Annotated in this window: 44 protein-coding genes and 2 CRISPR repeat arrays (1 of these 46 running past the window's edge); of the genes, 19 read left to right on the top strand and 25 right to left on the bottom strand. The window is 71.6% G+C overall.

All coding sequences use genetic code 11. From position 1 onward, the window contains the following. Nucleotides 1-754: the 5' portion of a CaiB/BaiF CoA-transferase family protein gene (locus tag ACFXMF_RS10965; protein ID WP_360309833.1), read on the bottom strand. It extends 395 nt beyond the left edge of the window; only the first 754 of its 1149 coding nucleotides appear in the window; it begins with the start codon at nucleotides 752-754; its stop codon lies beyond the left edge, outside the window. A gap of 94 nt (nucleotides 755-848) precedes the next feature. Between ACFXMF_RS10965 and ACFXMF_RS10960 the strand changes: the two genes are divergently transcribed. Continuing rightward, nucleotides 849-1580, top strand: a complete 732-nt coding sequence (locus ACFXMF_RS10960; RefSeq protein WP_379988178.1) for an ArsR/SmtB family transcription factor — start codon at nucleotides 849-851, stop codon at nucleotides 1578-1580. Between the two features lie 34 nt (nucleotides 1581-1614). On the opposite strand, the gene ACFXMF_RS10955 is transcribed toward ACFXMF_RS10960, so the two are convergent. The 3 genes from ACFXMF_RS10955 to ACFXMF_RS10945 are packed head-to-tail and all read right to left on the bottom strand — an operon-like array spanning nucleotide 1615 to nucleotide 5333. Then, entirely contained in the window at nucleotides 1615-2793 is a 1179-nt protein-coding gene (locus ACFXMF_RS10955; protein ID WP_379988177.1) for a hypothetical protein, read from the bottom strand. After that, nucleotides 2790-4295 carry a hypothetical protein gene (locus ACFXMF_RS10950; RefSeq protein WP_379988176.1) on the bottom strand — a complete coding sequence of 502 codons (1506 nt, stop codon included), beginning with the start codon at nucleotides 4293-4295 and terminating at the stop codon, nucleotides 2790-2792. The genes ACFXMF_RS10955 and ACFXMF_RS10950 overlap by 4 nt, the downstream gene beginning before the upstream one ends. A gap of 42 nt (nucleotides 4296-4337) precedes the next feature. After that, on the bottom strand, nucleotides 4338-5333 hold the full coding sequence (locus ACFXMF_RS10945) for a GlxA family transcriptional regulator (RefSeq protein ID WP_379988175.1): 996 nt from the start codon (nucleotides 5331-5333) through the stop codon (nucleotides 4338-4340). A 119-nt stretch (nucleotides 5334-5452) separates the two neighbouring features. On the opposite strand from ACFXMF_RS10945, the gene ACFXMF_RS10940 reads away from it, so the two are divergent. The 3 genes from ACFXMF_RS10940 to ACFXMF_RS10930 all read left to right on the top strand — a co-directional run bounded on the left by ACFXMF_RS10940 (nucleotide 5453) and on the right by ACFXMF_RS10930 (nucleotide 8738). After that, nucleotides 5453-6391 carry an NAD-dependent epimerase/dehydratase family protein gene (locus ACFXMF_RS10940; RefSeq protein ID WP_379988174.1) on the top strand — a complete coding sequence of 313 codons (939 nt, stop codon included), beginning with the start codon at nucleotides 5453-5455 and terminating at the stop codon, nucleotides 6389-6391. A 110-nt stretch (nucleotides 6392-6501) separates the two neighbouring features. Then, complete coding sequence (locus ACFXMF_RS10935; protein WP_379988173.1) at nucleotides 6502-7917, top strand: tetratricopeptide repeat protein; 1416 nt, start codon at nucleotides 6502-6504, stop codon at nucleotides 7915-7917. 134 nt (nucleotides 7918-8051) lie between these two features. Next, entirely contained in the window at nucleotides 8052-8738 is a 687-nt protein-coding gene (locus tag ACFXMF_RS10930; RefSeq protein WP_379988172.1) for a hypothetical protein, read from the top strand. Nucleotides 8739-8770: 32 nt separating this feature from the next. Here ACFXMF_RS10930 and ACFXMF_RS10925 read toward each other — a convergent pair whose 3' ends face one another. The 13 genes from ACFXMF_RS10925 to casA all read right to left on the bottom strand — a co-directional run bounded on the left by ACFXMF_RS10925 (nucleotide 8771) and on the right by casA (nucleotide 25904). Next, entirely contained in the window at nucleotides 8771-9874 is a 1104-nt protein-coding gene (locus ACFXMF_RS10925) for a DNA cytosine methyltransferase (protein WP_379988171.1), read from the bottom strand. Between the two features lie 9 nt (nucleotides 9875-9883). Continuing rightward, nucleotides 9884-10315, bottom strand: a complete 432-nt coding sequence (locus tag ACFXMF_RS10920) for a very short patch repair endonuclease (RefSeq protein WP_360309851.1) — start codon at nucleotides 10313-10315, stop codon at nucleotides 9884-9886. A gap of 82 nt (nucleotides 10316-10397) precedes the next feature. After that, nucleotides 10398-11564, bottom strand: a complete 1167-nt coding sequence (locus tag ACFXMF_RS10915; protein ID WP_379988170.1) for an ABC transporter ATP-binding protein — start codon at nucleotides 11562-11564, stop codon at nucleotides 10398-10400. Continuing rightward, on the bottom strand, nucleotides 11561-12376 hold the full coding sequence (locus tag ACFXMF_RS10910; RefSeq protein ID WP_360309866.1) for an ABC transporter permease: 816 nt from the start codon (nucleotides 12374-12376) through the stop codon (nucleotides 11561-11563). The genes ACFXMF_RS10915 and ACFXMF_RS10910 overlap by 4 nt, the downstream gene beginning before the upstream one ends. Nucleotides 12377-12435: 59 nt before the next feature. Next, a complete protein-coding gene (gene modA / locus ACFXMF_RS10905) occupies nucleotides 12436-13281 on the bottom strand; it encodes a molybdate ABC transporter substrate-binding protein (RefSeq protein WP_360309854.1) in 846 nt (281 codons plus the stop codon). Between the two features lie 26 nt (nucleotides 13282-13307). Continuing rightward, nucleotides 13308-13736, bottom strand: a complete 429-nt coding sequence (locus tag ACFXMF_RS10900) for a helix-turn-helix transcriptional regulator (RefSeq protein WP_360309856.1) — start codon at nucleotides 13734-13736, stop codon at nucleotides 13308-13310. A gap of 715 nt (nucleotides 13737-14451) precedes the next feature. Then, a CRISPR array of direct repeats spans nucleotides 14452-16495; the repeat unit is 29 nt; unit sequence GGGACCATCCCCGCGTGCGTGGGGAGCAG. Nucleotides 16496-16612: 117 nt separating this feature from the next. Further along, nucleotides 16613-16960: a type I-E CRISPR-associated endoribonuclease Cas2e gene (cas2e, locus tag ACFXMF_RS10895; RefSeq protein WP_379988169.1), complete on the bottom strand. Its 348-nt coding sequence runs from the start codon at nucleotides 16958-16960 to the stop codon at nucleotides 16613-16615. After that, nucleotides 16957-17910, bottom strand: coding sequence for a type I-E CRISPR-associated endonuclease Cas1e (cas1e, locus tag ACFXMF_RS10890; protein ID WP_379988167.1), 954 nt, complete (start codon nucleotides 17908-17910; stop codon nucleotides 16957-16959). The genes cas2e and cas1e overlap by 4 nt, the downstream gene beginning before the upstream one ends. 3 nt (nucleotides 17911-17913) lie before the next feature. Next, entirely contained in the window at nucleotides 17914-18624 is a 711-nt protein-coding gene (gene cas6e / locus ACFXMF_RS10885; RefSeq protein WP_379988166.1) for a type I-E CRISPR-associated protein Cas6/Cse3/CasE, read from the bottom strand. Beyond that, nucleotides 18624-19358 (bottom strand): type I-E CRISPR-associated protein Cas5/CasD, encoded by a 735-nt coding sequence (gene cas5e / locus ACFXMF_RS10880; RefSeq protein ID WP_379988165.1) that lies wholly within the window; start codon nucleotides 19356-19358, stop codon nucleotides 18624-18626. The genes cas6e and cas5e overlap by 1 nt, the downstream gene beginning before the upstream one ends. Further along, nucleotides 19355-20548, bottom strand: coding sequence for a type I-E CRISPR-associated protein Cas7/Cse4/CasC (gene cas7e / locus ACFXMF_RS10875; protein ID WP_379988164.1), 1194 nt, complete (start codon nucleotides 20546-20548; stop codon nucleotides 19355-19357). Before cas7e ends, cas5e begins: the two co-directional genes overlap by 4 nt. Next, nucleotides 20545-21225, bottom strand: a complete 681-nt coding sequence (casB, locus tag ACFXMF_RS10870) for a type I-E CRISPR-associated protein Cse2/CasB (protein WP_380017644.1) — start codon at nucleotides 21223-21225, stop codon at nucleotides 20545-20547. The genes cas7e and casB overlap by 4 nt, the downstream gene beginning before the upstream one ends. Then, nucleotides 21222-25904, bottom strand: coding sequence for a type I-E CRISPR-associated protein Cse1/CasA (gene casA / locus ACFXMF_RS10865; RefSeq protein WP_379988852.1), 4683 nt, complete (start codon nucleotides 25902-25904; stop codon nucleotides 21222-21224). The genes casB and casA overlap by 4 nt, the downstream gene beginning before the upstream one ends. A gap of 185 nt (nucleotides 25905-26089) precedes the next feature. Next, nucleotides 26090-27581: a CRISPR direct-repeat array (repeat unit 29 nt; unit sequence GGGACCATCCCCGCGTGCGCGGGGAACAG). 968 nt (nucleotides 27582-28549) lie between these two features. On the opposite strand from casA, the gene ACFXMF_RS10860 reads away from it, so the two are divergent. Beyond that, nucleotides 28550-28888 carry a hypothetical protein gene (locus ACFXMF_RS10860; protein WP_379988851.1) on the top strand — a complete coding sequence of 113 codons (339 nt, stop codon included), beginning with the start codon at nucleotides 28550-28552 and terminating at the stop codon, nucleotides 28886-28888. Between the two features lie 1895 nt (nucleotides 28889-30783). On the opposite strand, the gene ACFXMF_RS10855 is transcribed toward ACFXMF_RS10860, so the two are convergent. Further along, nucleotides 30784-31056 carry a hypothetical protein gene (locus tag ACFXMF_RS10855; RefSeq protein ID WP_379988850.1) on the bottom strand — a complete coding sequence of 91 codons (273 nt, stop codon included), beginning with the start codon at nucleotides 31054-31056 and terminating at the stop codon, nucleotides 30784-30786. 627 nt (nucleotides 31057-31683) lie between these two features. Here ACFXMF_RS10855 and ACFXMF_RS10850 point away from each other — a divergent pair. The 3 genes from ACFXMF_RS10850 to ACFXMF_RS10840 are packed head-to-tail and all read left to right on the top strand — an operon-like array spanning nucleotide 31684 to nucleotide 36148. Then, nucleotides 31684-34215 carry an FtsX-like permease family protein gene (locus ACFXMF_RS10850; RefSeq protein ID WP_379988849.1) on the top strand — a complete coding sequence of 844 codons (2532 nt, stop codon included), beginning with the start codon at nucleotides 31684-31686 and terminating at the stop codon, nucleotides 34213-34215. A gap of 2 nt (nucleotides 34216-34217) precedes the next feature. After that, nucleotides 34218-35504 (top strand): sensor histidine kinase, encoded by a 1287-nt coding sequence (locus tag ACFXMF_RS10845; protein ID WP_380020611.1) that lies wholly within the window; start codon nucleotides 34218-34220, stop codon nucleotides 35502-35504. Next, entirely contained in the window at nucleotides 35501-36148 is a 648-nt protein-coding gene (locus tag ACFXMF_RS10840; RefSeq protein ID WP_360312720.1) for a response regulator transcription factor, read from the top strand. The genes ACFXMF_RS10845 and ACFXMF_RS10840 overlap by 4 nt, the downstream gene beginning before the upstream one ends. A 17-nt stretch (nucleotides 36149-36165) precedes the next feature. On the opposite strand, the gene ACFXMF_RS10835 is transcribed toward ACFXMF_RS10840, so the two are convergent. The 3 genes from ACFXMF_RS10835 to ACFXMF_RS10825 all read right to left on the bottom strand — a co-directional run bounded on the left by ACFXMF_RS10835 (nucleotide 36166) and on the right by ACFXMF_RS10825 (nucleotide 38800). After that, nucleotides 36166-37254, bottom strand: a complete 1089-nt coding sequence (locus ACFXMF_RS10835; RefSeq protein ID WP_379988848.1) for an alpha/beta hydrolase — start codon at nucleotides 37252-37254, stop codon at nucleotides 36166-36168. A 117-nt stretch (nucleotides 37255-37371) separates the two neighbouring features. Beyond that, nucleotides 37372-37806: a nuclear transport factor 2 family protein gene (locus tag ACFXMF_RS10830; RefSeq protein ID WP_360312714.1), complete on the bottom strand. Its 435-nt coding sequence runs from the start codon at nucleotides 37804-37806 to the stop codon at nucleotides 37372-37374. 73 nt (nucleotides 37807-37879) lie between these two features. Next, nucleotides 37880-38800, bottom strand: coding sequence for a zinc-binding dehydrogenase (locus ACFXMF_RS10825; protein WP_379988847.1), 921 nt, complete (start codon nucleotides 38798-38800; stop codon nucleotides 37880-37882). Between the two features lie 186 nt (nucleotides 38801-38986). Here ACFXMF_RS10825 and ACFXMF_RS10820 point away from each other — a divergent pair, with 186 nt between their 5' ends. After that, complete coding sequence (locus tag ACFXMF_RS10820; protein WP_360312710.1) at nucleotides 38987-39949, top strand: LysR family transcriptional regulator; 963 nt, start codon at nucleotides 38987-38989, stop codon at nucleotides 39947-39949. Nucleotides 39950-40000: 51 nt separating this feature from the next. On the opposite strand, the gene ACFXMF_RS10815 is transcribed toward ACFXMF_RS10820, so the two are convergent. Then, the gene (locus ACFXMF_RS10815) at nucleotides 40001-40564 is read right to left on the bottom strand and encodes a hypothetical protein (RefSeq protein ID WP_360312708.1); all 564 of its coding nucleotides are present in this window, start codon (nucleotides 40562-40564) and stop codon (nucleotides 40001-40003) included. Between the two features lie 214 nt (nucleotides 40565-40778). Here ACFXMF_RS10815 and ACFXMF_RS10810 point away from each other — a divergent pair, with 214 nt between their 5' ends. The 4 genes from ACFXMF_RS10810 (at nucleotide 40779) to ACFXMF_RS10795 (ending at nucleotide 49558) form a co-directional block, all read left to right on the top strand. Next, nucleotides 40779-45851, top strand: a complete 5073-nt coding sequence (locus tag ACFXMF_RS10810) for a tetratricopeptide repeat protein (protein ID WP_379988846.1) — start codon at nucleotides 40779-40781, stop codon at nucleotides 45849-45851. A 38-nt stretch (nucleotides 45852-45889) separates the two neighbouring features. Continuing rightward, nucleotides 45890-46312, top strand: a complete 423-nt coding sequence (locus ACFXMF_RS10805; protein WP_360312704.1) for a hypothetical protein — start codon at nucleotides 45890-45892, stop codon at nucleotides 46310-46312. 372 nt (nucleotides 46313-46684) lie between these two features. Further along, nucleotides 46685-48592 (top strand): glycoside hydrolase family 5 protein, encoded by a 1908-nt coding sequence (locus tag ACFXMF_RS10800; RefSeq protein ID WP_379988845.1) that lies wholly within the window; start codon nucleotides 46685-46687, stop codon nucleotides 48590-48592. Nucleotides 48593-48766: 174 nt separating this feature from the next. Then, entirely contained in the window at nucleotides 48767-49558 is a 792-nt protein-coding gene (locus tag ACFXMF_RS10795; protein WP_360312700.1) for an SDR family oxidoreductase, read from the top strand. Between the two features lie 41 nt (nucleotides 49559-49599). Here the strand turns inward: ACFXMF_RS10795 and ACFXMF_RS10790 are convergent, their stop codons facing one another. Beyond that, nucleotides 49600-51189, bottom strand: a complete 1590-nt coding sequence (locus tag ACFXMF_RS10790) for a helix-turn-helix domain-containing protein (protein WP_360312698.1) — start codon at nucleotides 51187-51189, stop codon at nucleotides 49600-49602. Nucleotides 51190-51423: 234 nt separating this feature from the next. Between ACFXMF_RS10790 and pruA the strand changes: the two genes are divergently transcribed. Together pruA and ACFXMF_RS10780 are read left to right on the top strand one after the other, a co-directional pair. Then, on the top strand, nucleotides 51424-53052 hold the full coding sequence (gene pruA / locus ACFXMF_RS10785) for an L-glutamate gamma-semialdehyde dehydrogenase (protein WP_360312696.1): 1629 nt from the start codon (nucleotides 51424-51426) through the stop codon (nucleotides 53050-53052). A gap of 32 nt (nucleotides 53053-53084) precedes the next feature. Continuing rightward, nucleotides 53085-54014, top strand: a complete 930-nt coding sequence (locus tag ACFXMF_RS10780; RefSeq protein ID WP_360312694.1) for a proline dehydrogenase family protein — start codon at nucleotides 53085-53087, stop codon at nucleotides 54012-54014. A 154-nt stretch (nucleotides 54015-54168) separates the two neighbouring features. Here the strand turns inward: ACFXMF_RS10780 and ACFXMF_RS10775 are convergent, their stop codons facing one another. After that, nucleotides 54169-54375, bottom strand: a complete 207-nt coding sequence (locus tag ACFXMF_RS10775; protein WP_360312692.1) for a hypothetical protein — start codon at nucleotides 54373-54375, stop codon at nucleotides 54169-54171. 577 nt (nucleotides 54376-54952) lie between these two features. Next, nucleotides 54953-55126, bottom strand: a complete 174-nt coding sequence (locus tag ACFXMF_RS10770; protein ID WP_379988843.1) for a hypothetical protein — start codon at nucleotides 55124-55126, stop codon at nucleotides 54953-54955. Nucleotides 55127-55287: 161 nt separating this feature from the next. On the opposite strand from ACFXMF_RS10770, the gene ACFXMF_RS10765 reads away from it, so the two are divergent. From ACFXMF_RS10765 to ACFXMF_RS10750, 4 genes are all read left to right on the top strand, one after another. Continuing rightward, on the top strand, nucleotides 55288-56283 hold the full coding sequence (locus ACFXMF_RS10765) for a Scr1 family TA system antitoxin-like transcriptional regulator (RefSeq protein ID WP_379988842.1): 996 nt from the start codon (nucleotides 55288-55290) through the stop codon (nucleotides 56281-56283). A gap of 200 nt (nucleotides 56284-56483) precedes the next feature. Continuing rightward, nucleotides 56484-57020 carry an NUDIX hydrolase gene (locus tag ACFXMF_RS10760; RefSeq protein ID WP_379988841.1) on the top strand — a complete coding sequence of 179 codons (537 nt, stop codon included), beginning with the start codon at nucleotides 56484-56486 and terminating at the stop codon, nucleotides 57018-57020. A gap of 124 nt (nucleotides 57021-57144) precedes the next feature. Beyond that, nucleotides 57145-57408 (top strand): hypothetical protein, encoded by a 264-nt coding sequence (locus ACFXMF_RS10755; RefSeq protein WP_360312684.1) that lies wholly within the window; start codon nucleotides 57145-57147, stop codon nucleotides 57406-57408. Further along, on the top strand, nucleotides 57405-57650 hold the full coding sequence (locus ACFXMF_RS10750; protein ID WP_360312682.1) for a hypothetical protein: 246 nt from the start codon (nucleotides 57405-57407) through the stop codon (nucleotides 57648-57650). Before ACFXMF_RS10755 ends, ACFXMF_RS10750 begins: the two co-directional genes overlap by 4 nt. The last annotated feature ends 21 nt before the right edge of the window (nucleotides 57651-57671 follow it).

Raw genomic sequence — 57671 nt, 5'->3', positions numbered from 1 at the left:
GGTCGTTCTGCACGCCGACGAACACCTGACCGCCGTCGCCGACGCGATACGGCCCGTACGGCGCGATCGCCGCGTGCCGGGCCCCGGTGCGCGGCGGCGGCGTCCCGCCATAGGTCGCGAAGTAGTACGGGAAGCCCATCCACTCGCCGAGCGCGTCCAGCATGGACACCTCGAACGAACTGCCCTCGCCGGTGACCCGGCGCTCGTACAGGGCGGTCAGCATGCCGGTGAAGGCATACATCGCGGCGGCGATGTCGGCGATCGGGATGCCGGCCTTGGCCGGCGTGTCCGGCGTGCCGGTGATCGACAACAACCCGGCCTCGCACTGCACGAGCAGGTCGTACGCCTTCTTGTCGCGATAGGGACCGGACGTCCCGTAGCCCGATATGCCACAGACGATCAGCCGGGGGAATCGGGCCCGCAGCTCCGCCGCGCCCAGCCCCAGGCGATCCGCCGCGCCGGGCGCCAGGTTCTGTACGAACACGTCCGCGCGGGCCAGCAACCGGTCCAGGATCTCCGCCGCCCGCTCGTCCTTGAGGTCGAGCGCGAGGCTTTCCTTACCCCGGTTGACCCAGACGAAATGGCTCGACAGTCCCTCGACGGTCTCGTCGTAGGTACGGGCGAAATCACCCGCGCCGGGCCGCTCGATCTTGATCACGCGCGCACCGAGATCGGCCAGTTGCCGGGTCGCGTACGGCGCCGCGATGGCCTGTTCCAGGGAGACGACGGTGACGCCCGCGAGAGGTAGCAGCACGCGTCCATCCTGACAGAGCGCCGAAACCGCGACGCGGCCCGGCGCGGCGCACCCTTCGGCGCGGGCCGAAGCGTCGTCGGCCGATGATGGCGGCATGGACTCGATCGCACGCGCCACCGACCCGGACTCCGTCCCGCGGCTCGCGGCCCTCGCCGCGCTCCTCGCCGACGAGACCCGCGCGGCGGTGTGCCTGGCCCTGCTGGATCGGCGTGCCTGGACCGGTGGCGAATTGGCCCGGCACTGCGGTGTCGCGCCGTCCACGATCAGCGAGCACCTGACCAGGCTGGTCGAGGGGGGCCTGCTGGTCCGGGAGCGACAGGGTCGACACGGCTACGTGCGGCTGGCCGACGCCGGGGTGGCCCGGATGGTCGAGGACCTGGCCGCGTACGCGACGCCCACGACCGCGCGGCCGGCGAACTCGCTGCGCGCGCACTCGGCCGGGGCGGCGCTGGCCCGGGGTCGCACCTGCTACGACCACCTGGCCGGCCGGCTCGGCGTGGCGATCACCGACGCGCTGACCGACCGCGACCTGCTCCGGCAGGACACCGGCTTCGCGCTCACCGACGACGGCCTCGCCTGGTTCACCGACCTGGGTGCCGACCTGGCCACGCCGAGCAAACGCCCGTTGGCCCGCCCCTGCCTGGACTGGACCGAACGCCGCCACCACCTCGCGGGCACGGCCGGCGCCGAACTGTGCCGGGTCCTGCGAGTCCGCGGCTGGACCGAGCGGGTCGGCACGGGCCGCGCGGTCCGGGCCACCGAGGTGGGGCGCGCCGAGCTGGGGCGGCTGCTGGGGATTCGGGAGGCCGAATTCGAGGTGGCGTGACCGCCTCCCGGACGGGGGTGTCCGGGCGGCTCGGTCAGTCCGACGAACGCCGCAGCCGGTCGACCAGGCGGCGGGCCCAGGAGCGCCCGGGTCGAGGCGGGTTCGCCGCCCGGCCGGGAGACGACCCCGCGTCGCCCTCCGCCCCGGGCGCCCAGGCCGGCCGCGGCCACTGCCCGGCCCCCGACTCCACGTCCGCGCCCGGTGCGTCGCGGCCGAGGATCACCCGCATGGGCAGCTTCGGGAAGCCGGCCACCTCGGCGGCGTCGAAGTCGGCCACCCCCAGACCGGTACCGGTACGCGTGGCACCGGGCGTGGTCGTGCGCAGCTCCCATTCGCTCCCCCGCCCCAGGATCCGGACCGGCACACCACGCGCCCGAAGTTCGGCGCCGAGCCGAAAGCGCAGACACGGCCGATCCGGCCCGAGCAGATGGCGGGGAGCCCCGTAGTCCCCGGACGCCTCGCACGCCACGGTGAACGTGGCCCCGGACACCCAGACCACCTCCAACACCGCGGCCTCGCCCGCGTCCGGGATCGGCACGATCGCCGTGAGGTCGCCCACGCCGTGCAGCACGAACGTGCCCTCGGGCAGATCGGGCCGGATCGACGGTGTCGGCTCGACGTCGATCGACCACGGTCCGCGCGCGGTGACGACCATCATCTGTGGCCCGACCACGCCGAACTCCCAGGACTGCCAAGGCTGTTCTGGATGCGGATCGATCTCCTGCCAGGTCCCCGCCGCAGCGTCCGCCCCCGCCGATGGTGGCAACAGACGCACGTCGACCGGCCCGCCCGATCGCGTACCGATCAGCCTGCCCACCCCCAGCGGCCCGGTATACCGGAGCACCTCGCTGCCGACACCCGCGATCGAGCGCTCGAACTCCCGGACCGCGTCCGGGTCCCTGAGCCGGAGCGACCACGCGCCGGCGCACCGGACCCGCACCGCCCGCAGCACGCGTCCTTGCCCGTCCACGGTCAAGATGCTCGCGTCGGAGCCCTCGGCCGGCCCGTCGTAGGCACACCACCCGACCGGTCCACCCGGCCGCTCGATCCGCCACAGACGCAGTTGTTCACCCGGCGCGCTCTCGATCCGGACCAGGGCGATCCGACCCCGCACCGGAACGTCGAGCACCACGTCCGCGTCGCCGAAGCCCCGGTGGGTGAACGGGGTGTCGTCCTCTCCGTGCCCTCGGGCCCGGTCGGGCGGGGCGCTCATCGTGGGTGTGCCTCGATCCGCCAGGACTGCCCCTCTGCCGCGGTGACGGTCAGGAAGCCGGCCGCCACCTCGAAGCGCACCGGCTTGCCGGCCTTGCGGAGTGAGCTACGGGCGGCCACCGCGTCGCGGCCGGCCCGATTCGGTTCGAGTGTCGGAATTCCCACGATCACCCGGGCCGCCCGGACCGCTCCCGCCCGCACGTCGAGCGTGGCATCGGGTCCGGTGTACCGAACGAGTTCCGGGCCACGTCCGGTGAGCGAACGGTCGAAGTCACGAATGTGCTCGACCGGAAGTGCCGAGATCACCCAGGAGCCCTGCTCCGACACACTGATCGTGTCCGGTTCGAGGCCGACACCGATGACCGATGTCATGTCCCCCGCAGCGCCGCTCAGTCGGGTACAGCTCCACTCCCCCAGCGGATTTCGGGCCCATCGGCGGATCGTCGGTCGACCCGTCGGCTCGTGCAGTACCAGGCGTGCCGGCGGCCCGTCATAGCGCAGCACGTCGCTCCCCAGGCCCGTGTGGCGCGAACCCAACCGCTGCGCACCGGCCGGCGGGACGACCCGCAGCTCCCACTCGGCGTCCCGCGCCTCCAGTTCGATCTCGACGGGAGCACCGCGCCTCGGCTTGGGGACCAGCAGATAGCGCGTCGGGTACCCCGGTCCCACCTCGTAGGTGTGGAACACGTTTTCCCGAAGCGGCCATTCCGGCACGTTCACGCACAGGTTCGCGAACGCGAGTACCTCCAGGACGGCCGGCTCATCGGGGTCGGGCAGGGTGACCCCGACCGTGCGCGAGCCCATCCCGCGATGAGCCGGCGGCCCGGCAGACGGACCGCTCTCGTCCGGGCCGGCCTCCTCCGTCGACAACTGCCAGTCGTCCCGGGTCAGTACGACCACGAGTCGTGGGCCGTCGAGGGTGATGGCGTACCGACCGGCACCCAGGAACGCGACTTCGGCCGAGTCGTCCGCCTGTTCGGCCGACGAGTCGGCCGGGTCCATCGCGAATGCCGCCACCCCGGATTCGGGCAACACCCGAATGCGCGCGTTGCCCCCGGCCCCGTGCACGTCGGCGACCAGCGTGGCCACGCACCCGGGGCCGTCGTAGCGCACGACCTCGCAGCCGTGGCCCGCGAGCGTGTCGACGAGTTCGCGCGCCGCACCGGGTTCCTTCAGTTGCAGCGTCCAGGATCCGTCGCTGACCACCTTGAGCATGCGCAGGGCGCCCGGACCGGTGTCGTGCACCAACAGGCTCCCCTCTTCGCCCTGTTCGGGCGCCGAGTACAGGAAATCCCCGAACGGCGAACCGGGTTCGGGCACGGACCACAGATCCAGGCTGGTTCCGGCTGGCTTGACCACCTGGAGCAACGCCGGACTCCCGGGCACCGGGAAGGCCACTCCGACCTCGGAATTCCCGCTGCCATGGCACGTGTACGGCGTGTCGTCGTGATCGAAGTCCTGCACCACACCCTCGCCGTGGTCCGGTCGAACAGAATCGTTCATGTCGCGACTGTTCCACACCCGGCGCAACGCCGAATGGCCGGTTCACAAACTCCGGGTCGGCGACCTGCGTCGGGCCCGACCTGCGGTATCGACCCGAATCCGGCTGAACGCGGCACGGTAGCCGCTCGGGGTCAGCCCGGTCCGGCGCACCAGGTGCTTGCGCAGCGAGTCGGTGGTGCCGATGCCGCTGTGCTGCGCGACCAGTTCCATCGACAGGTCGGTGGTCTCCAGCAACTCTCGTGCACGGTCCACCCGTTGGTGAAGCAGCCACTGCAACGGGCTGAGGCTCGTCTCGGCTTGGAAGCGGCGGGTCAGGGTACGCACGCTGGTGCTCGCGTGCGCGGCCAGGTCGGCCAGGGTGAGGGGTTCGTCGAGGCGGGCCAGCGCCCAGGCCCGGGTGCCGGCGAGCGATACGCCGCTTTCCGGGGGCAGCGGGGATTCGATGAACTGGGCCTGGCCGCCCGGGCGTACCGGTGCCGCGACGACCAGGCGGGCGACGATGTTGGCGGTGGCCGCGCCGTAGTCGGTCCGGATCAGGTGCAGGCACAGGTCGATCCCGGCGGACAGGCCGGCCGAGGTCAGGATCGGCCCGTCCTCGACGTACAGCACGTCCGGCCGCAAGTCCACGGCCGGGAAGCGGCGGCGGAACTCCTCGGTCATCGTCCAGTACGTGGTGGCCGCGCGCCCGTCCAACAGGCCCGCCTGCGCCAGCACGAACGCGCCGGTGCAGATCGACGCCACCCGCTTGCCCGCCGCCGCGGCGGTACGCAGCGCGGCCAGGACGCGCGGGTCCGCGTCCGCACGGGCACCGGTGCCGGTGACGATCACCGTGTCGGCGTCGTGCATCGCGTCCAGGCCGTGCGGCACCACGATGTCCAGGCTGCCGGTGCCGACCACGGCGCCCGGCTCGGCGGTACACACCCGGACCCGGTAGCCGGCCACGCCGTCGACCACATCGACCGCACCGAGCACCAGTTCCGGGATGGACAGGTCGAAGGTGGTCACCGGTGGCACGGCCACGACGGCTATTCGATGCATGGCCCGAACCTCCGGATGTTTGGCATTCCGGCCACTACCGTACGACCCGGCGCGGACGGAGGCTGGACACGTCCCCTTCGGACACCCTTCCTTCCCCTCCTCTTTGTCCTGGAGCACGCATGTCCTCGTCCTCTTCCCCCCACCACGTCGTGGTCGGCGCCGGCGCCACCGGCACCGCCACCGCGCTGCTGCTCGCCGGCTCCGGCGAGCGGGTCCGGGTGTTCACCCGCCGCGGAACCGGCCCGGACCATCCGCTGATCGAACGCCACGCCGTCGACGCGACCGATGCCGCCCGCCTGGTCGAACTCACGCAAGGAGCCGAGACGTTGTTCAACTGCGCGATGCCGGCCTACCACCGCTGGCCCACCGACTGGCCGCCGCTGGCCGGCGCGCTGCTGACGGCGGCGGAGCGCACGGGGGCGCGCTATGTGATGCTCGGCAACGTATACGGCTACGGCCCGGTGGACGGGCCGATGACCGAGGACCTGCCGATGGCGCCGAGCACCGTCAAGGGCCGGGTGCGCGCCGCGATGTGGACCGACGCGCTCGCCGCGCACGACGCGGGCCGGGTACGGGTCACCGAGGTACGCGCGAGCGACTTCGTCGGGGCGGGTGCGAACTCGCTGTACAACTTCCTGGTCGTCCCGCACGTGCTCGCCGGCACCCCCGCAGCGCTCCCCGGCAACCTGGACGCGGCGCAGAGTTGGACGTACACCGGCGACGTGGCCCGCACCCTGGTCGCGGCGGCACGCTCCGCCCGATCGTGGGGCCGGGCCTGGCACGTACCGTCCTCGACCCGATCCATCCGGGCGACGACCGCCCGCCTCGCCGCGCTGACCGGCTCGCCCGAGCCGCGCCTGACCCGGATGACCGCCGAGGAGGTACGCACGATCGGCCGCCGGGACCCGATCATGGCGGAGGTCGAGGAGATGCTCTACCTCACCGAGGGCGACTCCACACTCGACGCGACGTTGACGACGAGGATCCTGGGCGTAACGGCGACGCCCCTGGACACCGCGTTGTCGGAGTTTGCCGCGGCACGGCCCGCGCACGCCTGAGCGGGCGCGCCGGGCGTCACGTGCGGGTGACGCCCGGCGGTCGATGCCGACCGACCCCCGCCGTGCCGTGTTTAATCGGGGGTGATCCGGCGCGACGGAAGGACCCCACGATGAGCACGGTGGATCGGCACGGGCTCGACCTGTCCGGCATGGGCCCGGAGGCGATCCGGCACTACGAACGCGCGCTGGACGCGCTGCTGTTCTTCCGGCCGGAGGTGGGCACCGAGGTCGAGGCGGCGCTGGCGGCCGATCCCGGTGCGCCGATGGCCAACGTGTTCGCGGCCTATCTCGGCCTGTTGGGCACCGAATCGCGCGACGCCGCCGCCGCGCGCGAACGCTACGCCGCGTTCGTGCCCACCCCGACCAGGGTCGGCGCACGCGAGGTCGCGCATCTGCGGGCCGCCGACGCGTGGTTGGCCGGCGACATCCGCCGGGCCGGCGACATCCTGCACGAGTTGGTCGTCGCGTATCCCCGGGACGCGCTCGCGCTGCTGGTCGGCCATCAGATCGACTTCCTCACCGGCGACGCGCTCCGGTTGCGCGACCGGGTCGGCGGCGTGCTCAGCGCGTGGGACCGGGACGATCCGCACTACGGGCCGGTGCTGGGCATGGCCGCGTTCGGCCTGGAGGAGGCCGGCCACTACGCGCGCTCCGAAGAGACCGGGCTGGCCGCGGTGGCGGCGAATCCGCGCGACGTGTGGGCGATCCACGCGGTGGTGCACACGTACGAGATGCAGGGTCGCTTCGCCGAGGGCATCCGCTTCATGGACGCCCGGACCACCGACTGGACCGGCGGCAACTACCTGAACGTGCACAACTGGTGGCACTACGGCCTGTTCTCGATCGAAGCCGGGGCCAACGATCGGGCGCTGGCCATCCACGACGCCGTCCTGCACCACGACCGGTCGGCCGGCCTGGCGATGGAACTGCTGGACGCCTCGGCCCTGTTGTGGCGCCTGCACCTGGCGGGCGACCCGCAGGTCGAGCGCTGGCGCCGGCTCGCCGACGCGTGGGCGGCCCGCGCGGACGGCCCGTACTACGCGTTCAACGACACCCACGCGGTGATGGCCCTGCTCGGCGCCGGCCGGATCGCCGACGCGCAGGCCGTGGTCCGCGACCGCGAGACCTGGCTCGCCGATCCGCACCCGGGCGTGACCAACCACACGATGACCGCGGCGGTCGGACTGCCGGTCTGCCGCGCGCTGGTGGCCTTCGAGCAGGGGCACTACACCGAGACCGTCGACCTGCTCCTCCCGATTCGACACCGCCTGAACACCTTCGGCGGCAGCCACGCCCAACGCGACGCGATCCAGCAGACCCTGGTCGAGGCGGCCCTGCGGAGCGACCGGCACGACCTGGCCCGGACGCTGCTCAGCGAACGCGTCAACCTGCGCCCGACCAGCCCGTACAACTGGCTCGGCCGGGCCCGCCTCGCCGACGCCCTGGGCCGCCCCGCCGAGGCCGCCGACGCCCGCGAACGGGTCGCCGAACACACCGCCGCGATCACCATCGCCTGGGGACGCTGAGCCGGCGGCTCGGGAGTTGCCCCGCCCCGAGGGTGGTCGACCGGGTCCGCGCCGGATGCGCGAGAATTGCGCACTCGTCGCGGGCCGGATCGATGGCCCTGTGACGTCGTCGACAACACGGGAGAGTGGCATACATGGGTGAGTCCCGGGACGAATCCGGAGCGCGTCGGCAGGTTCCGGACGATCCGGGGCTGCTCGCCGCGGCCACCCGGAGCCCGGGCGGGTCGGTCGCCGAGATCGACCCGGCGTTCGCCGACGACCCCAACGGCTACGTCCCCGGCGAGGCAATCCGAGGCGCGTGGGTGGTGGGTCCGGACGGGCTGTTGACCGGCGAGTACCGGGAGAACCCGCGGCACGGGCCGCCGCAGGACGACTTCGCCAAGCTGCTCCGGGACGACGCGTGGTTCGGCTGGCTCGGCGACGACCCGGCCGGCGCGATCCGCGAGTCGGTCACCGAGTGCTTCGAGGACCAGGCTCCCGGCGCCGCGCTGACCTGGATGAAGATCCTCGAACCGCCGCGCTGCGCCACCACGGGCCGGCCGGCCCCGGACGACGAGCAGTACCTGATCCCCACCCGCGCCGGGGTGGCCGTCTGGTTCGCCGCCCAGATCGTCGCACCGGACCGTGACCGGACCACCGTGTGCGGCATCTTCACCTGGGTCGCGATCCACCTGGACGCGCCGGCCGACCGCCTCGACCGGATCTGGCTCGACCTGGACGCGGACCTGGACTGGGCGGAGCAGCAGCTACCGCCGCGGTTGTACGGCGTGGACACGGAGGGCACGGACGACGGCGCGGACGAGGACCTGCCGAGCACCTGAGCCCGGAGCCCCGGCGGAGGGGATGTCGCCCCCTACCGCGCGGCCTGCAATCGCGGCTTCAGGTGCCGAGCGATCGCCTCCGCGAGCCGCGGCGGCACCGCGTTGCCGATCTGCCGGGCGATCTCGGTCTTGGAGCCGCACCACACGAAGGTCTCCGGGAAGGACTGGAGCCGGGCCGCCTCCCGATGCGTGATCGGGCGGTTGACCCGGTCGGTCGGATCGTCCGGGTTCCACTGCGGATGCAGGTATTGGCCCTTCTCGGGCTTGTAGAACTCGGTCCTGATGGTCAGCGACGGGTGGTCCCAGCGCATCCGGCCCATCACGTCCGTCGTCCCGGTCTTCTTGTTCCGCCAGCAGTCCGGCAGCAGGTGGTCCGGCAGATCGAAGCGGCCGCCGCCGGGCGGCACGCAGTCGTAGCGCAGCAGCGAGCGCTCGATCGGCGTGCGGGCCAGGTGCAGGTCGGCCTCCTTGAACACGCCGGGCACGACGCGGCCGAAGAACTCGGTCCGGGAGACCGGCAGGCTGGTCGTGCCGGGCACGCGCGGCAGGTGCTCGATCGCGTCCCGCACGGTGTTCCAGCGCTGCGATCGGCCGGGGCCGTGGGTCGGCTCCGGGACGCTGATCTCGCCGATCCGGGAGCCGATCACGATCGCCCGCTTGCGGCGCTGCGGGACTCCGTAGTCCACCGCCGGGAGCAGCGCGTCGGTGAGCACGTACCCCTCCAGGAGGCCGCCGGGCTGCGCCTCGGCGAGCAGCAGCGCGAACTCGGCGGACTTCTGGAAGCGGTCCACGTTCTCGATCACGAACACCTTGGGCCTGGCCCGACGCACGAAGCGCAGGTATTCCTTCCAGAGCTTGTTGCGCGGGTCCTCCACGTTGCGGCTGCCCAGGTTGGAGAAGCCCTGGCAGGGCGGGCCGCCGATGATCAGGTCGGCCCGCGGGATGTCCCTGTCCGGGATCTCCGCGATGTCGCCCCAGCGCATGTGCGCGTCGCCGAAATTGGCGGCGTAGGTCGCGGCGGCGTGCAGATTCCACTCGACCGCCATGACCGGCCGAAAGCCCTTCGCGGCGGCGAACCCGGACGTCATTCCACCGCAGCCCGCGAACAGGTCGATCATGGTGATGGGTCGTGCCATGCGGACAGGTTAGCCGGCCGCGCGCCTCGCGATCACGGCATCCCGAACCCTGGCCGCCGCCGTGGCCGCGTCCTCGTGCTCCCAGACCCGCACCACGAGCCAGCCGGCCTCGGCCATTCGTCGGTCGGTGTCCAGGTCGCGAGTGCGGTTCCCCTCGATCTTGGCCTTCCAGAACTCGGCGTTGCGTTTGGGCCAGGTCGCGTGCTGCGGACACCCGTGCCAGAAGCAGCCGTCGACGTAGACGGCGACCTTGGTCGGGCCGAACACGACGTCCGCCTCGCGGCGGATGCCCTTGAGGGGGCGGCGGTGCACGCGGTAGCGCAGGCCCATGCCGTGCAGCACGCGCCGCAGGGCGACCTCGACGCCGGTGTCCTTGCTGCGCTGGCGACTCATCCGCGCGCGGGTCGCTTCCGTGGTGGTCAGGCTCGTCACGAACACCATGGTGCACGGTCGCACTGTCATCGCGCCCCGACGTGCCCGCGGCGGGCCCGCTTCGGTGCGCCGGGTGCGGTGGGTGCGGTGGTCAGGCGGGGTACGCGCGGGCCTCCGTCGCCTTGACCGCCGCCCATACCGGCTTGCCCGGCGCCAGTTCGAGTTCGGCGACCGCGAGCGGTGTGACGTCGGCGAGCAGCGGCACCGGGCCGGTCAGTTCGACCCGGACGGTGTCGCCGTGCAGTTCCATGCCGTCCACCTCGACCTGCCACAGGTTGCGCGGGCTGCCGTCCGGACGGGTCCGGTACAGCGTCACCGCGGCCGGCGGGAAGGCCACGAACACCTCTTCGGCGTCCGGGAGTTCGGCCACCACCAGGCGCTGCCCGGCGGGCAGGTCGACGCCGCCGGCCGAGGTGCTGCCGCGGTAGAGGTTCAGGCCCACCAGACGGGCCACGTAGTCGGTGCGCGGATGGCGGGCCACCTCCGCCGGCGTGCCGCTCTGGACCGCGCGGCCCGCCTCGATCACGGTGAGCCGGTCGGCCAGCACCATCGCGTCCAGCGGGTCGTGGGTGATCACCACCGCGACCCCGTCGAAGTCGGCCAGATGCCGACGCAGCGTGGCCCGCACCGCCACCCGGGTACGGGCGTCCAGCGCGGCCAACGGCTCGTCCAGGAGCAGCAGTCGCGGATGGGTGGCCAGCGCGCGGGCGAGCGCCACCCGCTGGGCCTGCCCGCCGGAGAGCCGGCCCGGCTTGACGCCCGCGTGTTCGGCCAGGCCGACCCGGTCCAGCCAGTCCGCCGCCAGGCTCCGGGCCTCGCGCCGGCCGACGCCCTGACAGCGCAGCCCGAAGGCGACGTTCTCCAGCGCGGACAGGTGCGGGAAGAGCAGGTAGTCCTGGAAGACCACGCCGACCGGACGCCGCTCGGGCGGGGTGTACAGCCGCCGCTTCGGATCCTCCAGGTCGACGCCGGCGAGCCGGGTGTGGCCGGCGCCGAGCGGGGTGAGGCCGGCCAGGGCGCGCAGCGCGGTGCTCTTGCCGGCGCCGTTGGGGCCGAGCAGGGCGACCACCTCGCCGGGGGCGGCGGTGAGCTGCACGTCGAGGCGGAAGGCGTCGCGGGTGACGACGAGGTGGGCGTCGAGGCCGGGGGCGGGTGCCGGGCGGGTCTCGTCGGACGGGCCGGTCTCCTCGGACGGGCGGGTCTCCTCGGTCCGGCCGGTCTCCTCGGACGGGCGAGTCTCCTCGGACGGGCCGGTCATGAGGTGGTCATCCAGCGCTCGCGCAGGCCGGCCAGGATCAGCACGGACACCGCCAACAACACGAGGGAGAGCACGATCGCCGCCTCCGGGTCGGTTTCCAGGGCCAGGTAGACGGCGAGCGGCATGGTCTGGGTCTTGCCCGGGAAGTTGCCGGCGAAGGTGATGGTCGCGCCGAACTCGCCGAGCGCGCGCGCCCACGCGAGCACCGCGCCCGCCGCCACGCCCGGCGCGATCAGCGGCAGGGTAACCCGGCGGAACGCGGTCCAGCGGGACGCACCCAGCGTCGCGGCGGCCTCCTCGTAGCGCGGATCGGCCGCCCGCAGCGCACCCTCGACACTGATCACCAGGAACGGCATCGCCACGAACGCCTCGGCCACGATCACGCCGGTCGTGGTGAACGGCAGCGTGTAGCCGAAGGTGTCGTCCAGCCACTCGCCGACGATGCCCTTGCGGCCGAGCACCAGAAGCAGCGCGACACCGCCCACCACGGGCGGCAACACCAGCGGCAGGGTGACCAGCGCCCGCACCAGTCGGCGGCCGGGAAACTCGGTCCGGGCCAACAACCAGGCCAACGGCACACCCAGCACCAACACGATGCCGGTGGCCACGGTCGCGGTGAACAGCGAGAGCTTGAGCGCCTCGCGGACCTCGGTACTGCCGAGCTGACTCCCCAGGTCGCTCCACGGCGCCCGGATGAGCAGCCCGAGCAGCGGCAGCACCAGGAACACCAGGCCGATCAGGCCGGGTACGAGCAGTGCCAGTGGCGCGCCGCCGCGTCGGGAGCGATCGGCCCGCGTGCGTGCGGGTCGCAGGCGTGTGGGTCGCAGGCGTACCGATCGCTCACGACGGCCGGGGACCCGGGGAGGTTCGATCACGGTGCCTGGAAGCCCGCCGCCGTCAGGGCCGTCCGGCCGGGCTCGGACAGCACGAACGCCACGAACGCCTTGGCCGCGTCGCCGTTGGGCGCCTTGGCGAGCGGGACGATCGGGTACGTGTTGACCGCCTGCGCGGACTCGGGGAAGTCCACGCCGACCGCCTTGGCGCCGGCCGCCTTGACGTCGGTGCGGTAGACGAGTGCGGCGTCCACCTCGCCGAGGGTGAGCTTGGTCAGGGCGGCCTTGACGTCCTGCTCCAGCGTGGAAGGGGTGAACTTGACGCCGGCCGCGTCGAGGGCGGTCTTGGCGGCGGCGCCGCACGGGACCTGCGGGGCGCACTGGGCGACCTTGAGGCCGTCCTGCTTGAGGTCGGCGAGCGACTTGATGTTCTTCGGGTTGCCCGGCGCCACCGCGATCTGCAACGTGTTCTTGGCGAACGCGGTGGGCGTGCCGTCGGCGTTCTTGGCATCGGTGACGAGCTTCATGTTCTTCTCGTCGGCGGACGCGAACACGTCGGCGGGCGCGCCCTGGTTGATGCTCGCCGCCAGCGCCGAGCTGCCGAGGTAGTTGAACTTGACCGTGACACCCGGGTGCGCGGCCTCGAACTGCTTGCCCAGCGCACTGAACGTCTCGGTCAGCGACGCGGCGGCGAACACGTTGACGGTGCCCTTGAGTTCCTTGGCGCCGGCGGCGGGCGCGGACGTGTTCGCATTGACCGGCGGAGTGGCCCCGCCGACCTTCTTGTCGTCCTTGTCGTCGTCGCTGCCGCAGCCGGCGAGGGCGATCAAGGCCCCCGCGAGCAACGCGGCCGAAACCGCACGTCGGGTCCGCACCGTGCCCATTGCACCCATCGTGTGTTCACTCCCCACTAATCGAGGGAGTGCTCGCGCGCTCCCTCGGTCCGCTCCACCATGACATTCGTCGACTTCACCACTGCCGTGGCGAGCACCCCGACCGCAAGGCCGAGTTCGTCCGCGGCCTCGGCGCTCATCAACGAGACCACCCGGTACGGCCCGGCCTGGATCTCGACCTGGGCCATCACCGTGTCCTTGCGGACGTCGGTGACGATGCCGCGGAAGCGGTTCCGCGCCGACGACCAGCCGAGCCGCTCACTGTCCGCACGAGCGTCCCCGGCCGCCGCCGAGCGAGCGAACGCGGCCAACGCCGCGCCCTCCACCACCCGCCGACCGTTCTCGTCCCGCCGCGCGTCGAGCCGACCGGAGTCCACCCACCGCCGCACCGTGTCCGCACTCACTCCGAGCAGAGCCGCCGCATCACCGATCCCGAACATGTTCACGGCCGGGATCCTAGTCACGCGCACCTCTCCCAGAGAGCAAGGCCGACACCCACAAACGCCGGCAGAAGCCGCCGAGTGCGGCGCTCATCCTCGCAGATGCAAGGTATAGATAGCCAGGCACCTCGCAGATTCGATCCATACGACCACGCTGCGCGGTGGTGCCGGTGCCCAGCGGCCACCCCATCCGGCCCCAAGGCGCGGCCGGAGACGCAGCAGCCGTCCGGCCCCACGCCGACGGGCGGACGATCCGTGGCCGCCGCCGACTGCCGGGCGGACTGGAGCCCGTGGTCGCCGGCCGGTCGAGCGGGCCGCCCCATCGGACAACCTCCGCGCTGCGCACCGCCCCGCTACCCGGCGACACAGGCCACCGACGGCGAAAGCCGGCAGGCAACACCCCCGGTCGGGGCTCGCCGAACCCCGCCGGCCAGGGGCCGTCGACGGCGACATGCGCCGGCACGGGCGTTCGCCGCGCACCTGGATCACGGCCGGAACGCCCCGGGCCGGGCCACCGGGCGCACCCACGTATCACCGCACCAGGTCCCGGGACCCGTCCCACGAAACGGGCGAACATCGCGGCGTGCCACCCGACTCGCCCCGGTCCCATCCGACGCCGACCCTTCCCCCGTGGTGCGTCAACCGGCGATGGGTGTGTCGACGAGGCTAATCCACCAGGTGTCGCACCAGGGCCTCGGCGGAGTCGGCACACAGCGCTCAGGGGACCATCCCCGCGTGCGCGGGGAGCAGTCGTCGCCGTGCATGCCGGCGTCCTCCAGGGCGGGACCATCCCCGCGTGCGTGGGGAGCAGAGCTTCATCGTTCGCGTGCGCCGCGCGCGGTCGGGACCATCCCCGCGTGCGTGGGGAGCAGCGCTTGATCCTCTGCCACCCGGCGATGGCGGGGGGACCATCCCCGCGTGCGTGGGGAGCAGGGCCTGCCCGCGATGCTCACCGGCATCGCCCTGGGACCATCCCCGCGTGCGTGGGGAGCAGCGGGACTGCCCGGCGGGGGTGCCGCCGCATTCGGGACCATCCCCGCGTGCGTGGGGAGCAGCCGATGCGGATGCTCGCCGGTCGGATCTCGGCGGGACCATCCCCGCGTGCGTGGGGAGCAGTCAACCGCCAAGAACTTGCGTATCACGGTCGAGGGACCATCCCCGCGTGCGTGGGGAGCAGTCTTCCCCGCCGACCTCGTTCGTGATCAGTGCGGGACCATCCCCGCGTGCGTGGGGAGCAGGTCGGCGCCGTGCACGGCCGCATCCTGTATGGGGGACCATCCCCGCGTGCGTGGGGAGCAGGACCCGAGCAGCGAGTTGTCGGCGACGACCCCGGGGCCATCCCCGCGTGCGTGGGGAGCAGGACTGGATCCCACCCAGAGTGTCCGCGATCTTGGGACCATCCCCGCGTGCGTGGGGAGCAGTGCTGGCCGGTAGGGGTGTCGTCGTCCATCGGGGGACCATCCCCGCGTGCGTGGGGAGCAGCCCGAGGGCGCCCGCGGCTTCGAGTTCCTTACGGGACCATCCCCGCGTGCGTGGGGAGCAGTCGGGGTACGCCCCGTGTGTTGCGGCCCCCTTGGGACCATCCCCGCGTGCGTGGGGAGCAGCCACAGCCCGCCCGCTTATCCACAGACCCGCCGGGACCATCCCCGCGTGCGTGGGGAGCAGTTGGCCCGCGCTTCGCCGAGGTTGCCCGCGACGGGACCATCCCCGCGTGCGTGGGGAGCAGACCGTCATGGCGGCCGTCGCGATCATCCGCCTGGGACCATCCCCGCGTGCGTGGGGAGCAGGCAGCCAACAGCGGCACCGGCAGCGTGTCCGTGGGACCATCCCCGCGTGCGTGGGGAGCAGTCCGATCCGGCCTTCGAGCCACATCGCCGTGAGGGACCATCCCCGCGCGTGCGTGGGGAGCAGCCCGTCCGTGCTGTAGCCGTACTGCTCGCGCAGGGACCATCCCCGCGTGCGTGGGGAGCAGACGCTCTCCCGTGTCCCCTTGGCTGAGGACGGGGGACCATCCCCGCGTGCGTGGGGAGCAGGGAACGGCACCTTCCTTACCGACACGACGAGGGACCATCCCCGCGTGCGTGGGGAGCAGCCGCCGGCTGCATCCCGACTGGGACGACGCCGACGGGACCATCCCCGCGTGCGTGGGGAGCAGGAACTGATCAAGCAGTACGAAGACATGGGCGTGGGACCATCCCCGCGTGCGTGGGGAGCAGCTTCCGCGTCGTGTCGTGAGGCGGATGGGGTTGGGACCATCCCCGCGTGCGTGGGGAGCAGCAACGCAGGCAAGCCGGGGGCTACACAACTTCGGGACCATCCCCGCGTGCGTGGGGAGCAGTGCGCTCATGTGTCGTCTCCTGTGTCGGATGGGGACCATCCCCGCGTGCGTGGGGAGCAGTTGGACGGGCTTGGGCACCTTGCGTTGCATGTGGGACCATCCCCGCGTGCGTGGGGAGCAGCCCTTGAGCCGAGCCGCCTGCTCCGACTCCCGGGGACCATCCCCACGTGCGTGGGGAGCAGCCCTTGAGCCGAGCCGCCTGCTCCGACTCCCGGGGACCATCCCCACGTGCGTGGGGAGCAGGAGGACGTCCACCTGCCGTTGGGTGAGCGGCTGGGACCATCCCCACGTGCGTGGGGAGCAGGTCCTGCATGTCGTTGCCGTGGTCAAGGGGCGGGGGACCATCCCCACGTGCGTGGGGAGCAGGACCCGTTCGAGGTCCCCCGCAAGAGCCCGTTGGGACCATCCCCACGTGCGTGGGGAGCAGGCTCGGTGACCTGTGGGTTTAGGGCTCGGGGAGGGTGTTTCCGAGCGGTTTCGTTGAGTCGGTCATAGAGGCTATTTCTCGCTTTTGGTGCGTTGGCGACAGTTGCTGGTGTGCTTTCTAGCGGCTCCCGAAGCGGCGGCGTTTGGCGGCCTTGCTCCAGCCCTGGGCGGGCGGCGCAGGTGGGCGGGCCTGTTCGTTGGGTCGCTTGATCAGCGTGAGGCCTTCGTGGTCGACCGGGTGCCATTTGTGGTCGTGGGTCTCGAAGGTGAAGCCTTGTTCGTTGTTGGTGCTGTAGGCCATCAGCGCGCGGCCGTTGCCGGCGTATTGACGCACCTCGTCCCACAGCGCCTGGCGGATTCGGGCGTTGGGGCCGCCGATGAAGACGCCGGGGGAGATCTCCAACAGCCAGCGGGTGAGGAATCCGCGTAGGCCGATGGGGCATTGGGTCAGGACGATGACGGTCACCACACCACCCCCTCGGCGTAGTTGACGCCCGATTCGACGTCTTGTCCGCGGTCGGATTGCAGAGTTACCCGGTCGTCGTAGTCCTCCGCCGGGTCGCCGGACTCCATGTCGGGCAGCAGAAGTCCCTTGATGTCCCGAACGCACCGGTCCAGCAGGGCGACTTCGTTGACACGATCCCGGACGGCGCGTCGGGTTCGCGAGCCGACGTCGTCGTCGCCTTCCGCCGCGACGTCGAAGGCGATCGGGATGCCGATCTCGGTCTTGTAGAGATCCGCCACATCCAGGACGAACGACAGTTCGTGGCCGGAGTGGACGAAGCCCAGCCCTGGTGCGCAGCCCAGGGCGGAGACCACCGCTTGAGCGATCCCGTACATGCACTGGGCCGCCGCCGTGACGGCCTGATTGGCCGCGTCCCCGGAGGCGAAGTCGCCCGGTGTGAAGCGACGTCCGCGCCATGGGACACCCGCCCGGGCGGCTTCCTTGCGGTAGCAGTCCTTGACTCGTGAGCCCTCCCGGCCGAGGAGTTCGTGCCGCGTGCAGCCCACCGGGTCCTCGTCCGGGAACCGCAGCCGGTACATGGCGCGGGCGACGTGCAACCGGCTGCGGCGGTTGGCCCATTGGGTCGCCTGTGCCTCGACCAGGGCCGAGGAACGGCTCAACGCTCGCCCGCCCGCGTAGAAGCGCACCCCCTGTTCCCCCACCCACACCACGCCCGCACCGCTCTCGCCCAGGACGCTCATCGCCTGGTGGGTGATCCGGGTGCCGGGGCCCAGGAGCAGGGTGCCGATCGTGGCCGACGGGATGTGAGTGGTGCCTTGGGCGTCCTCGGCGGTGATGGCGTTCGCGTCGCGGTGCACGACGCAGCGTTCCAGGTAGACGAAGGAAAGCCGGTCGCCGACGCGGGTCAGTTCGCGCGGTGTGGACAGGTTGCGTTTGCCGATGGTGGACACCGCTCACCCCACCGGTGCGAGGGTCATCAGTCCACAGCCGTACGCCTTCGCCTTCCCCAGGCCGGCCACGAGGGTGCGCCGGAGAGTGTCGGCGTCCACGACCTCCAGTCGGCCGTCGAAGGTGGCGGTGGTCAGGGTCACCCGCGCACCGCCCCGGCCTCCGGCTGCGCCGGACTTGCCGAAGGAGAGTCCCCGCCCGTTGCCAACCGTCAGTTCGAACTCGTCGCCCTCGGAGGCAAGTCGACGTTCGGCGGGTTTCGTCAGGACGCGGAAGCCGGATGCCTCCTGACGTTGCAGCAGCCAGCCCATCTGGTGTCGTGGAGTTCGATGGGCGGTGCGCTTGGTGGGTTCGCCGTCGGTGCGGCGGATGTTGTGCACCGGGTTCGCGGTGAGTCGGAATGCCCAGATGCCACCCGGGCTGAGCCGGTCCAGGAAAGCGCTGTAGTCGTACGTGTCCCAACCGGGCGAAAGTGTGGGCCAGCCCGCCTGTTCGACGAGGTGGGTGAGGTCGGGGCGAGTCGGGCCGACGATGTAGAGGAGTACTTCGGCCTTGGCATTGTGGTCGATCCGCCACAGCACCCTGGGGGTGCCGGACGTGCTCGGCAGGATGTCCGCGAAGGACGACATCACTGCGGCGTGCAGCACCTGGGGCGAGGACAACAGTCGGCGCGCGCCGGTCCGTGCGGTGTTGACACGAAAACGAGTCAGGTACATCAGGCGCCTTTCAGGCCGCGCGTCGGATCGTGGTCGGCGGGTGTCACGTCGGCGCTCGAAGGCTGCGGTTCGGGGCGAGTCCCCGGAACAGGCACGGTCATCGTCCGAATCGTGCGCAGCGCGTATCGGCGATGTCGCGGGTCGAAGCTGAGCGGCTGATCCCGAAGGGTGTCCCCCGCATCGTCGCCGGTGTCGGCCTCGGTGATCACCGTCAATTCGGTGCGCAGTGCGCGTCGGCGGCGCTTGCGGTACCACTCGGACGCTTGCCAGGCTTCGCCGGCCAGGGCCGCCTGGAGAGTGGCGCCGTGGTGGACGCGGATGTCCACCGGCCGATCCGGCGGGCACGATCGACGCCCCAGATATGGCAGGTACACGGGAGCGCGCACGGCCTCGTACAACGCGTTCACGAGCGCGTCGTCGCCCTCGACCGCCGCGACGAAGACGGCGTCGGCGAGGTAGAAGCGCTCGGACACCGGCATGGCCTTCTCGGTGTCGGCGTGCTCGGCGGTCTGGTAGTCGCGGATCCGGGTGCCGGGTTGGTCCACCCGTACCCCGAAGCGCAGCACGGCGAGGTCCGCCGGGTCTTCCGCACGGTCGCGGCCCTGGGCCGCTGCCAGCAGGCCCAGGACGCCGCTTTTCGTCGGCGCCGACTCAGTGGTGCGGCGGGCGAACCGGGCCGAGGCCCCCCACGATTGCAGGGGGCCGGCCAGACACAAGGTCAGCACACTGCTCACGTGCCCTGGCCCGCGCGCTCGGTCACGGCCGCGCCGACGGCGGTGACGAGTTCCCGGAGGGTCACCTCCGTGCCCAGGTCGGCGAGTGCTGCCGTGTTGGGGCCGATCCGCAGGACCCAGGTGCTGGTGCCCTCGTCGGCGCCGTACGCCTTCTCGGTCGCGGGGACGGAGTCCGCGAGTCGTTCGCAGGCGCGGCGCACGTACCCGCTCGCCGAGTCGGCGGTGATCGGTTCCTCGAAGGCGCCCACGAAGCTGATCGGGCGGGCGGTGCGCAGCTTGACCACGACCGCGTCGGGGAGGGTGTGGTTGCCGAAGGTATTGATCTTCCCGGTGGGCAACGACTCGACGAATCCGCGCACGAACGCCTCGACCGCGCGGCGCACCGGTTCGTCGATCGGTTCGTCCTCGCGCAGGCCCGCGCCGAGGTTGCGGCGCAACAGGTCGACGTCGACGGCGGCGTAGCGGTACAGGGTGGCGGAGTTGAAGTCGACGGTACCGATCATGCCCGCGCCCGGTTCGGCGTCGGTGTTGCGGTCGTCTACGGCGGTGTAGTAGTCGGTCTCGTTCTCGACCGCGTGCACGCTGATCGCGTGGGCCACCTGGGCGGCGGCGTCGACGTTGATGTCGGCCGAGTCGGCGACCATGCGGCCGAACAGGGCGATGTCGACCGAGTGTCGGGTGTCGGCGATGCGTTTGGCCTGGGCCTTGTTGTCCTTGTCCTTGAGGAACGCCTTGATGTCGGCCGCCCCTTCGACGGCCAGTCGGGCAAGGCCGTCGAACTGCCGGTAGCCGAGGAACATCAAGTACGACGATTCGGGAGCGGGCTCCTCTTCGCCCTTCTTCTTGGCGGCCTCGGCGCGGCGCTTGGGCACCTCGATCTTGGCGCCGGTCGCTGCGTGGATCGTCTCCGCCGCCAACGCGAGGGCTTCGGGCCCCTTCAACGACGGGTCGAGTGTCGTGATCCGGTCGGCGAGGATCTCGACGACCCGCTTGGTACGCACGCCCAGGTCCGCGGGATCGAGTAAGTCCCCGAAGAAGCGTCGGGTGGCGCGCTTCCATGCCTGGCTGGAGACTCGGGCCCGTCGTACTCCGCCGTAGACGGCGGTCTTGGGAGAACCGGTGTCGTCGCGGTTGAGGTTGCTCGGGGGCACGGTTTGCAGCACGTGTACGTCGAGGATGGTCCGGCTCACGAAACGTCGTCCTTGTCGGTGGTGGTGTCGGTGTCGTCGTCCGGGCTCGCGTCGGCAGCGGTGGCCGAGGCTGTTTTCGGATCCCGGTAGGCGTGGAAGGCTGTGCCCCAGGCTCGGCGGATCTGTTGCCTCCCGCCTGGTTGCTGCCATCGGTGGAGCTGATCGGCGAGCAGTCCGTAGTCCAGGGGGATCTCCTCCCGACGCAGCAACTGCACGATGTCGCGCAGTCGTTCCGCAAGGGCGATCAGGTGGGGAGCCGAGCCGGCGCGGACGAAACGCTTTCGAATGGGTTCGTCGATTTCCATGCCGGGCATCAACTGGCGTACGGCGGACCCGAGTTCGTGGCCGCCCGGCACATGCATGCGGTGTACCCGATGGGATTGCTGGTGCAGTGCCCACAGGGTCAGCGCGATGTAGGCGGCGTCGGCGGCACGATCCGTGTCCCCCTCGCCGAGCCTGCCGGGTTCGTACAGCGGCTCCGTGCCGAGCAGGCCCCACAGGTCCGGCATGTCTTCGGACGGCTTGCCGGCGCCGCGCCGGATGCGGGCGATCGCGGCGACGGCGTCGCCGCGATCGTCGAGGTAGCCCTTCTGCAGGCCGCGGATGTGATCCGAGACGGTGTTGCCGACCGGGCCGAGCGGGCGGCGGCGGGTGGGGTTCGCGGTTTCGATGGTCATGCGTCGGCCTCTGGGGTGTGGGTCGTCGTGTCGGCCGGGATGGGGGTGAAGGGATGGCCGAGCGCCTTGTTCAGACGGGTCCGGAAGCGCAGGTGGGCCAAGGAGGCGGTGAGCCATTGGGGTCCGCCCTTGGCGTCGACCATGCGGCCTTCCCAGGCGGCGTCACCGGCGCCGTCCACCAGCTCTTCGCCCAGGTCGGCGATGATCCGGTGGGCTTGGCGTTGCCACTCGTGGCGACGTGCGAGCGGGTCGTCGCCGTTGCGGAGGTGGTACAGCCAATGGCGGAACGGGCGGTCCAGGGTGCCGAAGCCGAGATCGCGTGCCGCGGCCCGACGCGGGTCCGATTCCTCTCCCGCGGCTTGGGCGAGTGCGGTGGCGAGATCTCCCAGCGCCATGACTGCGGCGTCCGCATCGGCGACCGCTTCCACTGCCGCCCGACCGAAACGAAAATCACTCTCGTGGAGCAGGACGACGTCCATCGTCACGCCGTCGTCGACCACCTCGTCGATGACGGATTGTTGCGTGCCGTACACGGCTCCCACGATCCTGGTTCGGATCAATCGTCGTCCCGGCAAAGGGCCTTCGGTGCTCAGACGTGCCACCCAGTCGAGGATCCGCGGCGAGATCACGGACGCGGCGTCTTGCCGCTGTTCCGCGATGCCCCGTTCCCTGCCCGCGGGGAGCAAGGCGGCGAGACCGCGCCACGCGGCACGGGTGGGGTCGTGCTCACGAGGCAGATAGACCAGCGGGAGGCCCAACTTCTTCTCCTGCGTGCGGCTGCGTCGCCAGCCCGTCATCGGTTCGTTGCGATGCATGTCGCGTGCGGCGAGCGGGTCGCCATAGGACAGGACGACGCCGTGGACGCCCTGTGCGTCGTGGTGCAGGCGTACCCGCCGGGACTGCCAGGTGTACAAGTCGCGCACGCCCGAAGGTCGCGAGACGAGTTCGACGGAATGCGTTGCACCCGGGCCGTGTTGATCCCTGCGCCACGCGGGACGGTCGTCCTTGTCGGCCCGTATCGTGCCGGTGTCGGTGGCGATCAGGTTGAGCAGGAGGGTCTCGCGGAGCGTGGCGCCCTCGGCAAACACGCCGCCGAGGTTGCCGGCCCAACCGACGCCCTGCGGATAGCCCTTGCCGCCCTTGACCCTGGGGTCGCCCACCGCGCCCGACTTGATGCCGGAGACGTCGAACGCGTGGGCGTGGACGAGCCAGCGGGCGGACTCGGCGAAATCGAGACGGTCCGCACCGGGCATCCGCATGGCAAAGAACGGATCCCCATTGGGGACGTCGGCGACGATCCGGTTGAGCGAGGCGACCTCGTCCTTGGCCGTATGGAGGTCGGCCACTTGATAGAACGGCGTCGAAGGGTGAAGCAGGTCGAACCGTGTCCGGTGGCGGTCGAGATAGGCCGGTACGGCAGCGAAGGGGTCCTCGCTCTCCCACAGATCCGCCCACGCGTCGATGTCCTCGGGCCCGTCGACCGCGTCGTGTGCGATCGCCAGCAGTAAGCGCAGTAACGCGAACTCCTGCGTGGGCAGGTCACCCACGATCCGTCGAAGGCTTCCCGCCTGAGCGAAGACCTCAGCCAACGACAGTTCGTCCTCGCTCCCGTCCGACCGCTGCACCGGCAACCAAGGCCGATCCACCAGATCGAACGACGGCGGACCCACGTCCATTCGGATGTGCTGCTCATCCCGTGCGGCGACGTTGCCCACCTGAAGTCCATCGGTCCGGCTGTAGTGAAGTTCGAACCCTGCCAGACGGCTCCGACAGTTCTCGTCGAGGACGAGAATCAGCTCGCCCGCGAGCCAGTGGCACTCCTTCGTCTGCCACGCGGGGACGCACAGTTCCTCCAGTTCGGCGATCGCCCGGTCCAGGATCTGCGGCCAGGAGAACTGGTGGGGAAGCCGTAGCCCGCACGAGGCGACGGCTCTGGCCACGGCGGGCAAGGGCACGACGTCCGTGGGTAGTTCGCGTCCGCCAAGTCCTTTGCCCAACCATGGCAGGGTGGTCAGGGTGCCGTCGGCACGCCGTTGGACGACCAGCACCTCCAGACTTTCCTTGCTGTCGCGCACCTGGGCGCGTCCCGCGCGGGTGTCGTCTGCGTCGCCGACGCCCGCGTCGATCCAACCGATGATGGGGCGGCCGTCCTTGCGGACCTCGTCCAGCCTGAAGGCGTCGGCGGCCGTCCGCTGACGGGCCCGGCGAACCTCGTAGTCGGCAAGAGCCTCCTCCATGGCCGCCGCCCACGCGTCCGGTCCTTGCGGGGCGGACCCGTAGGCTCCCTGGACCAAGCCGCTGATGTCCTCGGGCAGGCACAGGAATCGGTCGTCCGAGTTGCGGTCCTCGTTCATGTGCGGGCCGAGCACGGCCAAGGAGCGCATGAGCGCGTACGGGCCGTAGACGCTGCGGGATCCGTCCACCGGTCGCGGTGGCGTCGCCTGCCAGTCGACGCCCACGACGAGGCAGCGGGCCGTGCGCAGCCGGGGCGGGCGCCGGTCCTGGTTTTCTCCCCGTGGATGACGGTGGAGTCGACCCATGCGCTGCAACATCAGGTCGACCGGACACAGGTCCGTCACCAACAGGTCGAAGTCGATGTCGAGCGACTGCTCGGCGACCTGGCTGGCGACCACGATGTGCGGACCCCGGGGACGCTTGGCCGTCGTACCCGAGGGCCGGCCTTCCTTGCGATCCGGGGGGCCGAATCGAACCAGCAGATCCGCGTCCTTGTCGGCGCGGTCGACGTCGACGAAGCGGGAGTGCGCAACGGTGACGTGTTCGGTACCGAACCTCCGGCGCAGGACAGCAGCCGTCTCCAGCACTCGATTCACCGTGTTGCGCACCACCAGGGCACAGCCACCGCCGGCCAGTTCATGGGCCAGTCGATCGGCCAGCAACTCCGGTTCGTCGTCGAGTCGTTCGAGCAGTACGTCGGTTCGCCGCCCCGAGGCGGCCGGACACGCTGTTTCCGGAGCCGACCCGGGCGACACCGAGGTCAACAGCGGGTAGCCCTCGATCGACGCGAGCGCCGCGAAGCCCTCTTCCGCCGCGGCCGCCGACCCGGCGCCGGGGGTCCGCTCGGTCGACGGGCCGGCGTATGCCTCGGCCAGTTCGCGGCGCCGCGACGCGGGCAGGGTCGCGGACAGCATGATCACGGGCACCCGGTAGGCACCGAGCCAGGACAGCACCCGGTCCAGATAGGTGTTCATGTAGGTGTCGTAGGCGTGTACCTCGTCGATCACGACGACCTTGCCGGCGAGCGCGAGATGGCGCAGCGCGAGGTGACGGCTCTTGAGGCCGACCATCAGGAGTTGGTCGATCGTCCCGACCGCGAACGACGCCAGCGTGCCCTTCTTGCGTCCCCGCAGCCACTGATGCGCCACCAACTCCGCCGAACAGCCCCGCACATCGGCCGACGGCCGCCACACATCCTGCGGCCCGAACTGGTCGACGGCGGCCACGGTGTGCCCGGTCCTGCCCATCAAGCCGGCGTACTGCTCGTTGAGCGCCGCCTTGGAGTGGGCCAGGAACACGGACCGTTCCCCGGACGCATCGCCGTCCGTGGGGAGCCGTTCCACCCAGTCCAACAAGCGAGGGAACATCGCGTTACCGGTGGCCATGGTGGGCAACGCCACGAAACAGCCGCCGGCGCCGGAGCGAGCCGCGAAGATCTCGGCGACCGCGAGCGCCGCCTCGGTCTTTCCGTCCCCCATCGGCGCCTCGATCATCAGCAGACCGGGTACGGGCATCTCGCCCGCCAGCCGCACGGCCTCTTCCTGTACCGGGCGCACTCGCGCTCCGGGCGGCAGCTCGAAGCGCGACGCGAACAACTCGGCCGTCGGCTCGGCGGATTCCCGTGCGCGCCACGACGGCGGAAGCTTGAGCCCACGCCAGGCTGCGGCCACCCGCTCGGCGTCGGTGCGTGGGTGCTCCTCGGGGAAGTACGGGAACAGGTCGGGGTTGCTGGCGATCCAGTCGGCGATGATGACCAGCCCGGTCAGCAATGCCTGGACGGGCTGCGGGAGCTTCACCGCTCGCCAATCGGGCAGCCGATCCCCTACGCCGTACGTATCCGCGCAGGCATCGAGCAGTTCCGTCTGGATCCGGACCCAGGATGCCTCGCTTGCGCCGGGAGTACGCAGCAGTTCGGGATGGGCGACGAGATTGTGGATCTGCTCGTGCGCCGGTGGCACTCCGTGATGCCCCCCTGGCACGATCCCGAACTGGACCGCGGCTCGGCCCGGCCAGCCGTGACGGTCTGCCAACCACTCCTGCAACAGGAGTTGCCCCGCCAGGGCGTGCGGAGCCATTCGCCGATCCTCACCGAACTGCTTCCGCAACAGCATGCCGAGCCCCGCGCTCCGCATCCGATCCGCGAGTGAGTCGACCTGACACGCGAACGCCGGCGTCGCCTTCCCGATGTCGTGCACAGCCGCCAACCACACCACCAGGAGCCGAGCATCACCGCCCTTCCGAGGCAACGCATCCGCCACCAGACGCCGGACGTTCTCCGGCACCCACCGGTCCCACAACAACCCCGCCACGGCGGCGCTGTCGGCCATGTGCCGCCACAGCGGCAACCATCCGTCCGTCTTTTGATCGTGCTTGGCCCACACCACCCGCGCGGCCGTCGACAACCCATCCCCCAGGCGCGACCCGTCGCACCGCTCACCACTCATGCCTGCATTGAATACACAAACGACTCCGGCCAAACGTTTATCGCCATACCGGCCCCTGGTGATCGCCGATGCGATATGGCAAGCCCGGGGCTGCGCCCAACACCTGACGATTCACCCGGGCAGGCACGGCAACTCAGCGTGCGCGGGAAGCAACGCGGCAGCCGTACCGCCGAACTTGTGCGGACGGGACCATCCCCGCGTGCGGGGAGCAGGACGGCGCGCTGAGCGTGTTCGGCTCGGAACTCGAACCATCCCCACGTGCGCGGGGAGCAGGCCGGTCGGCCGCGGCTCCCACGGCACGAGGAGGGACCATCCCCGCGTGCGCGGGGAGCAGTCGTCGGCGATGACGGTGGCCTCGACGTAGGCGGGACCATCCCCGCGTGCGCGGGGAGCAGTGGGTGCCCCGGCCCGTGGACGGAGAGTCAGGGGGACCATCCCCGCGTGCGCGGGGAACAGTCGTTACTGCCGCCCCGGTCGAGCCCCAGACCGGGACCATCCCCGCGTGCGCGGGGAACAGACCGCGCGGATCGTGATTCGTTCGGGGCTGTGGGGACCATCCCCGCGTGCGCGGGGAACAGCCCGGCGCGGTCGCCGTGCAGGATCTGTGTGAGGGACCATCCCCGCGTGCGCGGGGAACAGTGCCCGATCGGCCTCACCACAGGGAACTCCTCGGGACCATCCCCGCGTGCGCGGGGAACAGAACGTCACGGCGGGACTTCCTCTCTTCAGTTGGGGACCATCCCCGCGTGCGCGGGGAACAGGCCGACGCGTCCGCCGTCCTCGACACGCAGGTGGGACCATCCCCGCGTGCGCGGGGAACAGTTCGTCGCGCTCGCCATCTTCGGGTTCTTCACGGGACCATCCCCGCGTGCGCGGGGAACAGGGGTCGGGGTCGGGATCGCCGTAATCGATCCCGGGACCATCCCCGCGTGCGCGGGGAACAGGCCGTCAAGGCCATGGAGCAACTCGGCCTGTCGGGACCATCCCCGCGTGCGCGGGGAACAGTCATCGAAGTCGTCCGGACCATCGACAAGTTCGGGACCATCCCCGCGTGCGCGGGGAACAGAGCTGCGCGCGCTCGACCGGTAGCAGCCGCGCGGGACCATCCCCGCGTGCGCGGGGAACAGGCGGTAGCGGAGGACGGCCGGCTGATCGCGCGGGGACCATCCCCGCGTGCGCGGGGAACAGATGCCGACCCGCTGATCGTCGCGGCCGTCACCGGGACCATCCCCGCGTGCGCGGGGAACAGAGCAACAGCGGCGACGGCAAGGGGCTGACCCCGGGACCATCCCCGCGTGCGCGGGGAACAGGGGGTTGTTGCTCATCTTGTGTCTCCTGGATGTGGGACCATCCCCGCGTGCGCGGGGAACAGACGTTCGACAAGGGTCCGGCGTACTCGGCCTCGGGACCATCCCCGCGTGCGCGGGGAACAGTGGGAGACCGGCGGGTTCGTCGGGCTAGTCGAGGGACCATCCCCGCGTGCGCGGGGAACAGGCACCGGTCGTCAGCGAGATCCGGATGGACATGGGACCATCCCCGCGTGCGCGGGGAACAGGACTCGATGATCGACTCCCGCTCCTCGCACGAGGGACCATCCCCGCGTGCGCGGGGAACAGATCCGCGTCCCGCTGCTCGACTCGATGTTCCTGGGACCATCCCCGCGTGCGCGGGGAACAGGCTTGACGACCTGCGGGTTTAGCGCTTGGCGGGTGCCATTGCGAGTAGTTTCATTGATTCGGTCATTAGCGCTGTTTTCCTGTCTTTTGGTGCAGATAAGGACGCTGTAGTCATGCCTGCGGTGGCCGTGCCGCGGGCAGCGCCGAGGAGCAAGCTCATTGAGCCCCAGGTCGAACGCCGGCACCTTGGCCCCGGTCATGATCTCGTGAAGGCGTCGCTCATCCAACTTCCCCGACAGCTTTCACGGTTCGATTCGACAGTCCTGGTCGACGGGATGGCCGCCATCGACACCTCCGGTGAGGTTTCCCTGCGTCCTCCCCGACCGGGTGGGCGTCGGCAAGGTCAAGGGCGCCTCGCCGGTCTCGATTTTCGACAACCGTGCCATGAATCGGGCCAACACGTCGATTCAGACGGCGAAGGCCGGACGCGACGAAGACAACAACGAGCCCGACGAGGAGTGCGCCCCTGGATGCCCGGGCTCCTCGTGCTCGCCAAGGAACTGAAGGACGTATGACCAGCCTTCCCGGACTGGAGCTTCTGGCCCTGATCAAGCCGCACATGGGGGAGCCAAGAATCATCCGGCCGACGGCGCGTGGCTTCCGTTCCGACGTCGCGGCCCTGGTCGAGGGCGGGAACGGCCGATTCTTCGTCAAGGCTGTGAGGAACCGGCCCGGTGGTCGACGTGACTCTCTCGTCCGGGAACGCCTGATCAACCCGACCGTGCACCCGATTTCCCCAGCGCTGCCATGGAACGCAGAAGACGACGAGTGGGTGGCGCCTGGGTTCGAAATGGTCGAGGGGCGCTGCTCCGATTTTGCGCCGGACTCGCCGGACCTCACCTCGATCGTCGACACCCTCAACCGCATCGGGAACTCGACCTGCCCGAGGTCGCACACGACTGGTCCGAGACCCGATGGAATCGGTTCGCCGCAGACGAGGCGGAGCCCGTGTTCTTACGAGGCGACGCATTGCTCCACACCGACATCAACCCCGACAACCTTCTGATCGGCGCCACGACCACCTGGGCGGTGGACTGGTCCTGGCCGACACGCGGCGCCGGATTCATCGACCCGGCCTGCCTGGTCGTGCAGTTGATCGCGGCGGGACAGAGCGCCCTCTCTGCGGAATCCTGGGTATCCCATTGCACGGCTTGGGCCAAAGCCGACGCCACCGCCATCGGCGCATTTGCCGGCGCCACCGCGCGTATGTACCGCAGCTTGGCCGAGCGCAAGCCGGACGCAGCGTGGCTCGGAGCAATGGCAGCAGCGGCCCGGAAGTGGGCATCTCACCGCGGCGTGCTCGTCTGAACAAGTCTGCTGGACGACGTTCGGACACAGGAGGCCTGACCAAGCGCTTGGACCCCGACAGAGGGGCTTTTGCGGATGGGTCGGCCGTTTCGGCGTGCGGTCGCGTCTTGGTCGGGTCGGGCGCGGGTGGCCTTGTGCTAAACGGTCGGCGTGGACCGGCGGAGATGGGCCCGGTCCCACCGTCACCGGCGGTCAGGAGCCCTGGGTTCCCCGGCGAGACGCGGGTGTTGCTTGCCGGAAAGGCGCCGGCAACGGCGGAGCGGGAGGGCGGCCCGGTGAGGTCCGCCGGGGAGCCTTTCCGAGTGGGCCGGGCCGGTTCGGTGGACGTGTCGGGGTGGGTTCGCGGGGGGAAAGGCTACCCGCGTGGGTTGGGCAGGTCTTCATCCGGATCGCGGGACGACTTCCGGCTCTTCGATTTGCGCCGACCTGCGGTTTTGTGGGGTCGGCCGGCGAGAGCGCGTGCCGAGGGCCGGTTTCTTGAAGCCCGGCGGCGGATTTCGCGTGGGCAGTGTGCTCTCGGCGGGTGTTTCGGGTCGGGGCGGTCGGGAGGGCGTTCCGGCAACGTTCACCGGAGAGCCTTCTTGGGTGGGTCGGGCTGTTTCGGCGGGCGGTTGAGGGTGGGCGGTCGGGCGAGAGGCCGTCCGAGGGGTTCGAGAGTCACAATCCGGATCCCGAGACGGTTTCGAGCGCTCAGGTTTCCGCTGACCTGGGGCTTTGCGTGACCGGGCGGCGGGAGTGGGTGCCGTGGGCCGGGTTGTGCACCCCGGTGACCGGAACCGCCCACTCTCGGCCCGCTTTTCCCTCCTCGCGCCACCGCCCACCTACCGTCCGCCGAACCGGCCCGGCCCACTCGGAAAGGCTCCCCGGCGGACCTCACCGGGCTGCCCTCCCGCTCCGCCGTTGCCAGCGCCTTTCCCGGCAAGCAACGCCCGGGTCTCGCCGGGGGATCCAGGGCTCCTGACCGCCGGTGACCCCGGGACCGGGCCCATCTCCGCCGGTCCACGCCGACCGTTTAGCACAAGGCCACCCGCGCCCGACCCGACCAAGACGCGACCGCACGCCGAAACGGCCGACCCATCCGCAAAAGCCCCTCGGCAGACCTGACGAAAGCACCCACCCGCTCCGCCGTTGCCGGCACCTTTCCGGCAAGCAACACCCCGCGTGCGCGGGGAGCATCACCGTCGCTGCCCACATCGCGCCTTGCGTCGGGACCATCCGGCGCCTTGTAGCCCTGGTCGCGCCGCACACACGGGGGCGCCGAGAGTCGGCCGACCGAGGACGCGGCCCTGGTCGAGGGCCGGGTCGAGGGGCAGCAACGGGGGCGGGCGGTTCGTCGCGGATCGGTGGGCGGTGTGGCTCTCTCGTTCGGGGGCGCCTGGTACGGGCGGCCCCGGTCCTTGCCCGTAACCGTAACCGGAGCCGAAGCCGGAGGCGGAGCCAGGGCCGAAGCCGAAGGCAACCAGGCGAGGGCCGGAAGTCCGGCCGGACACCTCCGGTGCACGCCGTCGGAGGCCCGACGGGATCACACACCCGCCGGGAACGGCACGATGTGGCGCGCCACCGAGAAGTCGGCGGCCGCATCGGATCAGACGTGCCTCGGATCGCGCTCCGGACCAGGGGGCTCGTCGTCGTGGCGCAGACCGACCCGGCCCAAGCGTGCGGACTCGCCGGATCGACGGCAGTCGCCCACGACGAGCAGCCCTCGCTCGTGGCCGGCGTCGACCGCCGATGCGGCAGATTCGCTCACACCACGATCAGACCGCCGGGCCCGGGTCGGGGACAAGCCGGAACGCCGTTTGCTCACGAGACTTTGACACCGACCGAGAACCCGGGGGCATGCTCCGGCCCTTCGGCCACGTCACCGAGCCGGGACGACCCCGCGTGCCGCGCCGCGATCATTCGGCCATCTGGAACATTTGTCCCCGCCGGTCTCGGATTCCGTCGGGCGGGCCAGGCGACGCCGTGGGTGCGGCGAGCGACTCGGCGGCCCGGAGCAGCTCCTGCAACGCCTTTGAAACCACGTGCAATTCGCGAAGCAGGCGGTCCTCGGAGGGTTCGTGGCACAGTCGAGCCGTGCGCCAACGCATCGTGCCGAGGGCGCGGTGAGTGGACTCGATCGCCGCGCGCAGCTCTTCGAGACGGTCTCCACGAACGGGGCCGGAAGGCATCGGGCACTCTCCTTCGCATGTAGCGATCGGCGCGGTATTCACGTGTTCCGCGAAGTCGTCTCGGCTACCCGATCGAACGCCATCACCCGGTCGAGACAAAGCATCCGGACTCGGACTCGGACTCGGATTCGGAGACTCGGACTCGGACTCGGACTCGGGGCAGCCGCCGCGACTTCGCCCCCTCGACCCGACAGGTCCACGCGCCACGGTTGGCAGTCACTCGTTGCCGGTGTGAGGTCGAGCGCCGGCCGACCGGCGAGTCACGCCGTGCACGTCGATCCGGCAGCGAGACAACCGGACCGGACCGGACCGAACCGAACCGAACAGGACCTCTCCACGACAGTAGGGACTCCCCCGACGTCACCCGAGTCGTTCATACGCCGCGCATACGCGAAGAGCCCACACTCGAACACGATTTTGACAACCATCGGCACCGATAGCCGGTCGACCCGTCGGATCACAGGCGATGCCTTCGTTGGTTGTCTCGGTCCGATCGGACCGTCGCCGTGGCGATCGTGGATGGCGGTGGCCTCCGCCCGGCCGTATCGAGGGCGGTCGGCAGCGCGTGAAGGTGGTGGGGCCGGGCCCGTGTGGGACGGAAAACCTTTCGGCTTCAGGACGTTGCTCATGCTCAGGAACGCTCTTCGTACTCTCGCCGCGCAGCGCACGCGGCTTGCCCTGACCGTGCTCGCGATCGTCTTCGGTGTCGCGTTCGTGGCCGGGGTGCTCACGCTCAAGGACAGCATCACCGAGGCGTCCGCGTCGGCTGCGGCCGACGACTTCGCCGGGGTCGCCGTCGGTGTCCGGGCCGATCCCGATCCGGGGACGCCCGACCGGCCGGCGCTGGACGCGCGGCTGGTGGACCGGTTGCGCGCGCTGCCCGGCGTCGGGGCCGTGCGCGGGTCGGTCTCCGGGCCCGCCGTGGTCGTGGACCGCAAGGGGGACCTGGTCGGCCGGGTCGAGGAGGCGGTGGGCACCAACCACGCGCCCGGGCCGGACGGCGTCGATCCGCTGTACCGGGTGACCTCGGGTCGCGCGCCGACCGCCGCCGGGGAGGTCACCATCGACGACGCCGGGGCCCGCTCGGCCGGCTACCGGGTCGGCGATCGGCTGCGCGTGGTCGCCGGCGGCGGCACCCTGGACGCCACCCTCGTCGGCACCGTGCACGCCGACGACGCCCGGATCCGGCTCGGCGCGACCCTCACCCTGTTCGACACCGCCACCGCGCAACGCCTGTTCGCCGCCCCCGGCGCCTACGACCTGATCACCGTCTCCACCCCGCCCAAGACCAAGACGCCCGACGCCGCACTGCCCCAGGCCGTCCGCGCCCTGGTGCCCGCCGGCGCCGAGACGGTCACCGGCGCCGAACTGACCTCCGAGCGCCGCGAACTGGCCGCCGCAGGCACCGCCGGACTGGCCACCGGGCTGCTCGTGTTCGCGGGCATCGCGCTGTTCGTCGGCACGTTCATCATCACCAACACCTTCACCATGCTGATCGGCCGGCGCACCCGCGAACTCGCGCTGCTGCGCGCGGTCGGCGCCACCCGTCGCCAGGTCACCCGCTCGGTGCGTTTCGAGGCGCTGGCCACCGGGCTGGTCGGCGCACTGCTCGGGTTGCTGCTGGGCATCGCGCTGGCCGCCGGGCTACTGGCCCTGCTGCGCGGCACCGACGCCGAGCCGCCGCGCGGCCCGCTCGTGGTGCGGCCCACCACGATCCTGTGGTCGCTCCTCGTGGGCGTCGGCGTCACCGTCGCCGCCGCGTGGCTGCCCACCCGCAAGGTGGCCCGGATCCCCCCGATGGCCGCGCTCCGGGCGCACCTGCCCGGTCCGGCCGGGCTGCTGCGCCGCAACCTGATCGGCCTGCTCCTGATCGTGCTGGGCGTGGGCGGCGGCTACACGACCGTGCGCACCGCGCCCGGCGGCGACGGCCAGTCGGTGCTGATCGTGGTGTGCGGGATGGTGGCCGTGACCGGCGTGCTGATGCTGATCCCGCTGTTGTCCGTGGCCGTGATCGGCCTGCTCGCCCGTCCGCTCACCCGGGTGTTCGGGGTGACCGGCCGGCTCGCGAGCCGCAACGCGCTGCGCGATCCGCGTCGTACCGCAGCCACCGCGTCGGCCCTGATGATCGGCCTGTTCCTGGTCACCGGACTGACCGTGATCGGCGCGTCGTTGAAGGACAGCCTCGACCACGCGGCGGCCCGCGGGTTGACCGCCGACTACGCGGTGTCCACCACGCTGCGCGACCCGATCGCGCCCGCGACCGTGGAGCGGATCGGCCGCCTCCCACATGTCGCCGCCGCGAGTGTGTACCGCACCGCCGCCGCGGAGATCGCCGGCGGCGAACGCGAACTGGCCGCCCTGGACCCGGTCGCGGGCCCCGCGGTGATGCGCTTCGACTTCGTCGAGGGCGGCCCCGAAACCCTGCGCACCGACCTGTTCGTGGAGCGGACCGAAGCGAAGGCACGCGGACTGAAAGTCGGCTCGACGGTAGCCGTGACCTTTCCCGACGGAGCCCCGGGCACGCTGCGCGTCGGCGGCATCTTCCGGGCCAACCCGATCGCGCTGCCCTACCTGGTCTCCACCACGACCCTGGATCCGCACCTGGAACGCCCGGTCGGCCGGCAGGTGTTCGTCCGAAGCCTGCCGGGCGAGGCCAAGGCCCTCCAGGCCACCCTGGACGAGGCGTTCGGCGCCGATCCGGCCCTGCGCGTGCAATCCAAGAACGACCTGCGCAGGGGCCTCGCGGCCGGCATCGACCTGCTCCTGAACATCGTCTACGGCCTGCTCGGGATGGCCGTCATGATCGCGGTCATCGGCATCGTCAACACCCTGGCGATGTCCGTGCTCGAACGCACCCGCGAGATCGGCCTGTTGCGCGCGATCGGCTTGGACGCCCGCCGGGTGCGCGACCTGATCCGCCTGGAGGCGGCGCTGATCTCGCTGTTCGGGGGCCTGCTCGGAGTCGGACTGGGCGTCGGGGTGGGCGTGTTGGCGGTGCGCGGCATCGACCTGGGCAACGTGCCGCTCGGCGCGACCATCCCCTGGCTGCGGATCGCCCTGTTCGTGCTCGGCGCGATCGGCGTCGGCGTGCTCGCGGCGGCCTGGCCGGCCCGGCGGGCGGCGCGCATGTCGGTGCTCGGCGCGCTCGGGACCGAGTGAGGATGCGCCGGATCCCCCGGGCCCGGCTCGCGGTCGGCCCGCCCGCTGACTGGCCGGACCGCTGGACCGGTGCCGGTACCTTGACGGACGTGCCGAACGTGCGTCGCCCACCCGCCGCGTCGATACCCCGCGCCGTCGTGTTCGACGTCCTGCTCGCCGCGTCGGTCGCCGCCCTGTCCGGGTTGCTGCGCGCGCTCGGGCCGCTGGACGCCGACGGGTGGCATACGCCGAGCGATGTGCCGTGGTGGGGGATCCTGGTCCAGGTCGCCGCCGGCCTCGCCCTGGTGTTGCGGCGGCGCCGGCCGCTCGTCTCGGCCGGGGTCGTGTTCGCCCTCTCGCTCGGCTGGCCGGTCCTGGCCGGGCCCTTCTCCGCCTACGCGCTCGGCGCGTACGCCCCGACCCGGCGCGCGGGTTGGGCACTCGCCGCCGGGCTCGCGCTGACCACGTGCGAACCGTGGCGGACCCAGTCCGGCTCGGACCTGGTCGTCGAGTTCATCGCCATCGGCACCCCGCTGCTGCTCGGCATGTACCTGGCCTCGCGCCGGGGCCTGCTGCTCGCGTTGGCCGAGCGCGCCGAGCGGGTCGAGCGCGAACAGGTCGAACGCGACCGGCAGGCGCGCGCCGAGGAGCGCCGCCGATTGGCGGGCGAGATGCACGACATGATCACCCACCGGGTCTCGCTGATGGTGCTCCAGGCCGGTGCGCTGCGCACGATCGCCGAGCGCGACAACGTGCGTTCGGCCGCCGAGGAGTTGCGCCTGACCGGCTGCCAGGCGCTGGCCGAGCTGCGCGAGTTGGTGGCGGTGCTGCGTGACCCGGACGACCCGTCGCCGACCGGCGCGAGCGCGCGTGGCGGCGGGCCGACCGGGGTGGACGTGGTCGATCTGATCGCCGATTCGCGGGCGGCCGGTGTACCCATCGAGCTGACCGTGAGCGGCACCCCGGCCGCCGTCGACGCCCCGGCCGCCGTGCGTACCGTGCGCCGGGTGGTGCAGGAAGCGCTCACCAATGTGCACAAACACGCGCCCGGCGCGCACGTCGCGGTGTCGATTCGGCACGCGGCCGAGGGCATCGGCGTCACCGTCGCGAACACGGCGGGAGCACGGCCCCCGGACGTCGACCTCGGCACCGGCGGTACCGGCCTGCTCGGCCTGCGCGAACGCGTCGAACTCCTCGGCGGCCGACTGCACGCGGGCCCCGACGACGCCGGCGGCTTCGTCGTGGACGCGCACGTCCCGATCGCCGCTCCCCCGACCATCCACCGAGACCTCGACGAAGGTGCCGCATGATCCGACTCCTGCTCGTGGACGACGAACGCATGGTCTGCGCGCACCTGCGCACGATCCTCGGCGGCGCCCCGGACCTCGAGATCGTCGGCGAGGCGTACGACGGCGCCGAGGCGCTGGAGCAGGTGGTGCGGCACCGCCCCGACGTGGTCCTGCTCGACCTGCACATGCCCGGCGTGGACGGGCTCTCGGCGCTGCGCCGGATGGTCCGACTCGACGCCCCGCCAAAGGTCGTCGTGCTGACCACGATCGACACCGACGACCACGTGCTCCGCGCGCTGCACATCGGAGCGGTGGGCTTCCTGCTCAAGGACACCCCGCCCGAGGACCTGGTCTCGCTGCTGCGGGTGGCCGCCGACGGCAACACGGTGTTGTCGCCGGCCGCCGCGCGCAATCTGATCGGCGCGAGCGCGGCCCGCGACAACGCGCGGCGGGCGGCCCGGCACGCGATCCGCGAACTCAGCGACCGCGAGGCGGAGATCCTGGGCTGCCTCGGCGAGGGCCTGTCCAACGCGCAGATCGCCGGCCGGCTGCACCTCACCGAGGCGACCGTCAAGGCGTACGTGTCCCGCACCCTGACCAAACTCGACTGCACCAACCGCACCCAGGCCGGCCTGATCGCCCACGACGCGGGACTGACCGGCTGACGCCGGCCGGACAGGCCCTAGCCGAGCGGATCCCCGAGCCGACCCACGAGTCGATCCACGAGCCGGTCGGCGGTGTCGGGGACCCAGCCGGATTGGGCGTTGCACAGCAGGTGATCGCCGTGCGGAAGCACCAGCGACTCGCCCAAGGGCGCCTCGTGCGCGGCGAGTTCGGCCGGCAGCACGCCGGGGGTGACGTCATCGCCGCCTTCGACCACCCACAACGGCGTGCCGATGCCCGAGGCGATGCCGGCCAGATCGACGCCGCGCACGAACTCCTCGGCGGCGCCCACGGACCCGGTTCGCACGGTGAGCGTCTCCCGGACGAACAAGGGCAGTTCCGCCCAATCGAGCCGGTACGGGCCGCTGACCGCGACGGTGGCGGCCACGCGTGGTTCGTGCGCGGCGGTCAGGATCGCGTAGAAGCCGCCCAGGCTCATCCCGATCAGGCCGACGCCGGCGCCGGTGTCGAGGTCGGTACGGGTCGCCAAGGCGTCGATCACCCGGCCGACCACCCGGTGGTAGTCGGCCCGGGGCGCGGTGTCGACCAGCACGCCCTGGCCGGGCCCGTCGAAGGAGAAGGTCGCCACGCCGCGCCGCAACAGGGCTTCGTCGACGGCGTGGAACTCCTCCTTGCCGGAATTGAGGCCGGGTACCACGACCACCACCCGGGCCGGCCCGGTCGCCCCGACCGGCCGGCGCAACCAGCCGGCGAACCCCTCCCCCTCGATCCGCGTCGCGCCCGGGTCCAGGTATGCGAACGCCCGCACCATCGCCGCATCCGCCTCGCGCGCCGCCGCGATGGTGCGCGTGTGGTCGGCGAGCGGCGGGAAGGTGGCACAGTGCAACCAGCGGGCGGCGGTACGAAACGCGTCGCCCGCGGACACGATGTGCCCGTCCGCCGCGTACCGCTCGCCCGCCGCGCGGTACGTCTCGCCGACCCGGCGGAACGCGGGCAGCCAGTCGCGGAGGGTGTCGAGTCCGCCGACGACGCGGTCGTACTCGAACGGGTCGAGTCCGCACACGATCGCCCGGGAGCGGTTGCCTGCGGTGAACTGCGGGAGGAATGCGGGCAGTTCGAAAACGGTGGTGCCGGAAGACGAGGTCATGGCGAAGGCAGCGCTCTCTTGCTTGGCGAGTCGGAATCGGTGTCGGACTCGAAATCGGCGTCGGCGTCGGCGTCGGCGTCGGCGTCGAACTCGGCCTCGGAGCCCACGTCGCCCAGGTCAGGCCGCCACGTGGTCCGGGAAGAGCACGCGCGCCGTGTGCCCGGTGTCCGCGTACTCGTGCACCGACGTGATCCGACCGTCCGCGACCACGAAGATCCCCAGGCAGCGGTTGTGGTACTCGACGCCGGTGACCGCCACCGCGTCCGACGTCCACTCGGCGAACACCCGGTCGCCGTCCGCGTGCACCGACACCAGGCGGATCGCCACGGTCTCCGGTCGCAGGAGCGCGCCGACGTCGCCGAGGAAGTCGTCGACGATCGTGTCCCGGCCGACCCAGGTGCGGGAAATGGGCAGTTCACCGGGGTAGGTCCAGGTGGCGTCCTCGGCGAAGCTCGCCCGGATGCTTGGGAGATCGCCTTCGGCGACGGCCTCGACATAGCGGATGACGACGTCCTTGGCGGCGGCGGTGGTGGCGGTGGTCGTGGTGTTCATCGCGTACTCCAAAACGTGTCGGTCGGCCCACCCGGGAGAGCCGGGTCAGGCCGGATCAGGATCGGGATCGGCGTCAGGAAATGGTCAGTACGGCCTTGCCGCGCACCCGGCGTTCGCGCAGCGCGGTGAGGATCGATCCGGTTTCGGACCAGTCGGCGATCCGATCGACCTCCGGATGCAGCCGCCCTCCGTCGACCAGGCGGACCAGCGTGGCGAGATCGGTCGCGTACGGGGTGTCGAAGTCCAGGTAGTGGAAGTGCCGCAGCGTCGCCGATTCGGGCCCGGCGAACAGATCGAAGAAGTCGAGGGTGATCGGCGTGCGACTGGCCTGGCCGAACCAGATCAACAGCCCGCGTCGACGCAACCGGGCCAACGCTCGGGGCAGTTCGGTACCGCCGGTCGATTCGAGCACGACGTCGTAGGGACCGACCGCGTCGTCGAGATCGTGCACGACCCCGGTCGCGCCCAGTTCGATCAGCCGCCGACCCCGCTCCGGCGACCGGGTGACCGCGGTGACCTCGGCACCGGCGCCGGCCGCGAGTTCGGTGAAGTAGTGGCCGACCCCGCCGGACGCCCCGGTCAGCAGCAGCCGACGGCCCGCGACCGGTCCCGCCGTGCGCAACAGCCGCAGCGCGGTCAACCCGGCCAGCGGCAGCGCCGCAGCCCGGACGGCGGAAACCGACTCGGGGATCGGCGCGAGCGCGGACGTGGGGACGGCCACGTACTCGGCCCAACCGCCGGCCATCGGGTGCCCGACCACCCGCGTGCACACCGCGGGCCCCGATCCGTCCGCCGCCGCCTGGACCACCAGGCCCGCGACGTCCTTGCCCGGTCGGTGTCCCGGGCGCGGGTGCTCCAGCAGGAAGGTCTCGCCTCGGTTGACCGCGAACGCCTCGACCTTGACCAGCGCCTCGTCCGGACCCGGGCGCGGCTGCGGTACGTCCTCGTGGGCGACCCACGTGTCGGTCGCTCCGGTCGGTGTCAACGCCTTCATTCGGGGTGCTCCTGGATCGGGTGTTCGGGTTCCGGGCCGGCCGCGCGAGTGCGCCGGCCGAGTCGGCCGGCCGGGTGCGCCGCTCGGCGTCCCCGTCGGGATCAAGGAAACGTCCACAGCCGAACCCGGGTCCAACAACCGACCGGCAGCACTGACAACCTTTGGTTGTCACCTATGGTGGGCGGCATGGATCTCGACCTCGCCCGGGTTCGTTCCTTCGTCGCCGTGGCCGAACTGCGGCACTTCGGCCGGGCCGCCGAGCAGTTGGCGATCAGCCAGCAGGCGCTGTCCAAGCGGCTGGCCCGACTGGAGAACGAGCTGGGCGTCGCGCTGGTGGACCGGGGCGGCAAGGGTGGTCGAGGGGTGGCCCCGACCGAGGCCGGGGCCCGCTTCCTGGAACCGGCCCGCCGGGCACTGGCCGCCGCCGACCTCGCGGTCGACGCGCTCCGACAGGCGCGGCCCGGCGTGCGACTGGACGTGTGGGGTCACCTGTACGCGCCGATGCGCACGCTCGCCCGGGTGATCGAGGCCGCGCCGGAGCTGGACCTGGAACCGGGCGCGGGCCGCGATCTGCCCACCGTCGCCGCCGCGATCGTGCGGGGCGACGTGGACACGGGCTTCGGCCGGGTGCATCCGCTGCCGGGCGGCACGCCGCACGGGCTGACCCATCGGCTGGTCCGGCTGGAACCGGTGGACGCCGTGGTCGGGATCGGCCACCCGCTGGCCGGCGCCGACACGCTGCGCCCGAGCGATCTGCGCGACAGTGTGTTGTGGTGCCCGGCGGCGGTGGACCGGCTCGACTTCCTGAAACGTTTCGCCGACACGTTCGGGATCACCGAGTGGGCCACCGGGCCCAACCTGGGCCTGGAGCACTTCGTCGACCGGTTGCGTACCGACCCCACGTGCTTCGCGCTGCTGCCCGCCGACCATGCGCTGCCCGCCGCCGCCCGTGCGGTGCGCTCCATCCCGCTGGTCGAGCCCACCCCGCTGTACGCCTGGTCGCTGCTGTGGAACGCGGATCGCCCTCACCCGCAAATGGCGTACCTGCTACGCGAGTTCGGCCGGATCGGCGCCCGCGAACGCTGGCTCGACCACGACCCGACCCGGGACTGGCTGCCGGACGCCGATCACACCCGGCTCACCGACTGAGGCCGAGTGCGGCCCGCGTTCACCGCCCCGGGGCACGCCGGGCGGGTCCGCTCAGGAGACCAGGTCGCACCAGAACGGCACGGTCACCGGTGCGTGTTCGGGGCTGCCGTCGGCGAACTCCACCGCGAGGTAGTTCGCCAGATTCGCGCCGTAGACCACGATGTCGGTCTGCATCATGGACAACACCGGGTGGTCCCACTGCCCCGCGATGCCGGGCAGGTAACGATGGCCGAATACCGGGACCATCGTCGGCACCCGCGCGAGCTGGTAGCGCGCCGACTTGAGCGCGTGCCGAAGCTGCGCCGGGCGGGCCCCCCACGCCGCCGGCCAGAACGCGTTGTGCTCCACGTCGTACAGCACGCCCTCGGCCGGCCAGCCCAGTTGGGCCTTGAGGCCGCGCGCGTTGCCATCGCGCCAATTCGGCCAACCCTTCCCGATCGGCAGGCCGGCCGACAACAACAGACGGTGATCGGCGGCGAACCGGATATCGAACCGCGTTTCCACCGAATCGAGCTCGTCCGAGGTCAGCCCAGGGGTGATCTCGGCACCGGTGTGCTCCAGCAGCCGGCGGAAATCCTGTTCGGTCGGTCGATCCGGGGGCGGTGTGGTGGTCATGGCCACCGAGCGTAGTCGGCACCGGCCGCCGCCCCGACGGCGCCGGGGCGGCGCGCGGCGTGATTTTGCCCAAGCCGGGCCCACCAGGCACCTGAAAGTCGGAGGATCGGTGTTCTAGCATGAGCGCTCGATATCTGCATGCACGGTGTTGTTGGGATGAACGGTCGGGGGACCCGTTGATCGACGAAGTTCGACATACCCCGTGGGCCGCCCGATGACGGTCCCGCTACTCGCCGCCGTCGCGGCCCTCATCGCCTTGGTGGCCGCCCTGATGTGGTTCGGTATTCGTCGAGGCCCCGCCTCGATCGCGGCCCGCGCCGACACCCTGTTGACCCAGGCCGAGGCCGCGCACCGGGCAGGCCGGCTCGCCGCGGCCGAGCGCGGCTATCGACGTGTCGCGGACGCGCTGGTCCGGCCCGGCACCCCGGACACGCTCACCGGCACCCGCGGCCGGGCGTTGATCGGACTCGGCGAGGTGGCCGGCCGCCAGGGCCGCTCGACGGACGCGATCGCCGCGTTCCGCACCGCGTTCGCGCTGACCGCGCTGCCCGCCGCCGCGCTGGAGCTGACCGCCGCCGAGGCGACCCGGCGGCCGGGACCGGACGCGCTGGACATCGCCATCTGCGTGGACCTGGTCACCCGCACCGACACCGACCCCGACCATCTCGCCTACGACTTCCTGGAGGCCAGGTGCGTGGTCGCCGTCGGCCTGTCCAGGGAGGCGCTGGTCGCGGTCGAGGAGCTCGCGGGTCGGATCGAGGCGGGAGCACCTCGGCTGGAATGGGCGGTGTACGCCCGTGCCTGCGCGCTGCGCGACCTCGGTCGGCCGGCCGAGGCGATCGCCGCGTTCGAGCGCGCCGACCGGCTCGTGGCGCGCGCGGCCACCGGCTACGAGCTGGGCAGGCTGCACCGCGACGCCGGGCGGCCGGACGAGGCGCTCGCGGCGTTCGAACGCTCGCTGACCATCGAGCCGGAGCGGCCCGAGGTGCTGTACGCGATGGCACTGACCCATCTGCGCCGCAAGCCCGCCGACAAGGTGTCCCGGGACGCGGCGCTGGAAGCCGCCGTGGCCCTGCTCACCCGCACCTGCACGCTGGCCCCCTCCCACGCACAGGGCTGGCTCGGGCTGGGCCGCGCCCAGCACGCGCTCGGCCGGGACGCGGCCGCCCTGGAGCCGCTGCGCCGGGCGGCCGACCTGCTGCCCGAACACGCGGACGTACAAATGGAATTCGTGACGCTCACGCTGGCCCGGGGGGAACGGGACGGGGCCTTCCCGGTGTTGCGACGGGTGCTGGCGAAGCAACCCCGGCACCTCGCGGCCAACCTGACCCTGGGCATCCTGCACGACCAGGACGAGGACTTCGCGGCGGCAGCACCCTGCTTCGAGCGTGTGGTGGCCGCCGAACCCGGGCACGCGCGGGCCCGGTTCGGGCTGGGCCGCGCGCTGTTCGAGCAGGGCGACGCGGCGCGTGCGGTGGTGCACCTGGCCGAGGTCCGCGAGCGCACCGCGGCGCAGCACCATCTGCTCGCCCGCGCCTACAGCGCGGCCGACGAACTCCGGTCGGCCGACGCGGCGTTCTCGGCGGCGATCGCGGCGGGCGACGACAGTGCGCTCGCGCATCATCGGCAGGCGTGCGTGCGTTTGCGGGACGAGCGGCGGCAGGACGCGATCGCCTCGTTCTGGCGCGTGTTGGACCGGGTGGACGACGATTCGCCGTTGGCCGCCGAGGCGTTGTTGTTCCGGGGCATCGCCTATCGGGACGAGGGGGATCTGGGCGCGGCGCGGGCCGACGCGGAGGCCGCGGTGGCCGCCGCGCCGGGCGATCCGCGGGCGCACTACTCGCGTGGGACGCTGGCCGTGCTGGAGGACGAATGGACGCTGGCCCGGCGCGAGTTCGAGATCGCCGCGCGGCTCGACCCGGGGTACGTGCCGGCCCGTTTCGGACTGGGTCTGGTGCGCGAGCACGCCGGCGAGCATCCGGGCGCCGCCGAGGCGTACGAGAGCGGGTTGGCGGATCGGCCGGACTGGACGCCGGGCGTGGTGCGCCTGGGCGCGGCCCGGATCGCGGCGGGCCGGCTCGCGGAGGGGATCGAGGTGCTGGCGCCGGTGCGGACCGAGCCGACCGGCGCGGCGCGCTTCCATCTGGCCCTGGGTTACGCCCGACTGGGCCGGGTCGAGCGGGCGGACGAGTTGTGGGCGGCGCCGGGCGGGGTCAACGACGCGATCCGGACGCACAATGTGGCCACCGCGCGCGATCTGCTGGCCCGTGCCGCGCTGGACGCCGGGGATCACGCGCTCGCGCGCGAGCACTGGCAGGCGTGCCGGGAGGCGTTCCCCGACCACGAGGGGTATCGCGTCGCGTTGGCCGAGACGCTGTTTCGCGAGGGCGCCGAGCTGTTGCGGTTCGGCCGCGATCGCGGCGCGCCGCTGCAGAGCGCGCGGGATCGACTCGGCGCGGCGGTCGCGCTGGTGCCGGGCGATCGGCGGATCCGGGTGCATCTGGCGATCGCGGCGTTGTACGCGGGCGAACCGGCGGTCGCCGTGCGGTTGTCGGCCGCGCTCGATCCGGTGGCCGATCCGCGGGTGGGCCATCTGGCACCGCTGGCCCGGCTCGCGCTCGGCGCGGGCACGGTGCCGCTGGGGGCGCTGGCGGAGGCCGAACCGGCCGCGTGGGCGGTGCGCGGAATGCATGCCGCGCGGGGGCGCCGGTGGGGCGACGCGGCCGAGGCGTACCGGCAGGCGCTGGTGGTCCCCGGGCCGCCGGAGCCGGATCCCCAGGCGGCGATCTGCGAGACGGCGGGCTGTGCGACGTCGGCGCGGGCGGCCTGTGGTCAATGCGGACGGGCCTATTGCGCGGACCACGGGGTGCCGGCCGGCCCCGGTGGGACCGGCGCCGCCGGTGACGCGTTGCCGGCGCGTTGTGGTGGTTGTGTGGACGCGATGTTGGCCGCGTTGACCGCGTGTGCGCATCGGGCCGGGACGAGCGAGGCGGCGGAGGTCGAGCTGATCCGCTGGGCCCGCGGCGGCGACCGCACCTCGGCACACCACCTGTTGGCCCTGTTGCGTGCCCAGCGCGGTGATCACGACGCGGCCGCGGCGGGCCTGGAGCAGTTGTTGGCGGGGCCCGGGGCGAGCGACGAGGGCAGGCTGATCGCGGCGCGGGTGTACGTGCATCGGGCCGCCGTGCACAGTGCCGACCTGGTCGCCGCGGCGGCGGACGTGGAGCGGGCCGCGCGGCTGGTACCGGAGTTGCCACAGGTGCGTCGGGCCCGACCGCTGCTGCGCTCGTGGCAGGCGCTCGCGCACGCCCGCGCGGATCGGCACGATGCCTCGATCGCGATCCGGCTCGACCTGGAACGCGCGGTGCCCACCGATGTGCGCAACCTCCAGTGTCTGGCGCTGTCCGCGCTGCGCGCCGGATCGGCCGGCGACGCGGGGCAGACCGCCGCGATGTGGCAACTGGTGTGCGGTACTTGGGCCGCGGTGTTGTACAGCCCGAGGTTCTGGATAGACCTCGAGGCGCGCACCGGCCGGGAGATATCCGACGAGCGGATCGACACCGCGCGCACCGGGCAGATCGAGCGGGTGCATCGCGAGTTGCGCGAGCGCGCCGAGCGGAGCGAGGGTCCGGTGGCCGCGTTGTATCGCGAACTGGCCCAGCGCTGGGCGTTGGAGGTGGCCGCGACCGAACGCGTCGCGCGGACCGAGCCGGCGCCGGCCTCGATCGCCTGCGGTCCGCTGTTCCTGGCCCGGGTCGCCGATCCCGAGCACGGCTCGCCGGCGGGCCGCGAACTGGCCGCCGCCGTATCGGCGGCGGTGGATCCGCACACCGCCGAGCTGCTCGGCCCGTTGGGTGTGTACCACCACCTGATCGACGCGGGCCGGTTCGACGAGGCGATCACGGGGCTGACCGCGCTGGCCGGGTTGGCCGGGCCGGCCGCGACACCCGGGGTGGCCGCGCTGCTGGCTCGGGCTCATCTGGCCCGGGCCCGGGATCTGGCCGAGCGCGCGGAGTGGGCGCCGGCGCTGGCGTGTCTGGAGCAGGCCACGCCGATCCCCGCCGATGCGACGCGGCTGGCGGCCGAGGTGGGAGTCCGGGCCGCGCAGGCCGCTTTGGCCGCCGACCCGCACGAACACACCGAGGCGGCGCGGCTGTTGGAACGCGCGTGGGCGCTGGCTCCGGACGGGCCGGGTCTGCGCGAGGCGTTGGCCGGGGCGTACGCGCAACTCGCCCGGCAGGCGCATGAAGGCAAGCTGTACCGCGACGCGATCGCGCTGGTCCGCCGGGCGCTGGAGCTGACTCCGCAGGACGAGTCGGTTCGGGCGTTGGCGGCCGGCGCGCTGCGTGGGCTGGTGATGGAGTTGTTGGCGAGGAACACCGACGCGGCCGTCGCGGAGGCGGTGGTGGCGATGCGCGAGGCGTACGCGCTCGATCCCGGCGAGGCGGGTCGGATCGGGCTGACCAACGCGCTGTTCCTGAGCGCCGAGCGCCTGGCGTTGCGCGGCGGCGCGCGCGAGCAGGCGGTGGCGGCGATGCGCGAGGCGCTCGAACTCGCGGACGCGGGCGGCGGGCCGGAGCATTCGGCCGAAGGCTCGTCCGACTCGGGAGCGCCGGAATCGGTGGCGGCCTCGGGGCCGGCGATCCCGGGCGCCTCGATCGTCGGCTCCTCGATCGCGGCCGAGGCGCGCCGCCGGGTGGCCGCGCTGTTGGTGGACGCGGCCCAAACGCGCGAGCGGGACGACGACTTCGACCGGGCCATCGATCTGCTGGAGGAGGCCCGGCACTACGGCGACGACCCGCCCACCCGCCGGGCGTTGGCGTTCAACCACTACTACGCGCGGCACTACGAGGTCGCGGAGGAGTTGCTGCGCCACGAGATCGCCGGCGGCCTGGAGATCGAGTCGCTGCGCGAGGCGTGGATCGTGGTGGTGGTGGACCGGGCCTACGATCTGCTCGCCAAGGGCGGCGCGTACGAGGCGATCGAGGTGCTCACCCGGGCGCTCGGCGAGTACGAGGAGCCCAGGCTGCGGGACGCGCTGGTGGCGGTGTACCTGCGCGAGGAGCGCTACCAGGACGCGATCCGGACCCTGGAGGCGATCCCGTTGACCCCGGAGAACAGCGTGCTGCTGGCCCTGGCGCTGCACAACGAGGGGGTCCGGCAGGCGAACATGGGTCACAACCACACGGCGCTCGTGCACCTGGAGCGCGCGAACGAGTACCACCCGACGGACGGCACCCGGGAGATCCTGGACGAGATCCGAGCCCGGATCCACGGCTACTACTGAACGATCGTCCCCACCAAGCACACCTCGGAGCACCGAACATGCCCGCAGCGGAGCGTTCGCCCTACGACGTCCTCGGCATCACCCCGGCGGCCACCCCGCCCGAGGTGCACGCCGCCTACGAGCGGGCACTGGCCGAGGCCGGCGGCACCACCGAGCGCGAGGACTGCACGACGGCCTACCTGCACCTGCGCAACACCGGCCGCCGGTTGGGCGCCGACATCCTGGAGTACGCCGCCCCCGACCCGGCGACCACGGCCCGCGAAGCCTTCGCCGGCGTCACCGACGAGCCCTTCCTGGCCCCCGACCCGCCGGCCCCACCGATCGCCGGCCTGGTCGTCCTGCGCCGCACCGACTCCACCGCCGATCACCACGAACCCCCGCCCACCACCGGCACCTTCGCCACCCCGACCCGCTTCACCCCCACCGCCGACGTCCTGCCCCCGATCGACATCCCGCGCTGACCGATCCCGACGATCGTCACCGTCACGCACCCGTCCTCGACACGCCGTTCCCCATCGCCGCGCACCCGGCCTCGTGCGCCGGTCTCGTCCCGGCGACGAAGTCCCGCGAGTCGTCCGTCCACGGGCGGAGTGTGCCCAGGGTTCGGGGTGCCCCGCAGCGACGAGGACTTCGGGCCGACCGACGGCCTCCAGGCGGTCTTTGTCGTCGGCGCCGGGCGAACGGTTCCCGTGTCACCGCGTCGCGGGTCGCGTCGAACTGCCTCCTACGGTCGGCAATACGGAGTAGTAACCGCGCGTACTGGTGCGGAACGATTCCCGCACCGATACTGCGACAGCCCGCGAGAGCCACCTCACATTAGGGACAGGGAACCCTTGACCAGAAACCGTGTCGGACCCGTCGTCATAGGCACCGCCCTGACCACATTGGCCGCTGCCCTACTCGTCCCGACCACCGCGAAAGCAGGGCCGCCGCCGAGCGCGCCCGGCACCGTCACCACCGCCCTCGCCGAGTCGTGGACCCCACCGCTCAGCACTCGGGGGCGGTGGATCGTCGACGCCGACGGAAACCGCTTCAAGCTCAAATCCGGTAGTTGGCACGGCGCCTCGGGTACCTGGGGCGGCTCCGGGGACATCGAGGACCCGGCCGACTATCACGACAAGGAGATCTCCCACGAGATGCCGATGGGGCTGGATCGCGTCGCGATCCCGACCGTCGTCGACAACTTCCGGCAGCTCGGACTGAACAGCATCCGGCTCCAGTTCTCCAACGAGATGATCCACAAGAGCACGCCGGTCACGGACGCCTCCGTCGCCGCCAACCCGCAACTGCGCGGCAAGACCCCGATTCAGGTCTACGACGCCGTGGTCACCGCGCTCACCGACGCCGGCTTCGCGGTCGTCATGAACAACCACACCACGACGTCCCGTTGGTGCTGCGGACTCGACGGCAACGAACGCTGGAACACGTCGCAGTCCACCGAGACGTGGGAGAACGACTGGCTGTTCATGGCCCGCAGGTACAGGGACAACAAGCGCGTCGTCGGCGCCGACCTGTACAACGAGGTCCGCCGCAACACGTGGGACGACCCCAACTGGGGCTGGGGCAACGACAAGGACTGGCAGGCCGCGTCCCAGCACGTGGGCGACCGGATCCTGACCGAGGCCAATCCGGATCTGCTGATCGTGGTCGAGGGGATCAACTGGCAGGGCATCCCGCTGGACGGACTCCCGCACGGGCGCCCCACGTTGGAGCCCGCGAACACGCTCTCGCACACGCTCGTGAACGCGCACAAGCTGGTCTACTCGGCGCACTTCTACGGCTACACCGGGCCCAACCACACCGGCGCGACCGGTACCGGCGAGACGCACGACTGGCGCTACCAGGAGCTCTCCCTCACCGAGCTTCGGGCCACGCTGGATCGGCAGGCGTTCTTCGTCACGACCGAGGGGCAACACTTCACGGCACCGCTGTGGATCAGCGAGTTCGGCGACGGATTCACCGAGACGAACCCGCAGTCCCGCGCGTGGTTCGGCAACTTCGTGGACCATCTGATCAGCCGGGACACCGACTTCGCGGTGTGGCCGCTGGTGGGTTGGCAGCGGGACGGGATCCCGAACAGTTGGTCCCTGGTGTCCTGGGATGCCGCCGGCAACCGCGCCGGCATCCTGGACCCGGGCGACTGGCGCACCCCGATCTGGAATCGTCTGATCACCGCGCCCGCCCGTACCGGACGGATCGCACCGGTCGCCGACTGGTCGATGCTCAACCTGGACCACGGCGACTTCGACGCGTCGCTCGAGATGCGGTCCCGTCCGGACTGGGACACCGGCGCCCGCAAGGGCACGTGCCCCGACGGCCAAAGGCTGATCGGCCTGTCCCACCATGACGGCCGCGGCCTGTGCACCGACGCGGGCGCGGTGGTACCGAGCGCGCCGGCCACGGTCGTGTGGGACGAGCGTTACGTGTCGTACGACTGGGCCGGCGGCTACTCGAAGGTCCAGTGCCCGACCGGGCAGATGATGGTCGGGTACAGCCTGCGCGCCACCACCTTCGCAAGCGCGTTGTGCGCGCCGGCGCCGGTCGGTGCGTCGTCGAGCCGCACGGTGTGGTTCGACCGGGGCGACGCGCGACCCGCGGGCAATCCCGGCGGCGAGTTCGCCTCGGGCAACTACAAGGGTCAGTGCGCGACGAACGAGTACGTGGCGGGCGTCGCCTACACCGGCCGCTTCGGCAAGCCGTTCAAGTACCCGGACGCGCTGTACTGCCGCAGCCTGGCCTGAGCCGGGCGAGGCGGGGACCCCGGGTCCCCGCCTCCCCGTACGCGTCGGCGACGGCACCGGCCGCCCGGCTCGCGGGTTTCACGGGGTGGGATTTCGGGCCCTGATGGTTGACTTAGTCCACTGTTGTGAGGATGGTGTCGGCAGGCAGTTGTCCGGAAGCAGGGGAGAGACGCCGTGGCCAAGCGGTTCGAGGGACGTAGGGCATTGATCACCGGGGCCAGTCGGGGGATCGGGGCGGCGCTGGCGGTGCGGCTCGCGGCCGAAGGGGCCGATGTGGCGGTGACCGCGCGGACCCTGCGGCAGGGGAACCTGGCCGGGTCGTTGGAGCGCACCGAGACGCTGATCGCCCGGCACGGTCGGCGCAGTGCGGTCGTGGTGGCCGATCTGTCCGACGAGGCGCAGCGGGCCCGGATCGTACCCACCGCCGTGGAGGCACTCGGCGGGCCGATCGACATCCTGGTCAACAACGCGGCGATGGCCTCCTACGCGTCGTTGCGGGTGTATCCGCAACGACGCGCCCGGCTGCACTTCGAGGTGAACGTGCTGGCCCCGATGGAGTTGTGTCAGGCGGTGGTGCCCGCGATGGCCGGCCGCGGCGAGGGCTGGATCGTGAACGTGACCAGCGGCACCGCGCGGCCGTGGGCGGGGCCGCCGTTCGAGTTGGGCGTGCTGGGTACCAAGACCGCGGTGTACGGGGCGTCCAAGGCGGCGCTGAACAGGATCACCAACGCGCTGGCCGCGGAGCTGTACGGGACCGGGATCCGGGTGAACACCATCGAACCGCGAGCCGCGGTGCTCAGCGAGGGCGCGGAGGAGTTGGTCGGCGGCCAGTTGCGGCCCGATCAGATCGAGACCATGGACCAGATGGTCTCCGCCACCCTCGAACTGTGCGACGGTCCGGCGTCCCGGACCGGCGGCGAGTACGTGAGCCTGGATCTGTTGGACGAACTCGGCATCAACGTCTGAGCGTTCCGCCGCGGGGCCGACGAGCGTGCGCCGCCGGGTCGTCACTCCGACAATCGCAACAGCAGCGCGGCGAGCAGGCGGGTCTTGGCGTCGGTCAGGTCCAGGCCGGTGAGTTCGCCGGCCCGGCGGATCCGGTAGCGCAGCGTGTTGGGGTGGATGTGCAGCCCCGCCGCCGCGGCGCGCACGTCGCCCAGCGCTTCCAGCCAGGCCAGCACCGAGTCCGCGTATTCGGTGTCGTGCTCGGCGTCGTGCGCCCGCAGCGCGATCAGTCGGGGGTCGCGGATCTGCCGTTGCTCCCTCAGCAGCGCCTGGACCTCGCCGTACAGCACCGCCGGCCGCACCTGGGACAGCGCCGCCACCTCGGCCGACACGTCGCCGGCCGCCATCGCGTCCAGGACCCGGTCGACCGATTCCCGGGCCGCCGGCGTGCGGGCCAGGCTCGGTGCCGGGTCGCCGACCGCGCCGCGCACCGCCAGGTCGAGGTGGCCGTGCGCGGCCTCGGCGATCTCCTGCGCCCAACCGAGCACGACCGACTCGGGCGGCGGCGCGGACAGCAGTACGTACAGGCGCGAGCCCAGCGGCGCGACGTGCGCGTGGCTGTGCCGGGCCGCCGCGTACACCGAGACCAGGTTGGCCAACTCGGTCCGGGCCAGCTCCTGTGACGACTCGTCCGGCGCGCCCGCCCGCACCGCGAAGCCGATGACCAACACCGGTCGCACCGGATCCAGGCCCAACTGCGCGGCGGCGGTCCGGGCCGCGACCACGCCGGTGAGCAGGCCCGCGACGCCCTCCCGGGTCACCCCGGCCTCGGCGGGCAGCCGGGTACGCCGGCGGACCAGGTGCAGCGCGGCCACCCGGGCCGCCCCGAGCAGCACCTCCTCGGCCCGCTCGGCGAGCGGCCGGCGGCCCTCCTGGACCCAGATCGTGCCCAGCCAGCGCCCGCCCGCGTGCACGCCGACCGCGAGTCGGCGGCGGATGCCCAGGTCGGGGCGCTCCTCGACGGCGACCACCTCGGTCGTGGTGCGCAGCCGATGGAAGACACCCCAGTCGCGCAGCCGGGCCATGTACTCCTCCGGCCCCTGCCAACCCAGGATGGACAACCGGCGCAGTTCGTCCGCCTCGTCCGGCCCGGTCGAGCGCGAGTAGGCGAGCACCCGGTTGGCGCTGTCCTCGATGCTCACCCCGCCGCCGGTGAGCATCGCGGTGGTCTGGGCGAGCGAAAACAGGTCGCCGCCGTCCGGGGGTTCGGCGTCCGGCTGCTCGTCCAAGGCGGCGTGCGCGAGGGCGGCGACCCGCTCCCAGCGCGCCTCCGGGCGCACCGAGAGCAGCACCACGCCCGCCGCGTCGGCCACCTCGCGCAGCGCGGCGTGTTCGCCCTTGACCGCGACCGCCACCGCGCCGGCCGCGCCCGCCGCGCGGACCGTGCCCGCCGCCGCCCGGCCGCGCAGCCCCACCGCCAGGAGCAGGTCGCCCGGCATCGCGTGCGGCTCCTCCTCGGGGTCCAGGATCGACACGTGCCGAACCAGGCCCTCCAGGCCGCCGGCAGCGGCCGCGACCCGGACCGGGCCGTCGCCGACCGGGCCACCCAGCGCGGCCAGGAGTTCGCGGAGCGGGACACCGCTTTCGGGCACTGCCGCCCCTTCGTGGGTGTTGGCCGATGAGCAAAGCGTGGAGTTTCGAGTTTAGCCGATCGGATAAACACCGTGGGTCGCGCCCGGCCTACCGTTGAGCGCGAGATCAATGCCCGAAATCGTGGTGGTTCAGCCCCGTCGGCGCGTGGCATTCACACACCGCCGGACCGCCGACACCTCGACGGTCGGCCACCCGAACAGCCGAGAACCAGAGCACCGAACAGGAGCGCCGTTTTGGACGCTGTGACCCAGGTCCCCGCCCCGGTCAACGAGCCGGTACACGACTACGCCCCCGGCACGCCCGCGCGGGCCCGCCTCGAAGCGAAGCTCAAGGAACTGGCCGCGGCCCCGATCGAGCTCCCGATGACCATCGGTGGCGCGCGCCGAATGGGCTCCGGTGAGCACGGCGACGTGGTTCAGCCGCACAACCACGGCGCGCGGCTGGGCACCTTCGCGCACGCCGGCACCCAGGACGCCCGGGACGCGATCGACGCGGCCCTGGCCGCCGCGCCTGGCTGGGCCGACCTGTCCTTCGACGACCGTGCGGCGATCTTCCTCAAGGCCGCCGACCTGCTCGCCGGCCCGTGGCGCGAGACGATCGCCGCCGCGACCATGCTGGGCCAGGGCAAGAACGCGCAGCAGGCCGAGATCGACTCGGCCTGCGAGCTGATCGACTTCTGGCGCTTCAACGTGCACTTCGCCCGCCGCGTGCTGGCCGAGCAGCCGATCAGCAGCCCGGGTGTGTGGAACCGCACGGACCACCGGCCGCTGGAGGGCTTCGTCTACGCGATCACCCCGTTCAACTTCACCGCCATCGCGGGCAACCTGCCCACCGCACCGGCGCTGATGGGCAACGTGGTGGTCTGGAAGCCGTCGCCGACCCAGACCTTCTCGGCCGTGCTGCTGATGCGCCTGCTGGAAGAGGCCGGACTGCCGGCCGGTGTGATCAACCTGGTCACCGGCGACGGCATCGCGGTCTCCGAGGTCGCGCTGAAGCACCCCGCACTCGCGGGCATCCACTTCACCGGCTCCACCGCCACCTTCCAGCACCTGTGGCGCACGGTGGGCGAGAACATCGCCGGCTACCGCACCTACCCGCGGATCGTCGGCGAGACCGGCGGCAAGGACTTCGTGGTCGCGCACCCCAGCGCCGACCACGACGTGCTGCGGACCGCGCTGGTGCGCGGCGCGTTCGAGTACCAGGGGCAGAAGTGCTCGGCCGCCTCGCGCGCCTACATCCCGCGCTCGATCTGGGAGAGCGGCTTCAAGGACGACTTCCTGGCCACCGTCGACGGCCTGTCGATGGGCGACCCCACCGACCTGAGCCACTTCCTGGGCGCGGTCATCGACGAGCGCGCGTTCGCCAAGAACAAGGCCGCGATCGACCGTGCGCACGCCGACGACACGGTCGAGGTCGTCGCGGGCGGCAGCTACGACGACAGCGTCGGCTGGTTCGTCCGACCCACCGTGCTGGTCTCGGCGAACGCCGACCACGAGATCTTCAAGGACGAGTACTTCGGCCCGATCCTGGCCGTGCACGTCTACGAGGACGACGCGTACGAGGCGATGCTCACCCAGATGGAGTCGGTGTCCGCGTACGGCCTGACCGGCGCGATCATCGCCCAGGACCGCGAGGTGATCGCCCACACGGCGCACGTGTTGCGGTTCGCGGCGGGCAACTTCTACATCAACGACCGCCCCACCGGCGCGGTGGTGGGTCAGCAGCCGTTCGGCGGCGGGCGCGCGTCCGGCACCAACGACAAGGCCGGCGCGATGCAGAACCTGATGCGCTGGACCAGCTCGCGCTCGATCAAGGAGACGTTCGTCCCGGCGACGGACCACCGCTACCCGCACATGGGCTGACCCTCACCCCACCGGTATTTCGGGAGTAGAACATGCTTCGCAGTCCCATCCTCGCGGCGGCCCGCTCGCCGCGGACCCGCTCGCTGGTCGAGAACCTGCCGCCGACCCGGGCCATCGTGGACCGGTTCGTCGCGGGCGACGTGCTCGCGGACGCGGTCCGGGTGACCCGCGAACTGGTCGACTCCGGCCGCAAGGTGACGCTCGATCACCTCGGCGAGGACACCGCCGACCGGTCCCAGGCGGACGCGACGGTGGACGCCTACGAGGCGCTGCTGGACACGCTCGGCCAGACCGGGCTCGCGCGCAGCGCCGAGGTGTCCGTCAAGCTCTCCGCCGTCGGGCAGTTCCTGCCCGGCGACGGCGAGCGGATAGCCCTGGAGAACGCCCGGCGGATCTGCGCGGCCGCGGCGAAGGTGGGCACCACGGTCACCCTGGACATGGAGGACCACACCACGACCGACTCGACCCTGGGCATCCTGCGCGAGCTGCGGGTGGACTTCCCGTGGGTGGGCGCGGTGCTCCAGGCGTACCTGCGCCGCACCGAGCAGGACTGTCGGGACCTGGCCTACGAGGGCTCGCGGGTGCGGTTGTGCAAGGGCGCCTACCAGGAGCCGGAGTCGGTCGCGTTCCAGGGCAAGAGCGACGTGGACCGTTCGTACGTGCGATGCCTGCGCATCCTGATGGGGGGTGCGGGCTACCCGATGGTGGCCTCGCACGACCCGCGCCTGATCGCCATCGCGCGCCACCTGGCGGACCTGGCCGGGCGGGCGCCGGGCAGCTTCGAGTTCCAGATGTTGTACGGGATCCGCCCGGAGGAGCAGGCCCGGATCGTCGAGCGCGGCGACCTGATGCGGATCTACCTCCCCTACGGCGCCGAGTGGTACGGCTACTTCATGCGCCGCCTCGCCGAACGCCCGGCCAACCTGACCTTCTTCCTGAGGGCGATGGCCACGAAGAGCTAACCCCCGGTCGGCCGCTCCCCCGCGCCGGACGAGCCGAACACTCGGCCCGTCCGGCGCGTGCGCGTTTCCGGATGCGCCCGGCCGGACGCGATGCGGCGGCTGCGGGCTGCGTGGTGCGGCGGGTGAGACGAAGTGGCCTTGTGGGCGCCGTCGTTCAGACCGGTCGGGTGATCGGGCCTGCCTTGTACATCTCGGCGGCGGGCGCGGTGTCCGTCTGCCGCGTTCGCACGCCGTGTTCGTATTCGACCATCCATCGGGTGCCGTCGTGCCAGATTCGGGTGATGGTGCCGAGGTGGTGGTTGCCGGGGCCGAGCTTGCGCCAGAGATGATCGCCGATCGACCACGGGGGTGAGGTGGGCACGGTCGCTCCTTGGATACGGAATAGGACGGCAGGGGCGATCTGCGTCCGGTGCCGAATGGGCGCGGGGGTGTGTTCGCGGTGCAGGATCATCCGTACGTAGCCGGGTGAGAATCCGACGGTGCGGGCGATGATTTCGGCGGGTATGCCGGCGTGGTGGGCGTCGGCGACTGCGGCACGGAGTGCGGCGCCGGCGGTGCGACACTGTTGGTGGTGGGTTTGCCGTCGGTGCTGCGGCGTTGTTGCGGGGTTCGGTGGTCGGCCCTGAAGTCGGGTGCGTTCGGCGGCGGTTGCGGCGAGGCGAGCGAGGGCGGCTTGGCGGCCGTGGGGTGGTGGGGTCACGACCCTCCTTTCGGGCGGTGGGTCGATGGCCTTGCCCGGCCGGGCGTGCGGGGGTCTTCAGGCACCCGGCCGGGCAAGGGGTCGAAGGGCCCGGCCCCGCAGCCGTGTCGGAGACTGCGGGACCGGGCGCCGCCCGCCGGCGTGGTCGGGCGCGGGCGGCGGCAGGGGACGGTTCAGGTACCGGACGTGGCCCGGCCGGTCCGGTCGACCGGGTCGAGAATCCCGGCCGGGTCGCGGATCAGGACGGTGTGCAGAACGTCCGTATCGCCTTGGCAACACCCTCGCCGTGCAGGCTCGCAATCCGCACGAGGTCGAAATGCTTGCCAGTACCCTGGAGTTGCGAATACTCGCGCGGAATACACCTGTGCGGATCCGGAATCGACGCCGCGATCGGGTGGCGGTCTGCTGTCATGACCACCAGCCTGCCGCCGAGCGCCTACCGTGACCAGTAGTGACGCCTGCACGCAGTGTGTACACCTCGGGGCCCGCGAAATACGGAACGGCCCGAGTCTGTACTGGCGTGTACAGGCTCGACCCCGCTCTATACGGGGCATGAACTCGGGAGGCGCCGAAGTGGACAACAACAACTCGAACCCGCTTGCCGAGATGTTCGGCGCTCAGCTCAAACACCTTCGTGAACAAGCCGGGCTGAGCAAAGAAGCCTTGGGCGGCAAGATCGGCAACAGCCCGCACACCATTACCGCTTGGGAGCGCGGAGCGCGCGTTCCACAAGTGGATACCGTCGAGACCCTCAGCAAGGTCTTGGGCGGGCAGGGAACGCTGCTCGTCGGTGCCAAGCACCTCAAGGACCCGACTTTCCCGGGGTTCTTCGCAGTGTTCGCGGAAGAGGAGGAGACCGCCCACTCGCTCTACAACTACGAGAACGTGGCTGTTCCCGGACTTCTCCAGACGCCGCAGTATGCGCGATGCATGATCAGCGCATATCGGCCGGCTCTCGATGACGAGGACATCGAACGTTTGGTCACAGGTCGGATCGCGCGGCAACGACTCTTCTCTCGCAAGCCGGCGGCCGACTTGGGTTTCATTCTGGAGGAGTGGATCCTCCGACGACCGTTCGGCGGCCGGGAGGTTCAGCGCGAACAGGTCCAGCGCGTCCGTGAGGTGGCCCGGATGCGCAACGTGTCGGTTCAGGTCATGCCGATGGAGTGCGAGGAACACGCCGGAATGGACGGCCCGATGGCCATTCTCGAGACCAAGGACGGGCGAACGCTCGGGTATGCGGAGGCAGGGTGGCAGTTACTGGATCTCGGATCAGGACGGGGTGCGGGCCGTGGTTCAGCGGTATGGAATCCTGCGTTCGCAGGCGCTCGATGTTCGAGAGTCGATTCAGCGGATCGAACAGATTGCAGGGGAGCTATGACCGTACTCACCGCAGGTCACGCTCCGTTGTGGCGCAAGTCCAGCTACAGCGGTAGCCAAGGCGGCAACTGTGTCGAGGTCGCTTCGCTCGCCGTCAAGGTGGGGGTTCGCGACACCAAGGTCAGCCATTCGCCCGTCGTCACAACCGGTATCGCGGCATGGGAAGCATTCCTCGACGCCACTCGCTGAACCACGCGTTCGAGTCCGTCTCCAGATCGGTCGGAGACGGGCTCGAATCATCTCGGGACCGACCGGAGGCATTGGCGAGATCGTGCGCTCGGTGCGTACGTCGTTTGGGCGAACCGGCTGTGCGCGAGGTGGCGGAGAAGGTCGAAACTGTCCGGGCGGTGCGCTGCCGGCGGGGAGCGCCGAGCCCACGGGAGGCGTGTGTGAAGTGGATCAAGCACCGTGAGAGCGACGTGTACGCCAACAAGTGGTTCACGATCCGGCTCGCCGATGTCGAACTCCCCGACGGGAGACACCTGGACCACTTCCTGATCCGGCAACGCCCCGTCGCCCTGGCCACCATCGTCGACGACCTGGACCGGGCCCTCCTGCTCTGGCGGCATCGTTTCATCACCGACACCTGGGGTTGGGAACTCGCCGCCGGGGTCGTCGAAACCGAGGCGGGTGAATCCGTGGAGGAAGCCGCAGCGCGCGAAATGCTCGAAGAGACGGGTTGGCGTCCCGGTCCGCTACGGCATCTGCTCAGTGTGGAGCCGTCGAACGGCCTGTCCGACGCCGTGCACCACGTCTACTGGTCCGACCGCGGCGAGCACGTCGGTGACCCGGAGGACGCGTTCGAGTCCGATCGGGTCGAATGGGTGCCACTGAAGGAGGTCCCCGACCTGATCGCACGCGGCGAGGTCCGCTCGGCCAACGCGGTCGCCGCGCTGCTCATGCTTCACCGGTTGCGGGGGTTGTGACCTGCGGCGAGTTCGGAGTCGCGGGGGCGCACTCCCCGACGCGTGTTGCGCCCGCGTGCGCCGGCTGTCCCTGGCGAACGGAACGATGCCATCCTGAATGGCCGCTGCGAAAGGGAGGCCATCCATGCCCAGGACCACCGTCGTCCGCGGTGAGCGGATCGAGCTGCCGAACACGCTCGCCGAGATTCGGGCGGCGCTGCCCGAGGACCGCCGCGACGAGTTCGACAAGGTCATGTACGAGACCCCGCTCGATCGACTCGAACGAGACGCCATCCTGCACTGGGCGCTTCCCCCGGAGGCCCAGGAGGACGACGAGGCTGTACATGAGCGCCTCAAGGCCGGCGACTTCAGCGACTGCGTGGACCGAGACGGGAACGCGATCACATGAGCTATCGCGTGCAATACACGAATGAGGCCGAAGACGGCCTCAAACCCCTGTCCTTTGGGCAGGTTCGGGCCTTCAAGGACGCCGTGGACTCGTCCATCGGCCACGCGCCCTACGGGTCCGGCTCCGTACAGGTCGGCAGCGACCGAGATCGCCGGGAAGCGACGATCACGGGAGTGTTCGTCCGCTACACGATCAGCGCCGGAATCCTTGTTGTCACCGTCACCCGCGCCGTTGCGCTGTGAAGCCGCCCACCTGCCCAGGAC

Origin of the sequence: Embleya sp. NPDC059213 (assembly GCF_042754445.1) — a bacterium.
Classification (GTDB): Bacteria; Actinomycetota; Actinomycetes; order Streptomycetales; family Streptomycetaceae; genus Embleya.
Note: the sequence above shows the minus strand (reverse complement) of the source record. Positions and strands in the feature narration are given on the sequence as shown.

Bases quoted from the DNA above. Each gene is read 5' to 3' on its own strand.
- ACFXMF_RS10940 (WP_379988174.1), top strand. From the start codon at position 5,453: ATGTCCTCGTCCTCTTCCCCCCACCACGTCGTGGTCGGCGCCGGCGCC.
- casB (WP_380017644.1), bottom strand. From the start codon at position 21,225: ATGACCATCGAAACCGCGAACCCCACCCGCCGCCGCCCGCTCGGCCCG.
- ACFXMF_RS10820 (WP_360312710.1), top strand. From the start codon at position 38,987: ATGGATCTCGACCTCGCCCGGGTTCGTTCCTTCGTCGCCGTGGCCGAA.
- ACFXMF_RS10810 (WP_379988846.1), top strand. From the start codon at position 40,779: ATGACGGTCCCGCTACTCGCCGCCGTCGCGGCCCTCATCGCCTTGGTG.
- ACFXMF_RS10925 (WP_379988171.1), bottom strand. From the start codon at position 9,874: ATGGCACGACCCATCACCATGATCGACCTGTTCGCGGGCTGCGGTGGA.
- ACFXMF_RS10755 (WP_360312684.1), top strand. From the start codon at position 57,145: ATGCCCAGGACCACCGTCGTCCGCGGTGAGCGGATCGAGCTGCCGAAC.
- ACFXMF_RS10945 (WP_379988175.1), bottom strand. From the start codon at position 5,333: ATGCATCGAATAGCCGTCGTGGCCGTGCCACCGGTGACCACCTTCGAC.
- ACFXMF_RS10840 (WP_360312720.1), top strand. From the start codon at position 35,501: ATGATCCGACTCCTGCTCGTGGACGACGAACGCATGGTCTGCGCGCAC.
- ACFXMF_RS10915 (WP_379988170.1), bottom strand. From the start codon at position 11,564: ATGACCGGCCCGTCCGAGGAGACTCGCCCGTCCGAGGAGACCGGCCGG.
- modA (WP_360309854.1), bottom strand. From the start codon at position 13,281: ATGGGCACGGTGCGGACCCGACGTGCGGTTTCGGCCGCGTTGCTCGCG.
- ACFXMF_RS10955 (WP_379988177.1), bottom strand. From the start codon at position 2,793: ATGAGCGCCCCGCCCGACCGGGCCCGAGGGCACGGAGAGGACGACACC.
- ACFXMF_RS10830 (WP_360312714.1), bottom strand. From the start codon at position 37,806: ATGAACACCACGACCACCGCCACCACCGCCGCCGCCAAGGACGTCGTC.
- cas6e (WP_379988166.1), bottom strand. From the start codon at position 18,624: ATGTACCTGACTCGTTTTCGTGTCAACACCGCACGGACCGGCGCGCGC.
- ACFXMF_RS10845 (WP_380020611.1), top strand. From the start codon at position 34,218: ATGCGCCGGATCCCCCGGGCCCGGCTCGCGGTCGGCCCGCCCGCTGAC.
- ACFXMF_RS10960 (WP_379988178.1), top strand. From the start codon at position 849: ATGGACTCGATCGCACGCGCCACCGACCCGGACTCCGTCCCGCGGCTC.
- ACFXMF_RS10930 (WP_379988172.1), top strand. From the start codon at position 8,052: ATGGGTGAGTCCCGGGACGAATCCGGAGCGCGTCGGCAGGTTCCGGAC.
- ACFXMF_RS10935 (WP_379988173.1), top strand. From the start codon at position 6,502: ATGAGCACGGTGGATCGGCACGGGCTCGACCTGTCCGGCATGGGCCCG.
- ACFXMF_RS10855 (WP_379988850.1), bottom strand. From the start codon at position 31,056: ATGCCTTCCGGCCCCGTTCGTGGAGACCGTCTCGAAGAGCTGCGCGCG.
- ACFXMF_RS10920 (WP_360309851.1), bottom strand. From the start codon at position 10,315: ATGGTGTTCGTGACGAGCCTGACCACCACGGAAGCGACCCGCGCGCGG.
- ACFXMF_RS10805 (WP_360312704.1), top strand. From the start codon at position 45,890: ATGCCCGCAGCGGAGCGTTCGCCCTACGACGTCCTCGGCATCACCCCG.
- ACFXMF_RS10825 (WP_379988847.1), bottom strand. From the start codon at position 38,800: ATGAAGGCGTTGACACCGACCGGAGCGACCGACACGTGGGTCGCCCAC.
- ACFXMF_RS10780 (WP_360312694.1), top strand. From the start codon at position 53,085: ATGCTTCGCAGTCCCATCCTCGCGGCGGCCCGCTCGCCGCGGACCCGC.
- ACFXMF_RS10750 (WP_360312682.1), top strand. From the start codon at position 57,405: ATGAGCTATCGCGTGCAATACACGAATGAGGCCGAAGACGGCCTCAAA.
- casA (WP_379988852.1), bottom strand. From the start codon at position 25,904: ATGAGTGGTGAGCGGTGCGACGGGTCGCGCCTGGGGGATGGGTTGTCG.
- ACFXMF_RS10950 (WP_379988176.1), bottom strand. From the start codon at position 4,295: ATGAACGATTCTGTTCGACCGGACCACGGCGAGGGTGTGGTGCAGGAC.
- ACFXMF_RS10770 (WP_379988843.1), bottom strand. From the start codon at position 55,126: ATGACAGCAGACCGCCACCCGATCGCGGCGTCGATTCCGGATCCGCAC.
- ACFXMF_RS10815 (WP_360312708.1), bottom strand. From the start codon at position 40,564: ATGACCACCACACCGCCCCCGGATCGACCGACCGAACAGGATTTCCGC.
- ACFXMF_RS10835 (WP_379988848.1), bottom strand. From the start codon at position 37,254: ATGACCTCGTCTTCCGGCACCACCGTTTTCGAACTGCCCGCATTCCTC.
- ACFXMF_RS10850 (WP_379988849.1), top strand. From the start codon at position 31,684: ATGCTCAGGAACGCTCTTCGTACTCTCGCCGCGCAGCGCACGCGGCTT.